68 protein-coding genes, 1 pseudogene and 1 other annotated feature are annotated in these 57,029 nt (G+C 45.3%); of the genes and pseudogenes, 1 reads left to right on the top strand and 68 read right to left on the bottom strand.

From position 1 onward, the window contains the following. Positions 1-86 precede the first annotated feature (86 nt). From rplQ to AB4Z17_RS11100, 59 genes and pseudogenes are all read right to left on the bottom strand, one after another. On the bottom strand, positions 87-452 hold the full coding sequence (gene rplQ, locus AB4Z17_RS11390) for a 50S ribosomal protein L17 (protein ID WP_076271417.1): 366 nt from the start codon (positions 450-452) through the stop codon (positions 87-89). 44 nt (positions 453-496) lie between these two features. Then, complete coding sequence (locus AB4Z17_RS11385) at positions 497-1,441, bottom strand: DNA-directed RNA polymerase subunit alpha (RefSeq protein ID WP_053373922.1); 945 nt, start codon at positions 1,439-1,441, stop codon at positions 497-499. 126 nt (positions 1,442-1,567) lie between these two features. After that, the gene (gene rpsK / locus AB4Z17_RS11380; protein ID WP_054025307.1) at positions 1,568-1,963 is read right to left on the bottom strand and encodes a 30S ribosomal protein S11; all 396 of its coding nucleotides are present in this window, start codon (positions 1,961-1,963) and stop codon (positions 1,568-1,570) included. Positions 1,964-1,982: 19 nt separating this feature from the next. Then, entirely contained in the window at positions 1,983-2,351 is a 369-nt protein-coding gene (gene rpsM, locus AB4Z17_RS11375) for a 30S ribosomal protein S13 (RefSeq protein ID WP_054025308.1), read from the bottom strand. A gap of 19 nt (positions 2,352-2,370) precedes the next feature. Beyond that, positions 2,371-2,484 (bottom strand): 50S ribosomal protein L36, encoded by a 114-nt coding sequence (rpmJ, locus tag AB4Z17_RS11370; protein WP_003333770.1) that lies wholly within the window; start codon positions 2,482-2,484, stop codon positions 2,371-2,373. Positions 2,485-2,528: 44 nt separating this feature from the next. Then, positions 2,529-2,744, bottom strand: coding sequence for a translation initiation factor IF-1 (infA, locus tag AB4Z17_RS11365; protein WP_053373919.1), 216 nt, complete (start codon positions 2,742-2,744; stop codon positions 2,529-2,531). Between the two features lie 3 nt (positions 2,745-2,747). After that, positions 2,748-3,029, bottom strand: coding sequence for a KOW domain-containing RNA-binding protein (locus AB4Z17_RS11360; RefSeq protein ID WP_144376900.1), 282 nt, complete (start codon positions 3,027-3,029; stop codon positions 2,748-2,750). 7 nt (positions 3,030-3,036) lie between these two features. Further along, positions 3,037-3,795 carry a type I methionyl aminopeptidase gene (map, locus tag AB4Z17_RS11355; RefSeq protein WP_441959802.1) on the bottom strand — a complete coding sequence of 253 codons (759 nt, stop codon included), beginning with the start codon at positions 3,793-3,795 and terminating at the stop codon, positions 3,037-3,039. Then, positions 3,795-4,445: an adenylate kinase gene (locus AB4Z17_RS11350; RefSeq protein WP_076271420.1), complete on the bottom strand. Its 651-nt coding sequence runs from the start codon at positions 4,443-4,445 to the stop codon at positions 3,795-3,797. Before AB4Z17_RS11350 ends, map begins: the two co-directional genes overlap by 1 nt. 91 nt (positions 4,446-4,536) lie before the next feature. Further along, a complete protein-coding gene (secY, locus tag AB4Z17_RS11345; protein WP_076271421.1) occupies positions 4,537-5,838 on the bottom strand; it encodes a preprotein translocase subunit SecY in 1,302 nt (433 codons plus the stop codon). Next, positions 5,839-6,279 (bottom strand): 50S ribosomal protein L15, encoded by a 441-nt coding sequence (gene rplO, locus AB4Z17_RS11340; RefSeq protein ID WP_053373914.1) that lies wholly within the window; start codon positions 6,277-6,279, stop codon positions 5,839-5,841. A gap of 39 nt (positions 6,280-6,318) precedes the next feature. After that, positions 6,319-6,504, bottom strand: coding sequence for a 50S ribosomal protein L30 (gene rpmD / locus AB4Z17_RS11335; RefSeq protein WP_076271422.1), 186 nt, complete (start codon positions 6,502-6,504; stop codon positions 6,319-6,321). 13 nt (positions 6,505-6,517) lie between these two features. Beyond that, positions 6,518-7,015 (bottom strand): 30S ribosomal protein S5, encoded by a 498-nt coding sequence (gene rpsE / locus AB4Z17_RS11330; protein WP_054025314.1) that lies wholly within the window; start codon positions 7,013-7,015, stop codon positions 6,518-6,520. A 30-nt stretch (positions 7,016-7,045) separates the two neighbouring features. After that, on the bottom strand, positions 7,046-7,414 hold the full coding sequence (rplR, locus tag AB4Z17_RS11325) for a 50S ribosomal protein L18 (protein ID WP_054025315.1): 369 nt from the start codon (positions 7,412-7,414) through the stop codon (positions 7,046-7,048). A gap of 60 nt (positions 7,415-7,474) precedes the next feature. Beyond that, the gene (gene rplF, locus AB4Z17_RS11320; protein WP_076271423.1) at positions 7,475-8,017 is read right to left on the bottom strand and encodes a 50S ribosomal protein L6; all 543 of its coding nucleotides are present in this window, start codon (positions 8,015-8,017) and stop codon (positions 7,475-7,477) included. A gap of 31 nt (positions 8,018-8,048) precedes the next feature. Then, positions 8,049-8,447 carry a 30S ribosomal protein S8 gene (rpsH, locus tag AB4Z17_RS11315; protein ID WP_053373909.1) on the bottom strand — a complete coding sequence of 133 codons (399 nt, stop codon included), beginning with the start codon at positions 8,445-8,447 and terminating at the stop codon, positions 8,049-8,051. A gap of 30 nt (positions 8,448-8,477) precedes the next feature. Continuing rightward, positions 8,478-8,663, bottom strand: coding sequence for a type Z 30S ribosomal protein S14 (locus AB4Z17_RS11310; protein WP_441959800.1), 186 nt, complete (start codon positions 8,661-8,663; stop codon positions 8,478-8,480). A 26-nt stretch (positions 8,664-8,689) separates the two neighbouring features. Next, the gene (gene rplE, locus AB4Z17_RS11305) at positions 8,690-9,232 is read right to left on the bottom strand and encodes a 50S ribosomal protein L5 (protein ID WP_053373908.1); all 543 of its coding nucleotides are present in this window, start codon (positions 9,230-9,232) and stop codon (positions 8,690-8,692) included. Positions 9,233-9,263: 31 nt separating this feature from the next. Further along, a complete protein-coding gene (rplX, locus tag AB4Z17_RS11300; protein WP_076271424.1) occupies positions 9,264-9,617 on the bottom strand; it encodes a 50S ribosomal protein L24 in 354 nt (117 codons plus the stop codon). A gap of 46 nt (positions 9,618-9,663) precedes the next feature. After that, positions 9,664-10,032, bottom strand: a complete 369-nt coding sequence (gene rplN / locus AB4Z17_RS11295; protein ID WP_076271425.1) for a 50S ribosomal protein L14 — start codon at positions 10,030-10,032, stop codon at positions 9,664-9,666. Between the two features lie 47 nt (positions 10,033-10,079). Next, positions 10,080-10,343 (bottom strand): 30S ribosomal protein S17, encoded by a 264-nt coding sequence (gene rpsQ, locus AB4Z17_RS11290; RefSeq protein WP_076271426.1) that lies wholly within the window; start codon positions 10,341-10,343, stop codon positions 10,080-10,082. A 50-nt stretch (positions 10,344-10,393) separates the two neighbouring features. Further along, positions 10,394-10,594, bottom strand: a complete 201-nt coding sequence (gene rpmC, locus AB4Z17_RS11285) for a 50S ribosomal protein L29 (RefSeq protein ID WP_053373905.1) — start codon at positions 10,592-10,594, stop codon at positions 10,394-10,396. Beyond that, complete coding sequence (gene rplP, locus AB4Z17_RS11280; RefSeq protein WP_028609647.1) at positions 10,584-11,018, bottom strand: 50S ribosomal protein L16; 435 nt, start codon at positions 11,016-11,018, stop codon at positions 10,584-10,586. The genes rpmC and rplP overlap by 11 nt, the downstream gene beginning before the upstream one ends. Before the next feature lie 2 nt (positions 11,019-11,020). Continuing rightward, entirely contained in the window at positions 11,021-11,683 is a 663-nt protein-coding gene (gene rpsC / locus AB4Z17_RS11275; protein ID WP_054025321.1) for a 30S ribosomal protein S3, read from the bottom strand. 13 nt (positions 11,684-11,696) lie between these two features. Then, positions 11,697-12,032 carry a 50S ribosomal protein L22 gene (gene rplV / locus AB4Z17_RS11270; protein ID WP_076271427.1) on the bottom strand — a complete coding sequence of 112 codons (336 nt, stop codon included), beginning with the start codon at positions 12,030-12,032 and terminating at the stop codon, positions 11,697-11,699. A gap of 43 nt (positions 12,033-12,075) precedes the next feature. Further along, complete coding sequence (gene rpsS / locus AB4Z17_RS11265; protein WP_053373902.1) at positions 12,076-12,357, bottom strand: 30S ribosomal protein S19; 282 nt, start codon at positions 12,355-12,357, stop codon at positions 12,076-12,078. Between the two features lie 67 nt (positions 12,358-12,424). Then, positions 12,425-13,255, bottom strand: a complete 831-nt coding sequence (gene rplB / locus AB4Z17_RS11260; RefSeq protein WP_441959798.1) for a 50S ribosomal protein L2 — start codon at positions 13,253-13,255, stop codon at positions 12,425-12,427. Between the two features lie 17 nt (positions 13,256-13,272). Next, on the bottom strand, positions 13,273-13,566 hold the full coding sequence (gene rplW / locus AB4Z17_RS11255) for a 50S ribosomal protein L23 (protein WP_054025324.1): 294 nt from the start codon (positions 13,564-13,566) through the stop codon (positions 13,273-13,275). Next, a complete protein-coding gene (gene rplD / locus AB4Z17_RS11250) occupies positions 13,566-14,189 on the bottom strand; it encodes a 50S ribosomal protein L4 (RefSeq protein ID WP_053373899.1) in 624 nt (207 codons plus the stop codon). The genes rplW and rplD overlap by 1 nt, the downstream gene beginning before the upstream one ends. 28 nt (positions 14,190-14,217) lie before the next feature. After that, a complete protein-coding gene (gene rplC / locus AB4Z17_RS11245; protein ID WP_076271429.1) occupies positions 14,218-14,841 on the bottom strand; it encodes a 50S ribosomal protein L3 in 624 nt (207 codons plus the stop codon). Between the two features lie 41 nt (positions 14,842-14,882). Beyond that, positions 14,883-15,191 carry a 30S ribosomal protein S10 gene (rpsJ, locus tag AB4Z17_RS11240; protein ID WP_017692074.1) on the bottom strand — a complete coding sequence of 103 codons (309 nt, stop codon included), beginning with the start codon at positions 15,189-15,191 and terminating at the stop codon, positions 14,883-14,885. 551 nt (positions 15,192-15,742) lie between these two features. Next, positions 15,743-16,537, bottom strand: coding sequence for an ABC transporter ATP-binding protein (locus AB4Z17_RS11235; RefSeq protein ID WP_076271430.1), 795 nt, complete (start codon positions 16,535-16,537; stop codon positions 15,743-15,745). After that, the gene (locus AB4Z17_RS11230) at positions 16,537-17,451 is read right to left on the bottom strand and encodes an ABC transporter permease (RefSeq protein ID WP_441959796.1); all 915 of its coding nucleotides are present in this window, start codon (positions 17,449-17,451) and stop codon (positions 16,537-16,539) included. Before AB4Z17_RS11230 ends, AB4Z17_RS11235 begins: the two co-directional genes overlap by 1 nt. A gap of 98 nt (positions 17,452-17,549) precedes the next feature. Next, a complete protein-coding gene (locus AB4Z17_RS11225; RefSeq protein WP_441959794.1) occupies positions 17,550-18,593 on the bottom strand; it encodes an ABC transporter substrate-binding protein in 1,044 nt (347 codons plus the stop codon). Positions 18,594-18,898: 305 nt separating this feature from the next. Continuing rightward, positions 18,899-20,089, bottom strand: coding sequence for an elongation factor Tu (tuf, locus tag AB4Z17_RS11220; protein WP_076271433.1), 1,191 nt, complete (start codon positions 20,087-20,089; stop codon positions 18,899-18,901). Positions 20,090-20,204: 115 nt separating this feature from the next. Further along, entirely contained in the window at positions 20,205-22,280 is a 2,076-nt protein-coding gene (fusA, locus tag AB4Z17_RS11215) for an elongation factor G (RefSeq protein ID WP_339205292.1), read from the bottom strand. Between the two features lie 29 nt (positions 22,281-22,309). Then, positions 22,310-22,780, bottom strand: coding sequence for a 30S ribosomal protein S7 (rpsG, locus tag AB4Z17_RS11210; protein WP_028609662.1), 471 nt, complete (start codon positions 22,778-22,780; stop codon positions 22,310-22,312). A gap of 66 nt (positions 22,781-22,846) precedes the next feature. Further along, positions 22,847-23,269, bottom strand: coding sequence for a 30S ribosomal protein S12 (gene rpsL, locus AB4Z17_RS11205; RefSeq protein WP_054025332.1), 423 nt, complete (start codon positions 23,267-23,269; stop codon positions 22,847-22,849). Positions 23,270-23,527: 258 nt separating this feature from the next. Continuing rightward, entirely contained in the window at positions 23,528-23,758 is a 231-nt protein-coding gene (locus AB4Z17_RS11200) for a ribosomal L7Ae/L30e/S12e/Gadd45 family protein (RefSeq protein WP_441912732.1), read from the bottom strand. Between the two features lie 246 nt (positions 23,759-24,004). Beyond that, the gene (rpoC, locus tag AB4Z17_RS11195) at positions 24,005-27,631 is read right to left on the bottom strand and encodes a DNA-directed RNA polymerase subunit beta' (protein WP_441959793.1); all 3,627 of its coding nucleotides are present in this window, start codon (positions 27,629-27,631) and stop codon (positions 24,005-24,007) included. A 95-nt stretch (positions 27,632-27,726) separates the two neighbouring features. Continuing rightward, positions 27,727-30,900, bottom strand: a pseudogene (gene rpoB, locus AB4Z17_RS11190) (DNA-directed RNA polymerase subunit beta); the annotation flags it as partial. 373 nt (positions 30,901-31,273) lie between these two features. Next, positions 31,274-31,873, bottom strand: a complete 600-nt coding sequence (locus AB4Z17_RS11185) for a class I SAM-dependent methyltransferase (RefSeq protein ID WP_441959791.1) — start codon at positions 31,871-31,873, stop codon at positions 31,274-31,276. Between the two features lie 226 nt (positions 31,874-32,099). Then, positions 32,100-32,459 (bottom strand): 50S ribosomal protein L7/L12, encoded by a 360-nt coding sequence (rplL, locus tag AB4Z17_RS11180; protein WP_076271439.1) that lies wholly within the window; start codon positions 32,457-32,459, stop codon positions 32,100-32,102. A gap of 92 nt (positions 32,460-32,551) precedes the next feature. After that, a complete protein-coding gene (gene rplJ / locus AB4Z17_RS11175) occupies positions 32,552-33,055 on the bottom strand; it encodes a 50S ribosomal protein L10 (protein ID WP_054025338.1) in 504 nt (167 codons plus the stop codon). 57 nt (positions 33,056-33,112) lie between these two features. Then, positions 33,113-33,278: a sequence feature (ribosomal protein L10 leader region), on the bottom strand. Between the two features lie 12 nt (positions 33,279-33,290). Next, the gene (rplA, locus tag AB4Z17_RS11170) at positions 33,291-33,983 is read right to left on the bottom strand and encodes a 50S ribosomal protein L1 (protein ID WP_441959789.1); all 693 of its coding nucleotides are present in this window, start codon (positions 33,981-33,983) and stop codon (positions 33,291-33,293) included. Between the two features lie 101 nt (positions 33,984-34,084). Further along, on the bottom strand, positions 34,085-34,510 hold the full coding sequence (rplK, locus tag AB4Z17_RS11165) for a 50S ribosomal protein L11 (protein WP_054025340.1): 426 nt from the start codon (positions 34,508-34,510) through the stop codon (positions 34,085-34,087). Positions 34,511-34,631: 121 nt separating this feature from the next. Next, a complete protein-coding gene (gene nusG, locus AB4Z17_RS11160) occupies positions 34,632-35,165 on the bottom strand; it encodes a transcription termination/antitermination protein NusG (protein ID WP_054025341.1) in 534 nt (177 codons plus the stop codon). A gap of 24 nt (positions 35,166-35,189) precedes the next feature. After that, positions 35,190-35,399, bottom strand: a complete 210-nt coding sequence (secE, locus tag AB4Z17_RS11155) for a preprotein translocase subunit SecE (RefSeq protein WP_053373883.1) — start codon at positions 35,397-35,399, stop codon at positions 35,190-35,192. An 18-nt stretch (positions 35,400-35,417) separates the two neighbouring features. Further along, a complete protein-coding gene (rpmG, locus tag AB4Z17_RS11150) occupies positions 35,418-35,567 on the bottom strand; it encodes a 50S ribosomal protein L33 (RefSeq protein WP_015847242.1) in 150 nt (49 codons plus the stop codon). Positions 35,568-35,881: 314 nt separating this feature from the next. After that, entirely contained in the window at positions 35,882-36,532 is a 651-nt protein-coding gene (sigH, locus tag AB4Z17_RS11145; RefSeq protein WP_053373882.1) for an RNA polymerase sporulation sigma factor SigH, read from the bottom strand. Positions 36,533-36,831: 299 nt separating this feature from the next. Continuing rightward, positions 36,832-37,356 carry an NYN domain-containing protein gene (locus AB4Z17_RS11140; RefSeq protein ID WP_441959787.1) on the bottom strand — a complete coding sequence of 175 codons (525 nt, stop codon included), beginning with the start codon at positions 37,354-37,356 and terminating at the stop codon, positions 36,832-36,834. Positions 37,357-37,359: 3 nt separating this feature from the next. Beyond that, on the bottom strand, positions 37,360-38,121 hold the full coding sequence (rlmB, locus tag AB4Z17_RS11135; RefSeq protein WP_076271442.1) for a 23S rRNA (guanosine(2251)-2'-O)-methyltransferase RlmB: 762 nt from the start codon (positions 38,119-38,121) through the stop codon (positions 37,360-37,362). Positions 38,122-38,159: 38 nt separating this feature from the next. Next, entirely contained in the window at positions 38,160-38,597 is a 438-nt protein-coding gene (locus AB4Z17_RS11130) for a Mini-ribonuclease 3 (protein ID WP_441912731.1), read from the bottom strand. Further along, positions 38,594-40,036: a cysteine--tRNA ligase gene (cysS, locus tag AB4Z17_RS11125; protein ID WP_441885595.1), complete on the bottom strand. Its 1,443-nt coding sequence runs from the start codon at positions 40,034-40,036 to the stop codon at positions 38,594-38,596. The genes AB4Z17_RS11130 and cysS overlap by 4 nt, the downstream gene beginning before the upstream one ends. After that, positions 40,033-40,695: a serine O-acetyltransferase gene (gene cysE / locus AB4Z17_RS11120; protein WP_076271445.1), complete on the bottom strand. Its 663-nt coding sequence runs from the start codon at positions 40,693-40,695 to the stop codon at positions 40,033-40,035. Before cysE ends, cysS begins: the two co-directional genes overlap by 4 nt. A gap of 507 nt (positions 40,696-41,202) precedes the next feature. Further along, on the bottom strand, positions 41,203-42,675 hold the full coding sequence (gltX, locus tag AB4Z17_RS11115) for a glutamate--tRNA ligase (protein WP_076271447.1): 1,473 nt from the start codon (positions 42,673-42,675) through the stop codon (positions 41,203-41,205). 100 nt (positions 42,676-42,775) lie between these two features. Beyond that, entirely contained in the window at positions 42,776-43,258 is a 483-nt protein-coding gene (ispF, locus tag AB4Z17_RS11110; RefSeq protein WP_441912730.1) for a 2-C-methyl-D-erythritol 2,4-cyclodiphosphate synthase, read from the bottom strand. Beyond that, on the bottom strand, positions 43,255-43,974 hold the full coding sequence (gene ispD / locus AB4Z17_RS11105; RefSeq protein WP_441959785.1) for a 2-C-methyl-D-erythritol 4-phosphate cytidylyltransferase: 720 nt from the start codon (positions 43,972-43,974) through the stop codon (positions 43,255-43,257). Before ispD ends, ispF begins: the two co-directional genes overlap by 4 nt. A 150-nt stretch (positions 43,975-44,124) precedes the next feature. Continuing rightward, positions 44,125-45,219, bottom strand: a complete 1,095-nt coding sequence (locus AB4Z17_RS11100) for a PIN/TRAM domain-containing protein (RefSeq protein WP_441912728.1) — start codon at positions 45,217-45,219, stop codon at positions 44,125-44,127. 176 nt (positions 45,220-45,395) lie between these two features. On the opposite strand from AB4Z17_RS11100, the gene AB4Z17_RS11095 reads away from it, so the two are divergent. Then, positions 45,396-45,791 (top strand): hypothetical protein, encoded by a 396-nt coding sequence (locus AB4Z17_RS11095; RefSeq protein ID WP_054025352.1) that lies wholly within the window; start codon positions 45,396-45,398, stop codon positions 45,789-45,791. Positions 45,792-45,906: 115 nt separating this feature from the next. On the opposite strand, the gene AB4Z17_RS11090 is transcribed toward AB4Z17_RS11095, so the two are convergent. From AB4Z17_RS11090 to AB4Z17_RS11050, 9 genes are all read right to left on the bottom strand, one after another. After that, positions 45,907-47,994, bottom strand: coding sequence for a serine hydrolase (locus AB4Z17_RS11090; RefSeq protein WP_441959783.1), 2,088 nt, complete (start codon positions 47,992-47,994; stop codon positions 45,907-45,909). A gap of 186 nt (positions 47,995-48,180) precedes the next feature. Next, positions 48,181-48,927, bottom strand: coding sequence for a CDP-diacylglycerol--serine O-phosphatidyltransferase (pssA, locus tag AB4Z17_RS11085; protein WP_076271452.1), 747 nt, complete (start codon positions 48,925-48,927; stop codon positions 48,181-48,183). 88 nt (positions 48,928-49,015) lie between these two features. Next, complete coding sequence (disA, locus tag AB4Z17_RS11080) at positions 49,016-50,092, bottom strand: DNA integrity scanning diadenylate cyclase DisA (protein WP_076271453.1); 1,077 nt, start codon at positions 50,090-50,092, stop codon at positions 49,016-49,018. A gap of 11 nt (positions 50,093-50,103) precedes the next feature. Further along, a complete protein-coding gene (gene radA, locus AB4Z17_RS11075; protein WP_076271454.1) occupies positions 50,104-51,471 on the bottom strand; it encodes a DNA repair protein RadA in 1,368 nt (455 codons plus the stop codon). A gap of 376 nt (positions 51,472-51,847) precedes the next feature. After that, positions 51,848-52,204 (bottom strand): antibiotic biosynthesis monooxygenase, encoded by a 357-nt coding sequence (locus AB4Z17_RS11070; protein ID WP_076271455.1) that lies wholly within the window; start codon positions 52,202-52,204, stop codon positions 51,848-51,850. Between the two features lie 130 nt (positions 52,205-52,334). After that, positions 52,335-54,794 carry an ATP-dependent protease ATP-binding subunit ClpC gene (gene clpC, locus AB4Z17_RS11065; protein WP_339205304.1) on the bottom strand — a complete coding sequence of 820 codons (2,460 nt, stop codon included), beginning with the start codon at positions 54,792-54,794 and terminating at the stop codon, positions 52,335-52,337. Positions 54,795-54,796: 2 nt separating this feature from the next. Further along, positions 54,797-55,876: a protein arginine kinase gene (locus AB4Z17_RS11060; RefSeq protein ID WP_441912726.1), complete on the bottom strand. Its 1,080-nt coding sequence runs from the start codon at positions 55,874-55,876 to the stop codon at positions 54,797-54,799. A gap of 28 nt (positions 55,877-55,904) precedes the next feature. Then, positions 55,905-56,426 (bottom strand): UvrB/UvrC motif-containing protein, encoded by a 522-nt coding sequence (locus AB4Z17_RS11055; protein WP_076271458.1) that lies wholly within the window; start codon positions 56,424-56,426, stop codon positions 55,905-55,907. Between the two features lie 35 nt (positions 56,427-56,461). Beyond that, entirely contained in the window at positions 56,462-56,923 is a 462-nt protein-coding gene (locus AB4Z17_RS11050; protein ID WP_339205306.1) for a CtsR family transcriptional regulator, read from the bottom strand. Between the last annotated feature and the right edge of the window lie 106 nt (positions 56,924-57,029).

Raw genomic sequence — 57,029 nt, 5'->3', positions numbered from 1 at the left:
GGCACAAGCCGTTTACCGCTCGCGTATAAAGCTTGGACAAGGTTTAACGCTGTGGACAAGCTTATACATTTCATTTATTAGGTAACCTACGCGCGGTCAACCAATTCTAGGTAAACCATAGGCGCAGCATCGCCGCGACGGGGTCCTAGTTTTAGTATACGCGTGTAGCCGCCTGCACGCTCCGCATAGCGAGGTGCTAGATCGGAGAATAGCTTTTGAATAGCGTCTTGTGTACCATCGACAGTTTCGCGACGAACATAAGCAGCTACTTGACGACGAGCATGAAGATCACCTTGCTTAGCTTTAGTGATCAGCTTCTCAGCGATTGAACGAACTTCTTTCGCTTTAGCTTCAGTCGTTTGAATACGCTCATAAAGGAACAAGTCAGTAACGAGGTCACGGAACAAAGCTTTCCGTGCACTAGCGTCACGTCCTAATTTTTGATATGCCATCTTGTTTTCCCCTCCCTTGCTCTTAAGTCTTCACTAGTTGGTTACTACTCTTCCATGCGAAGGCCCAAACCAAGCTCTTCAAGCTTCTCTTGAACTTCCTCGAGGGATTTACGGCCTAGGTTACGGACCTTCATCATATCCTCTTCGGATTTCGTAATTAGCTCTTGAACCGTGTTGATTCCAGCGCGTTTCAAGCAGTTGTAAGAACGGACGGAAAGATCAAGTTCCTCGATCGTCATCTCTAGAACTTTCTCTTTCTTATCTTCTTCCTTCTCAACCATTATTTCAGCGTCTTTGGCTTCATCGGTCAATCCAACGAACAAGTCCAAATGCTCGGTCAAAATTTTAGCGCCGAGGCTCACAGCCTCTTCCGGTCTAATACTACCGTCAGTCCATACTTCAAGCGTTAACTTGTCGTAGTTAGTTACTTGACCAACACGCGTATTTTCAACGCTATAATTTACACGAGTAATTGGCGTGTAAATCGAATCTACAGGAATTACACCAATCGGTTGTTCGTCTTTCTTGTTGCGATCCGCTTGCACGTAACCGCGTCCCCGATTAGCAAATACCCGCATATGGAGCCGCGCGCCGGAGGCCAAGGTTGCGATGTGAAGATCAGGGCTTAAAATCTCGACATCGCTGTCTGCTCGAATGTCGCCCGCTGTAATATTCCCTTCGCCATCCGCGTCGATTTCCAACACCTTTTCTTCATCGGAGTGGATTTTCAACGAGAGGCCCTTCAGGTTCAGAATGATTTCGGTAACATCCTCAATCACTCCGGGAACCGTAGAGAACTCGTGAAGCACTCCATCGATTTGAACCGAAGTTACTGCTGCACCCGGCAACGACGACAACAAAATTCGGCGAAGCGAATTCCCAAGCGTCGTGCCATATCCGCGTTCAAGCGGCTCGACGACGAAACGTCCGTAAGTTCCTTCATCATTCAGTTCTACGGTTTCGATTTTCGGCTTTTCGATCTCAATCACTAATAGTACCCTCCTTCAAACGTCGCTCCGTTAGCTTACGTTATTTTAAGTCAAACCTTGTAGTATGCCAAACCTTCACAACCATTATTCACAAGTTGTTGATATTTGATACCACATCAGATCCAACTATACGCGACGACGTTTCGGAGGACGGCATCCGTTATGAGGAACTGGTGTTACGTCTTTAATGAGGTTAACTTCCAATCCAGCAGCTTGAAGCGAACGAATCGCAGCTTCGCGGCCAGCGCCTGGTCCTTTTACCATCACTTCGACAGTTCTCATGCCATGCTCCATCGCAGCTTTAGCAGCTGTTTCAGCAGCCATTTGAGCTGCGAAAGGCGTGCTCTTACGTGAGCCTCTGAAGCCCATGTTGCCAGAGCTTGCCCATGAAATTGCATTGCCGTGAGGATCCGTGATCGTAACGATCGTATTGTTGAATGTCGAGCGAATGTGCGCAACGCCAGTCTCAATATTCTTCCGGTCGCGGCGTTTTGTACGAACGACTTTTTTTGGTTTAGCCATTGTCCATTATCCTCCCTTCTTATTTCTTCTTGTTAGCTACAGTCCGACGAGGACCTTTACGCGTACGTGCATTTGTCTTAGTACGTTGACCGCGAACAGGCAAGCCGCGACGGTGACGAAGTCCACGGTAGCATCCGATTTCAGTCAGACGTTTAATGTTAAGTGAAATTTCACGACGCAAGTCGCCTTCTACTTTAACAGATTTATCAATTGCTTCGCGAAGGCGAGCAAGTTCGTCTTCTGTCAAGTCACGAACACGAGTGTCGTAGCTAACTTCAGCTGTATTCAAAAGTTTTTGCGACGTTGTTTTGCCGATACCGAAAATGTATGTCAGGGCGATTTCGACGCGTTTGTCACGCGGCAAGTCTACACCAGCTATACGTGCCATAGGCTATATTCCCCTCCTTCTATCCTTGTTTTTGTTTGTGTTTCGGATTTTCACAAATCACCATAACGTTGCCTTTGCGACGAATGACTTTGCATTTTTCGCAGATCGGCTTTACCGAAGGTCTAACCTTCATTGTGATTACCTCCCGAATCTTTCGTAATAAGCTCCAAATTGAGCCTATTTACGATAGGTGATGCGCCCTTTTGATAAATCATAAGGCGATAACTGTATAACCACCTTGTCTCCTGTCAGGATGCGAATAAAGTGCATTCTGAGCTTACCGGAAACATGTGCGAGAATTTGATGACCGTTCTCCAGCTCCACCTTGAACGTGGCATTCGGCAACGGTTCAATAACCGTACCTTCGACCTCAATGATGTCTTCCTTAGCCAACCGTCATTCTCCTTTCGCATTTAAATACTTCTGAATTGCATAACGTAACTTTGCGTTGGTCACCCTGCCGGTCTCTTGCATACTGCTAGAAACCTCAGAACTAATTGCAGGCTGTAACTCGAGATGCAGAACGTTCTTTTTCTTCGGTCCATCGAATCGGCGCTTATGGCCATCGGCAATCATGACGAATCGCTCATCAACGATTGCTAGGATAACAGCATAGCTTTCCTCATCTTTACCGCGAAGTACTTTGACGAACTGACCAATCTGGGGACGAGCTTCCATCGTCATACTATGGCTGCTGCGGCAAAATGGTCAATATTTCAAAGCCGTCCTCTGTAACAGCTACTGTATGCTCGAAATGAGCACACCATGAGCCGTCTTCCGTTACAACCGTCCAATTGTCTTCGAGCGTCCGGACATATCGTTCACCGATATTAACCATTGGTTCGATTGCAAGCACCATTCCGGTCTTCAGACGAGGTCCGCGATCTGGTATGCCGTAGTTCGGTATTTGTGGTTCCTCATGGAGGTCCGCGCCGATTCCGTGCCCTACGTATTCCCGTACTACGGAGAATCCTGCATCTTCAATTACCTTTTGAATAGCATGCGAAATTGTATATAGCCTAATATCCGGTTTGACGAGCGCAAGCCCCGCATAAAGCGATGCTTCCGTCACATCGAGCAACTTCTGAACTTCAGGGGTTACAGCTCCTACCGCATAGGTCCAAGCTGAATCACCGTGATAGCCTTCAAATTGCGCACCGATATCGATACTAATTATATCGCCTTCGTTCAACTTGCGTGACCCAGGGAAGCCGTGCACCAGCTCATCATTCACAGAAGCACAAATGCTGGAAGGGAAACCATTGTAACCTTTGAAGGAAGGAATCGCATTTTGACTCTTAATGTACGTTTCAGCGATTTGGTCAAGCTCACAAGTAGTGATGCCTGGTTTCACAGCCTGCGCCATCAATCGATGCGTTTCCGCAACAATGCGTCCTGCTTCCCTCATATAACGCAGCTCCGATTCGGATTTGCATATAATCATTACAATGAACCTCGCAAGCAGGAAACGATGTCTGATGTTACAACATCAATGTCCTTCTCGCCGTCGACTTCGCGAAGGAGACCTTTAGCACTGTAGTAATCGAGTAGAGGTGCGGTTTTGGATGTATACTCATCCAAACGAGTTCCGACCTTTTCCTCTGTATCATCAGAACGCTGATACAATTCTCCGCCGTCTTTGTCGCAGATACCTTCGACCTTAGGTGGATTAAAGATTACATGATAAGTCGTACCAGTCGTTTTCGATATGCGTCTGCCCGTCAAACGAGCAAGCAGCAAGCTGCGATCAACTTTTAAATTTACAACATGGTCAATACTGCGTCCGAGCTCCGCAAGCATAACATCAAGTGCTTCTGCTTGCTGCAGTGTGCGAGGAAACCCGTCGAGCAAGAATCCATTTTTGCAATCGGCTTGTTCAAGTCTTTCCTTTACAATGCCGTTCGTGATCTCATCGGGAACGAGCAAGCCTTGATCGACATACTCTTTCGCTTTGATTCCAAGTGCGGTTCCTTGTTTCATAGCGAGGCGGAATGCATCACCAGTGGAAATGTGGGGAATACCGAACTCTTCTACGATCCGTTCAGCTTGTGTACCTTTACCGGCACCCGGAGGGCCCATGAATAAAATGTTCATTGCTGAGTTCCTCGCTTTAAGCACAATAGGCTCGGGCGGGCTGCCGCAGAGCGCCTGTTGACGAACGCGGAAGCCCGGTCAGAACCTATTGTTATTTATTGATAAACCCTTTGTAATGGCGTTTGATCAACTGGCTCTCGATTTGCTTCATCGTATCAAGTGCAACACCGATAACGATTAGTAATGAAGTACCACCTAGCTGCACTGACTTAGGTAATCCAGCAAGTGTCCCGAAGAATACCGGAATGATTGAGATAACGGCCAAGAAAATTGCACCTGTCAACGTAATACGCGACATAACGCGTGTTAGGTAAGACGAAGTTGGCTTTCCTGGACGAATACCTGGAATATATCCGCCATTTTTCTTCATTTGATCGGCCATTTGAACCGGATTAATCTGAACGAAAGTGTAGAAGAAGGTAAACCCGATGATTAACAATACGTACAATACCATACCAAGCGGCTGGTCATAGCTCATATTCTTAATAATCCAGTCTGCCCAACCCTGAGTGGACCAAAACTGAGCAATCGTAACCGGGAACATGATGAGTGAAACCGCGAAAATGACCGGAATAACGCCTGCGCCGTTCACTTTCATCGGAATGTGCGTCGATTGTCCGCCGTACATTTTCCGTCCAACAACACGTTTTGCGTATTGAACAGGAATTTTACGAATACCTTGCTGTACGAATATAACACCGACGATGATTGCGATAATCGCAATCAGAATCAGTACCATTTTGATAATGTTCAGGAACAGTTGGTCTTGAGCACCTACGAACTGATCTTCGACGATCGTACGAATGTGTCCAGGAATACCAGCTGCGATTGCTGCAAAGATAAGAATGGAAATACCATTTCCGATTCCTTTTTCCGTAATTTGCTCACCCAGCCACATCAAGAAAGCAGTACCTGCTGTCAAGATAATAGCGATAAGCAAGTAATCAACGAATGTTGCGCCAACGATCATTTCATAACCGTATTGACGGTTAAAGCCGATCGCTGTTGCGAAACCTTGGATCATACCAAGAACAATCGTACCATAACGAGTGATTTGTGCGAGCTTACGTTTACCGTTTTCGCCTTCCTTTGCCCACTCAGCAAATTTCGGGATAACATCCATAGACAACAACTGTACGATAATCGACGCTGTAATATATGGGGTAATTCCGATTGCAAAGATAGAGAATTGGAACAAAGCACCGCCGGAAAACGTGTTAAGCAAGCCGAACAGTTCCGAACCGGCTGTATTAACTTGCTTAAACACATCTTTGTTTACATCAGGTACCGGAATAAAAGCACCGATGCGGTATATTAATAGGATGAAAAGGGTGAAGAGGATCCTTGTACGAAGATCCGCCACTTTCCAAATATTGGACACGGTCTTGAACAATTAGATCACCTCGGTTTTACCGCCGGCAGCCTGGATTTTCTCTACCGCAGATTGAGAGAACTTGTTTGCTTTAACAGTAAGTGTAACGCTAACTTCACCATTACCCAAAATTTTGATTCCTGCGAGCGGGTTCTTAACGATCCCAGTCTCGATGAGAACTTCTGGAGTGACTTCAGTACCTGCTGCAAAAGCATTTAGCTCTTCAATGTTGACAATTGCGTACTCTTTGCGGAACGGGTTGTTAAATCCGCGTTTCGGCACTCGACGATACAAAGGATTTTGTCCGCCCTCGAAACCAGGACGAACGCCGCCGCCGGAACGAGCGTTTTGACCTTTGTGACCTTTACCGGCGGTTTTACCGTTACCGGAACCGATACCGCGACCTTTGCGCTTTGGCGCTTGGGTTGAGCCCGGTGCTGGTGCTAGCTCATGCAATTTCATCGTTCGTGCACCTCCTTATTTATTTCTTGGAACAGCTATCTATTCTTGTACTTCTTCTACTTTTACCAAGTGACTAACAGTGTTAACCATGCCGCGGACAGCTGGGCTATCGTTCAAAACAACTGCTTGACGAATCTTCTTAAGACCGAAAGACTCAACCGTTGCACGTTGTTTCTCGTTGCGACCGATTAAACTGCGAACGAGGGTGATTTGCAATTTTGCCATCTTATTTCCCTCCTTAGCGTAACAGCTCTTCGACTGTTTTTCCACGAAGCTTAGCAACTTCTTCCACGCGTTTAAGACGGGAAAGACCTTCAAGCGTTGCATTAACCATATTCATGGAGTTCGAAGAACCTAGCGATTTCGTCAAGATGTCGCCGACACCAGCAAGTTCAAGAACTGCACGAACTGGGCCGCCAGCGATAACGCCAGTACCTTCTGAAGCTGGCTTCAAAAGAACTTCACCTGCACCGAAATGTCCGAGTACAAGATGGGGAATAGTCGTGCCAACGATTGGTACGTGGATCAGGTTTTTCTTAGCATCTTCAATACCTTTGCGGATTGCATCAGGTACTTCGCCTGCTTTACCGATCCCTGCGCCAACGTAGCCTTTACCGTCGCCGACTACTACTAGTGCACTAAAGCTGAAACGGCGTCCGCCTTTTACAACTTTAGATACGCGATTGATATTAACAACTTTTTCAGTCAGTTCTAACGTATTTGGATCTACACGCAAGTCGTTTAACCTCCTTATAAATAAAGTCGATTAGAATTCTAGGCCAGCTTCACGAGCTGCTGTAGCAAGTGCCTGAATTCTGCCGTGATACAAGTAACCGCCGCGATCAAATACTACTTGGGTTACACCCTTAGCTTGAGCGCGTTTCGCAATCAATTCTCCGACTTTGCTAGCTGCATCGATGTTACCACCGTTGCCAATTGCTTCAGTCAATTCTTTATCCTGTGTGGATGCAGAAACGATTGTTACTCCTGAAACATCGTCGATTAATTGAGCATACATATGCTTGGAGGAACGGAATACAGATAGACGCGGACGTGCAGCTGTACCGTTAATTTTTTTACGAACACGAAGGTGTCTTTTCAGACGAGCCTTGTTTTTGTCGCCTTTCGTAATCATACAAAGTTCACTCCTTTCTTTCAGCCTTAAGACGCTATCTTAAGCAAACGAACCGTTTGCTTATTTTTTCTTACCAGCTTTACCTTCTTTGCGGATGATGCGTTCGCCTTCATACTTGATACCTTTACCTTTATACGGTTCTGGTTCACGTACTGAACGAATTTTCGCTGCAGTTGCGCCAACTAGTTCTTTATCGATACCACGAACAGTAATCTTAGTGTTCGCAGGAACGTCAAACTCGATGCCGCTATCTGGAGTGATCTCAACTGGGTGAGAGTAACCAACGTTAAGTGTGATTTTGTCTCCAGTTTTGCTTGCACGGTAACCTACGCCAACTAGCTCCAAGTTTTTGGAGAAGCCTTCAGTAACGCCGCTCACCATGTTAGCGATGATGCTGCGAGTTGTTCCGTGCAACGAGCGATGCAATTTATTATCGGAAGGACGTTCTACTAGGATTTCAGTTTCAGTTACATTCACAACCATATCTTTGTGAATTTCACGGGAAAGTGAGCCTTTCGGTCCTTTTACAGTAATAACTGTGTTGTCCAAGCTGATTGTTACGCCGTTAGGCACTTGGATTGGTTTGCGACCAATACGGGACATTGTTACACCTCCTATCTTTGTGACTTGTTACTTACCAAACGTAGCAAACTACTTCGCCGCCAGATTTAACTTGGCGAGCTTCTTTATCAGTCATAATCCCTTTGGAAGTGGAAATAATTGCAATTCCAAGTCCACCGAGTACACGAGGGATTTCAGTTGATTGTGTATAAACGCGAAGGCCTGGTTTTGAAATACGTTTCAAGCCAGTAATAACGCGTTCTTGGTTAGGGCCGTATTTCAAGAAAATACGGATAATCCCTTGTTTGTTGTCTTCGATATATTCAGCGTCGCGGATAAAACCCTCGCGCTTCAAAATCTCAGCGATTTGCTTCTTCATTTTCGAAGCGGGCATTTCCACGGTCTCGTGACGAACGACATTCGCGTTACGAATACGCGTCAACATATCTGCAACCGGATCAGACATAACCATTGTGTTAACCTCCTTCCCAAACTAGGCTGATTACCAGCTTGCTTTTTTAACGCCAGGAATCTGGCCCTTATGTGCTAACTCACGGAAACAAATCCGGCAAACTTTAAACTTTTGCAAAACAGAATGCGGACGGCCGCAACGCTCACAGCGCGTATACGCGCGCACTTTAAATTTCGGTGTGCGTTGTTGCTTCACTTYCATCGAAGTTTTTGCCACTGGGTATTACACCTCCTAAAAGTGGATTACTTCGTAAACGGCATGCCCATTTGGGTCAGCAGTTCACGAGATTCTTCGTCCGTTTTTGCCGTCGTGACGATGACGATGTCCATACCGCGCACTTTATCGACTTTGTCGTACTCGATCTCTGGGAATATCAATTGCTCTTTCAAACCAAGCGTATAGTTACCGCGGCCATCAAAAGCTTTGTTTGATACACCGCGGAAGTCACGTACACGCGGAAGAGAAATGTTGAACAGTTTATCAAGGAAATGGTACATGCGCTCACCGCGCAAAGTAACTTTAACCCCGATTGGCATGTTCTCACGAAGCTTAAAGCCTGCAATAGACTTCTTCGCACGAGTAACGACTGGTTTTTGACCGGAAATGATACGTAGTTCTTCAACAGCTACATCAAGGATTTTCGAATTGGAAACCGCTTCGCCTACCCCCATGTTGATAACTACCTTCTCAATTTTCGGCACTTGCATAACAGACGTATAGTTGAACTTCTGCATAAGAGCAGGAGTTATTTCGTTTAAGAAACGACCTTTCAATCTTGCTGCCATTGATCATGGACCTCCTTTCCTACCGTAACGATTAGTCGATTACTTCTCCGGAACGTTTCGCGATCCGAACTTTCTTGCCGTTGTCTAGCACTTTGTATCCGATACGTGTTACTTTACCGCTCTTCGGATCGATATGCATAACGTTTGATACGTGAATTGGTGCTTCTTGTTCGATAATACCGCCCTGTGGGTTAGCTTGTGATGGACGAGTATGTTTCTTAACAGTATTTACACCTTCTACAAGAACGCGATTTTCACGCGGGTATGCAGCGATAACGCGGCCCTTCTTACCTTTATCTTTACCGGTAATTACGATAACCGTATCGTCTTTTTTCACGTGCAATTTGTTGTTATGGGATTCGAGTACTTTTTTCAGCCTTGGCATGAGTTACACCTCCTGCACGCTTGTGCTTTCAAGCTTATATAGGTTGTTAGATTACTTCTGGAGCAAGCGATACGATTTTCATGAAATCTCTATCGCGAAGTTCACGGGCAACTGGTCCAAAGATACGTGTGCCACGTGGGCTTTTGTCTTCTTTAACGATAACAGCTGCGTTTTCGTCAAATGCGATGTACGAACCGTCTTTACGACGAACCGAACGTTTTGTACGAACGATAACCGCTTTAACAACGTCACCCTTTTTGACAACGCCGCCTGGTGTTGCTTGTTTTACTGAGCAAACGATCAAATCGCCGATGTGTCCAACGCGACGTCCCGTTCCACCAAGTACACGGATACACATCAATTGTTTTGCGCCAGAGTTGTCAGCAACCGCTAAGCGCGAAAATGGTTGAATCATTTCAACGTCCTCCTTTCGGAAAAATGCTCAGATACTGCATACGCTCATTAGATAATAACAGCAACTTCAACAACTTCCACAAGTCTGAAGCGCTTATCTTTCGATAGCGGACGAGTCTCCATGATTTTCACGATGTCGCCAATCTTCGCTTGGTTATTTTCATCGTGCGCTTTAAATTTTTTCGTAACTTTAATGCGTTTATGGTACAATTCGTGTTTTTTATATGTTTCAATAGCAACTACGATTGTTTTATCCATCTTGTCGCTTACCACTTTGCCAATTAACACTTTGCGGGCATTGCGTTCGCTCATGTTCTTCCTCCTTCCTTCAGCCATGATTATGCATTCATGTAAGGGATTTACTAGCTGCTAATTCCGAGTTCTCTTTCACGCAAAATCGTTTTAGCACGAGCGATTCCTTTACGCACATCACGGATCCGAGTCGGGTTATCCAATTGGCCAGTAGCCAGTTGGAAACGAAGATTGAAAAGCTCTTCTTTAAAACCAGCGACCTGTTGTTCAAGCTCAGCAGAGGTTAGGTTTCTAAATTCACTAGCTTTCATTTGCTTCACCACCCACTTCTTCACGCTTCACGAATTTAGTCTTGATTGGCAATTTATGAGCCGCAAGACGCATCGCTTCACGAGCGGTTTCTTCGGATACACCAGCAAGTTCAAACAGGATTTTACCTGGTTTAACTACGGCTACCCATTTCTCAACGTTACCTTTACCACTACCCATACGCACTTCAAGAGGCTTTTGAGTAATTGGTTTTGCAGGGAAAATCTTGATCCAAACTTTACCGCCACGTTTAATGTAGCGAGTCATAGCGATACGAGCCGCTTCAATCTGACGGTTTGTGATCCATGATGGTTCTAGAGCTTGTAGACCGAATTCACCGAATGCTACTGTAGTGCCGCCTTTAGCGCGACCCTTCATATGACCGCGTTGTTGTTTGCGGTGTTTGACACGTTTAGGTACCAACATGATTAGTTGCCTCCTTCCTGGGGAGCTTTCTTCTTAATCGGAAGGACTTCGCCGCGATAGATCCATACTTTTACGCCGATACGGCCGTATGTTGTAGCCGCTTCAGCCGTGCCATAATCGATATCTGCACGTAGTGTATGAAGTGGTACTGTTCCTTCGCTGTAGCCTTCCGAACGTGCGATTTCCGCGCCACCGAGACGACCGCTAACTGCGGTTTTGATCCCTTTAGCACCTGAACGCATGGAGCGTTGAATTGCTTGCTTCAATGCGCGACGGAAAGATACACGACGCTCAAGTTGTTGTGCAATGCTTTCAGCTACAAGAATAGCGTCAAGATCTGCATGTTTGATTTCAGAAATGTTGATGTGAACTTTTTTGCCTTTAGAAATTTTACCAAGCTCAGTACGTAGGTTTTCTACCTCTGAACCGCCTTTACCAATAACCATACCTGGTTTTGCGGTTTGAATCGTAACGTTCACGCGGTTAGCTGCACGTTCGATCTCGATGTGAGAAACTGCTGCGTCTTTCAGCTTGTTTTTCAAATATTCACGGATTTTAACGTCTTCCATAAGAAGATCGCCGAAATCTTTGCCAGCGAACCATTTGGACTCCCAATCACGGATAACACCGACCCGGAAGCCTATTGGATTTACCTTTTGACCCACACGTATTCCCTCCTTATTTTTCAGATACCACCAAGGTAATGTGGCTGGTTCTTTTATTGATCCGGCTTGCGCGACCCATCGCACGTGGACGGAAACGTTTCATCGTTGGCCCTTGGTTAACAAAGGCTTGCGAGATAACCAATTTGTTCACGTCAAGCTGGTAGTTATGCTCAGCGTTAGCAATCGCAGAGTTCAACAGCTTCTCYAAAATTGGGGATGCAGACTTAGGCGTGTGACGCAAAATCGCGATTGCTTCGCCAACTTGTTTACCGCGAATCAAATCCGCAACAAGCTGTGCTTTACGAGGTGCAATACGAATATATTTAGCGTGCGCTTTAGCTTCTGGCATGTAGGAACCTCCTCTCGTTCAGTTAGAGATGTTTAAGGGCAAATTAACGTCTGCCCGTTTTTTTGTCTTCACCGGCATGGCCTTTATACGTACGAGTTGGTGCAAATTCACCAAGCTTGTGTCCAACCATATCTTCCGTTACATATACAGGCACGTGCTTGCGTCCGTCATATACCGCAAACGTGTGACCTATGAATTGTGGGAAAATGGTCGAGCGGCGGGACCAGGTTTTGATAACGACCTTTTTCTCAGCTTCGTTCAATACCTCGACTTTTTTAAGCAGGTATCCGTCAATAAACGGACCTTTCTTTAAACTGCGACCCATTTGTGTTCCTCCCTTCAAATAAGCGGTAGCGATACTTTCGTATCACGCGGTTTTTATCAAGCAGCTATTATTTCGTGCGACGACGAATAATGTATTGGCTTGATGCTTTTTTCTTCTTACGTGTTTTGTAACCAAGAGTTGGTTTACCCCATGGTGACAACGGAGATTTACGTCCGATTGGAGCACGGCCTTCACCACCACCGTGTGGGTGATCGTTAGGGTTCATGACAACACCACGTACAGTTGGACGATTGCCTAACCAACGGTTACGGCCGGCTTTACCGATTTTCACGAGTTCGTGATCTTCGTTACCAACAGAACCAATTGTTGCACGGCAAGTGTTCAAGATACGACGAACTTCACCTGAAGACAAACGAACGGATACATAGTTTTCTTCTTTACCAAGAAGTTGAGCACTAGTACCAGCTGCACGAACAAGTTGTCCGCCTTTGCCTKGTTTCAATTCGATGTTGTGGATAACTGTACCGACAGGGATATTAACAAGCGGCATTGCATTGCCGGGTTTAATATCAGAGCCTACTCCAGATACCACTTGATCTCCAACTTTCAAGCCTTTAGGAGCGATGATATATGCTTTTGCACCATCAACATAATGGATCAAAGCGATGTTGGAAGAACGGTTTGGATCATACTCGATCGTAGCTACGTTACCAACGATACCGTCTTTAGTACGTTTGAAGTCGATGATACGGTATTTACGTTTGTGTCCGCCGCCATGGTGACGAACCGTAATTTTACCTTGGTTGTTGCGTCCAGCTTTTTTGAAAAGCGGAGCAAGCAACGATTTCTCCGGTGTACTTGTCGTGATCTCTTCGAAAGTCGAGACCGACATGTTACGACGTGCAGGAGAGGTCGGTTTGTACTTTTTAATAGGCACTTTGATTTCCTCCTTTTCTAAACAGACGTTTCAAAGAATTCAAGTTCTTTGCTATCAGCGCTCAATTGAACGATGGCTTTTTTCCAATCCGGTCTGTATCCGCTATGTTTACCATAACGTTTCGGTTTACCCGCAACACGCATTGTGTTAACGCCGGTTACTTTTACTTTAAAGATTGATTCAATCGCAAGTTTGATTTCAGTTTTGTTTGAACGAAGATCAACTTCGAAAACATACTTTTTATCAACCATGTAATCGCTCGTACGTTCCGTGATAACCGGGCGCTTGATAATATCGCGTGGATTTTTCATTACGCAAGCACCTCCTGTACTTTCTCTACTGCTTCTTTAGTGATGATAAGGTTGTCATGCACCAAAACATCCAGAACATTGATGCCGTCAGCTGCAACGAACTTCACACCTGGGATGTTACGAGCAGACAATGCTACGTTATCTTCATAATTAGCCGTTACTACAAGAGCTTTGCGGCCAACTTTAAGGTTGCTTAGAATTGCTGCGAATTCTTTCGTCTTAGGAGCTGCAAATGTCAGTTGATCCAAAACGATAATCTCGTTTGCAATCACTTTCGAAGACAATGCTGATTTAATCGCTAGACGACGAACTTTCTTAGGAAGTTTGAAGCCATAAGAGCGTGGAGTAGGTCCGAAAACCACACCGCCGCCAACCCATTGCGGGGAGCGAATACTACCTTGACGAGCACGGCCAGTACCTTTTTGTTTCCAAGGTTTACGACCGCCACCGCGTACTTCGGAGCGTCCTTTAGTTTTGTGATTGCCGAAGCGTTCAGATGCTTGTTGATTAACAACAGCACTGTGCAAAACGTGAACATTTGGTTGAATTCCGAAAACCGTTTCAGCCAGTTCAAGTTCGCCCACTTGCGCGCCACTCACGTTATATACTGTTACTTTTGGCATTTCCTGTTCCTCCTTTCTTTAAGATCAATTATTTCTTAACAGTTTGCTTAACTTTTACGAATCCGTTTTTCGGGCCCGGAATCGAACCTTTTATTAGAAGAACGTTACGTTCTACATCTACACGGATAACTTCAAGCTTTTGAATCGTAATTGTTTCGTGACCCATATGTCCTGGAAGGCGTTTGCCTTTCGGTACACGGTTCGCTTGGATAGAACCCATCGAACCTGGTCCACGGTGGTAACGGGAACCGTGAGACATAGGACCCGTGCTTTGTCCCCAACGTTTGATAACGCCGGCAAAGCCTTTACCTTTTGAAATACCTGTTACGTCAACGAATTCGCCTTCTGTGAATAGGTCAGCTTTAACTTCTTGGCCAACTTCATAATCACCTAGATTAATTCCGCGAATTTCACGAACGTAGCGCTTAGGTGTTGTGTTAGCTTTTTTAGCGTGACCAGCTTCTGGCTTGTTCGATCTGCTCTCCTTCTTATCGGAGAAACCGAATTGAACTGCTTCGTAGCCATCGTTTTCTTGGTCTTTCTTTTGAAGTACTACGCAAGGTCCAGCTTCGATAACCGTTACAGGAACGACATTACCTTCAGCAGTAAACACTTGAGTCATACCAAGTTTTTTTCCTAAGATACCTTTCATGTTGACACCTCATTTCCTTTCTATAATCGCATATGCTGATATTACAGTTTGATTTCGATATCTACACCGGATGGTAAATCCAGGCGCATCAACGCATCAACCGTTTGCGGCGTTGGGTTTACAATGTCGATCAAACGCTTATGAGTGCGTTGTTCGAATTGCTCCCTAGAATCCTTGTACTTGTGTACCGCACGGAGAATGGTGATGATTTGCTTTTCCGTTGGCAACGGAATCGGCCCGGATACGCCTGCACCGGAACGTTTTGCAGTTTCAACGATTTTCTCTGCGGATTGATCAAGAATCCTGTGATCGTATGCTTTCAAGCGGATACGAATCTTTTGCTTTGCCATATAAGTCCCTCCTTCTTTCGCCCAATTTATTATCGGACATACTCCGTGAGAAAACCCTGCACATGCCCCATGGCAAAGGGGCCGGGTGTGTCGGCAACCTCTCACATCATCGCAACGTCAGACCAACAGTCAATATTATACCGAATCTAATAGGCAAATGCAACATAAAGTTTCTTCTTTCTTTTTACCGTCATACAACTGCGGAAAGATCGTCAATAATGCATTGTAATCTATCCTTACATTCGCCCATTATGTCCCTTATTACAAGTATTTAGAACACTATCATTATAATAACGGACTTAATGGGCGCTATATGATTATATACATCATCCGGATGAAAATACACCACCAAATAACGCCAACCTTCACATTTACATAAAAAACACGCAGCGACCACATGTCGCTGCGTGTTTTCCTTCTATAATAACAGAGTTGAAGTGAAGTATCCGCAGGCTCTGATTCTACTTGTTTAGAAGGTGCAGGCAGCTATGACTTTTCTAACAGAGCTGCACACTCTCCATCCAACACTTCATATTCAGAGTTATAACGCCCTAACCAAGTACGATACGATCATCCGCAAGTTTCTTTCCGCTTATCAACTCAAACTCGCCTAGCAGTTGCTGTACGGTAAGATCCTTTTTGCGTTCTTCTGGTACATCAAGTATAATCCGGCCTTTGTCCATCATAATAAGTCGATTCCCAAGACGTATGGCCTGCTCCATATTATGAGTAACCATAAGAGTGGTCAAATTCATCTCGCGAACTAGGTTTTCCGTTAAAGTCGTAATGAGCTCTGCTCTAGAAGGATCAAGCGCTGCCGTATGTTCATCAAGCAATAAGATTTGCGGCCTTGTAAAGGTAGCCATCAATAGGCTTAACGCTTGGCGTTCTCCACCTGACAATAAACCAACCTTTGCGCCAAGTCGATTTTCGAGACCTATACCGAGGCGCTGCAGCTCTTTCTTAAAAATGGCACGTTTTGCGCGTGTTACGCCAAAGGAAAAACCACGTGACTTTCCACGAGCATACGCTATCGCCAAATTCTCTTCTATAGACATACGCGGCGCTGTTCCTGCCATCGGATCCTGAAATACTCGGCCAATCCAGCGGCTGCGCTCATATTCCGATAGATGACTTATATTGTTGCCGTCAATTCGCACTTCGCCCGCGTCCGGCTTCATCACGCCGGATATAATGTTCATTAATGTAGATTTGCCTGCTCCGTTACTACCGATAACCGTAATAAAATCGCCTGGCTTCATAATCAGATTGGCACCTACGAGCGCTGTCTTCTCATCAACGGTACCAGGATTAAACAGCTTGGACACTTTAGCGATCTCCAACATTAGCGTCCACCTCCAGGTTGAATAATATCCAAGGATGCCAGCATTTCTGCCGTTCGTCTTTTGGCTATATTCTTTTGCTTCCATGTTCTTCTTATCGTAGGTATAATCAATGCAAAAATGATAATTACTGCTGTAATAAGCTTCATATCAGAAGCATCCAACCATTCAACACGTAGTGCAAATGCATATATAATTCGATAAATAATCGAACCAAGTATAACAGCCAAAGTTGCTCTAAAGATTGTGCGGGATCCGAATATCGCTTCACCAATAATTACGGATGCAAGACCAATAACGATCATACCAATACCCATGCTATTATCCGCATATTTATTGTAATGTGCGACTAATGCACCTGAGGTCGCAACTAGTGAATTCGACAAAGCCACGCCAAAAATCGTCGTAACATCTGTATTTGCGCCAAAGCTGCGAATCATCCGAGAGTTATCCCCAGTTGCGCGAAGACTTAATCCCAGATCCGTACGGAAAAATAGATCGAGAACCAACTTAACCACAACGACAAAAATGATCATAACAACTAATGTGGATACATTACTAAATAGGTTTTCCTGTCCCCTTAAGGAAACGTTTGGTTTTCCCAAAATTCTTAAATTGATTGAATACAGTGCTATCATCATAATAATGCCTGACAATAGTCCGTTTATTTTACCCTTTGTATGCAGTAAGCCAGTACATGTACCCGCTATAGCCCCACCTGCAAATGCGCATAATACAGCAATCCATGGAGCTGTTCCATTAACCGTCATAACCGTACCGATAGCTGCGCCTGTAGTAAAGCTGCCATCAACCGTCAAATCCGGAAAATCAAGAATTCGAAACGTAATATATACTCCAAGTGCCATAAGCGCATACAATAATCCACTCTCTAAAGCTCCCTGCATTGATACGAGCATATGACATACCTCCTTTTTCATAACAAGGGGGTGAACGAGTAGCCCGGTCACCCCTTTTGAACTTATGAGCCTATTATTTTTAGCAAGTGAATTTTAATTTACTCGATAATGTTGTTTGCTTGATCTTTAACGAATGCTTTCATCTCGTCAGTAACTGTAATGCCTTGCTCAGCTGCTGCTTTCAAGTTGAAAATGAAGTCAAGCTTTTGTGGCACTGTAACATCCATGTCTGCTGGTTTTTTACCATTTTTCAAAATCTCTACTGCCATTTGACCAACTTCATAACCATGGTCATAATATTTGAAGCCTACTGCCGCAAAAGCACCTTTTTCTACCGTATCGCGGTCAGCAGAGAAGAATGGAATATCATTTTTATTAGCCACATCAATAATAGCATCAACGCCGCTTACAACCATATTATCCAAAGTGATGTAGATAGCTTCTACACGACCAACTAGAGATTCTGCCGCTTGTTTAACATCTGAAGAGTTCGCTACTGAAGCTTTAACGAGCTTAATGCCATGTTCAGCAAGTGCCTTTTCAGCAATGTCGCCCATTACAACCGCATTTGGTTCTCCTTCATTAATAACAAGGCCCACATTTTTTACATTAGGAAATTGAGCTGCGATAAAATCCATCGTTTGTTTAATGGCATCTGGATTCGTATCAGAAGCACCAGTAACATTTCCTCCTGGAGCTTTCAATTGTGTAACGATTCCTGCATCAATCGGATCTGTGACTGCAGCGAATAATACAGGGATGTCTTTGACTTCATCAGCCAAGCTTTGTGCAGTCGGAGTTGCAATTCCTAATGCAAGGTCACTTTTACTTGATTTAATCTTTTGTGCAATTGTAGCAATATTCGCTTGCTCACCTTGCGCATTATTGAAGTCGATTTTAAGGTTTTTGCCTTCTTCAAATCCACCATCTTTTAGTGCTGCAATAAAGCCTTCGCGCGTTGCATCCAATGATGGGTGCTCAACAATTTGTGAGATCGCGATCGTATACTGTTTCTCACTGTTGCCTGAACCCGATTTATTTCCTTCGTTCTCTGTACCTGCTTTACCTGAGTTTGCACCACATGCTGCTGTTACTACCATAACTGAAGCTAATACCAAGCTAAGTAAAAATTTTCTGTTCATTCTTCAAACCCCTCTCATCATATAAATTCTCTTGTAATGAAGCCGTTTGCAAAAAAAATGTACAGCAAAGCATTATCGCTTTCTATCATTAAAGCCTATGTCTGTGCGTAATGACTACAATTAATGAGTGAAGGACAAGCTCTACCTACTATTCCTTAATATTAAATGGGCTTAAGGCATACAGTCAATGAATAGTTATTTGTAAAATTAAGTAAGAAGCCCTATTGACCGTTTTACATAGAAAAATAAAAAGCCCTCACCGAAGTGAGGGCTTTTGTTATTCATAGCGGCTAAGCCGCAATGAATTATTTTTGGATAGAAGCTACAGCGCCAGCGCCTACAGTACGGCCGCCTTCACGAATAGAGAAACGAGTTCCCTCTTCAACAGCGATTGGAGCGATAAGCTCAACCGTTACAGTGATGTTGTCGCCAGGCATAACCATTTCAGTACCTTCTGGCAAGTTGATGATACCCGTTACGTCAGTTGTACGGAAGTAGAACTGTGGACGGTAACCAGTGAAGAAAGGCTTGTGACGGCCACCCTCTTCTTTAGTTAGAACGTAGATTTGAGCAGTGAAGTTAGTGTGTGGTTTAACCGAACCCGGTTTAGCCAAAACTTGACCACGCTCGATGTTGCTGCGGTCTACACCACGAAGCAAAGCACCTACGTTGTCACCAGCTTGAGCGGAGTCAAGCAATTTACGGAACATTTCAACGCCTGTTACTACGGACTTACGGGATTCTTCAGCAAGACCGATAATTTCGATCTCGTCGCCAACTTTGATAACGCCACGCTCAACACGACCTGTAGCAACAGTACCACGGCCAGTGATTGTGAATACGTCCTCGACAGGCATAAGGAAAGGTTTAGCAGTATCGCGCTCAGGAGTAGGGATATAAGTATCCACTTGCTCGAAAAGCTCGATGATTTTTTCAGCCCAAGGACCATCTGGGTTTGCAAGTGCTTCACGAGCTGCACCACGGATGATTGGAGTGTCGTCGCCTGGGAACTCATACTCAGAAAGAAGGTCACGAACTTCCATTTCAACTAGCTCAAGAAGCTCTTCGTCTTCAACCATGTCGCATTTGTTCAAGAATACAACGATGTAAGGTACGCCTACTTGTTTCGAAAGCAAGATGTGCTCACGAGTTTGTGGCATAGGACCGTCAGTAGCGGAAACTACAAGAATAGCTCCGTCCATTTGAGCAGCACCAGTGATCATGTTTTTTACATAGTCGGCGTGACCTGGGCAGTCAACGTGTGCGTAGTGACGAGCAGGCGTCTCATACTCAACGTGAGCTGTCGAGATCGTGATACCACGCTCGCGCTCTTCTGGAGCTTTATCGATTTGGTCGAATGCGATTGCTGCACCGCCGTATTTTTTTGAAAGTACAGTTGTGATAGCTGCAGTCAAAGTCGTTTTACCGTGATCGACGTGACCGATAGTACCGATATTAACGTGCGGTTTGTTACGTTCAAATTTTGCCTTAGCCATTGAACTTGAGCCTCCTCAATTTAACATCATATTTTTTATGTGTGGCCGACATTTGGCTCGCAAGCAAACCAAAATGACGGCAAAAGCAATTTGTTGAGCGCTAGTCCAAAAACGATTACTCGCCTTTGTTTTTAGCAATAATCTCATCAGAGATTGATTTTGGAACTTCTTCATAATGAGAAAGCTCCATGGAGAATACGCCGCGTCCTTGTGTACCGGAACGTAGTGTAGTGGAATAACCAAACATCTCGGAGAGAGGTACCTTGGAGCGGATAATTTGTGCACCTGCACGAGTATCCATACCTTCGATACGACCACGACGGGAGTTAAGCATACCCATAACATCGCCCATGTACTCTTCTGGAACAGTAACTTCAACTTTCATGATTGGCTCAAGAAGAACTGGCTTACATTTTTCTTTGGCAGCTTTAAGCGCCATCGAACCTGCAATTTTAAACGCCATCTCCGAGGAGTCAACATCATGGTAAGATCCGTCAACAACAACAGCTTTAACATCAACGAGCGGGAAGCCGGCTACAACACCGTTCTTCATTGACTCTTCGATACCAGCTTGGATTGGAGCGATAAATTCACGAGGAATTGATCCACCAACTGTTTTGTTTTCGAATATGAAGCCTGTACCAGGCTCAAGTGGTGAAAACTCAACCCAACAATGACCGAATTGACCTTTACCACCGGACTGACGAACGAACTTACCTTCAACCTTCGCAGCTTGACGGAACGTTTCACGGTAAGCAACTTGTGGTTTACCAACGTTTGTCTCAACTTTGAATTCGCGGAACATACGGTCAACAAGGATCTCAAGGTGAAGCTCACCCATACCAGAGATAATTGTTTGGTTTGTTTCTTCATCCGTATGTGCACGGAAAGTAGGATCTTCTTCAGCAAGCTTGGAAATAGCGATACCTAGTTTGTCTTGGTCAGCTTTCGTTTTTGGTTCGATAGCAACCGAGATAACCGGCTCAGGGAAGTTCATCGATTCAAGAACGATGATGTGCTTCTCATCACAAAGTGTATCACCAGTAGTCGTATCTTTCAAACCTACAGCTGCAGCGATATCGCCGGAATAAACTTCCGTGATCTCTTGACGGCTGTTTGCGTGCATTTGAAGAATACGTCCAATACGTTCACGTTTGCCTTTTGTTGAGTTAAGGACATACGAACCGGATTTTAGTACTCCTGAATATACACGGAAGAAAGTAAGTCTACCAACATAAGGGTCAGTCATGATTTTGAATGCCAAAGCCGCGAAAGGCTCTGTGTCTGAAGATGGACGTTCTCCTTCTTCACCGTCTTCAAGAGTACCTTTGATAGCCGGTACATCAAGAGGTGAAGGTAGGTAATCCACAACAGCATCCAACATCGGCTGAACACCTTTGTTACGGTATGAGGAGCCAGCTACAACCGGGAAGATTTTAACTTCGCAAACACCTTTACGGAGTGCTGCTTTAATTTCTGGAATAGTGATTTCTTCACCTTCCAAATATTTCATCGTTAATTCTTCATCCAATTCTGCTACTTTCTCAATCAATTCCGTACGTAGTGCATCTACTTGCTCTACATACTCAGCTGGAACTTCAACTTTTTCAGGGTCTTTACCAGTATCGTCTTTGTAGATATAAGCTACACGTTCAACGATATCGATAATACCTTTAAAGTCGCTTTCCGCGCCGATTGGAATTTGAATTGCTACGGCATTGGCACCAAGACGCTCACGCATGTCTTTGATTACGTTTAGGTAATCTGCACCAATGATATCCATTTTGTTTACGTAAGCAATCCGAGGTACGTTGTAACGGTCAGCCTGACGCCATACGGTTTCAGACTGTGGCTCAACGCCTTCTTTTGCACTGAAAACCCCAACGGCCCCGTCCAATACGCGTAGGGAACGTTCAACTTCAACAGTGAAGTCAACGTGTCCCGGGGTGTCGATAATATTAATGCGGTGTCCATGCCATTGAGCAGTCGTCGCGGCAGACGTAATTGTAATACCGCGCTCTTGTTCTTGTTCCATCCAGTCCATCGTAGCTGCACCTTCGTGCACCTCTCCGATTTTGTGAGTACGGCCCGTGAAGAACAAGATCCGTTCAGTAGTTGTGGTTTTACCGGCATCAATATGCGCCATAATCCCGATGTTACGCGTATTTTTCAAGGAGAACTCTCTTGACATAAAATTGTCTCCTCTCGAATGTAAAAATTCTACCAGCGGTAGTGAGCAAACGCTTTGTTCGCTTCAGCCATTTTGTGAGTATCTTCGCGCTTTTTAACAGCTGCGCCAGTGTTATTGGAAGCATCTGTGATTTCAGCAGCTAAACGCTCTTCCATCGTTTTCTCACCGCGGTTACGTGAGTAGTTCACGAGCCAGCGGAGACCAAGTGCCGTACGGCGCTCTGGTTTAACTTCGATCGGCACTTGATAGTTTGCACCGCCGACACGGCGTGCTTTAACCTCAAGTACAGGCATAATATTTTTCAAAGCAGCTTCGAACACTTCCATCGGATCTTTACCCGTGCGTTCTTGAATCAGTTTGAAAGCATCATACAATAGTGTTTGTGCAACGCCTCTTTTACCGTCAAGCATAATGCGGTTGATTAGGCGCGTTACCAGTTTGCTATTATATAGCGGATCTGGAAGCACATCGCGTTTCGTTACAGGACCTTTGCGTGGCATGAGAAAGTCCCCCTTTCTTCTAATAGTTGCTATTTCTAGCATTTCAATAACCTGTTAAGGTTATGATTATGATTTTTTAACTTTCGGACGTTTCGTACCGTATTTCGAACGAGCTTGCATACGGTTGTTTACACCTGCAGTATCAAGTGCACCGCGAACGATGTGATAACGTACTCCTGCTAAGTCTTTTACTTTACCACCACGGATCAAAACAACGCTGTGCTCTTGCAAGTTGTGTCCGATACCTGGAATGTAAGCCGTAACTTCTAAGCGGTTCGTTAAACGAACACGAGCATATTTACGAAGTGCGGAGTTCGGTTTCCTTGGAGTCATTGTACCTACACGAGTGCACACACCGCGTTTTTGAGGAGCGCTGATGTTTGTAGCTTCACGTTTCAATGCATTGAAACCTTTTTGCAATGCCGGCGATTTCGATTTAACGACTTTCGCTTGGCGTCCTTTACGGACTAGCTGGTTAATAGTTGGCATGTTGCCACCCCCTTCCCTATATTCATGTCTTTTGAAAATATAAGCATTTATAAAGAAGTTGTTTATAAATCAACTTATATTCTTTTTCGCGTAAGCGGGCTCTTCCCACCAAAAGCCGGCAATAGCCGTTTACGCATGTATGGTAGACATTTTACCTAAAATTAAGCCCACAGATCCAGGCGGATCATAAAAGAACAAACAAAAGTTCTCGCCAGCTAATCATCGCTAAATAATCAACTAACAAAAACGGCTATTGCGTTATTCTTCTTCGGTTACGAGTGCTGCCATCGCGGCCCCGACATCGATGCCGCAGGTTTCCCCAAGCTCTACCATCGTGTCGATCCATTTCATTGGAACTCCCGCCCGCTCACATAGATGAACAATCTTCTCTTTCATCTGCGGATCTGCATCTCGTGCGACATAGACTTTAATGGCTCTTTGCTGCTCGAGCATCTTCGTCGTTTGCTTCGCGCCGACTTTGAATTGCATGATAATCACCTTCAATTCTTCCATTCAGCGAACACACAATTAGGCACACTTCGATATAGTATCACCTACTATGTGCTTGTGTCAAGAACCTTCTAGGATAATCACTTGTAAACTTTTTGTAAATGAATTTCATACTGTAAACATATAAAAGAGCGGTTATCTTCCGCTTCCAAGGAAACGGAAGATGTGACGCTCCTTCGATATTAGTTAGTATCCGGTTTTAAGAACATGATCTGTTCAAGCCGACTAGTCGACTGTTACAGCTTCTGTTTCTAGTTCGCCTTCAACTGCAGTAGTTGTTTCATCTTCAAGTCCAGCAAAACGAATGTTACGATAACGGGCCATTCCAGTACCTGCTGGAATCAACTTACCGATAATAACATTTTCCTTGAGTCCAAGCAACTGGTCAACTTTGCCTTTAATAGCGGCATCAGTCAATACACGAGTTGTTTCTTGGAAGGAAGCTGCTGACAAGAACGAATCAGTCTCAAGCGATGCCTTCGTAATACCGAGCAAAACTGGTTTTGCAACAGCTGGTTCGAGATCTGCGAAAATTGCAGTGCGGTTTTGAGCTTCATATTCATGAATATCAACGAACGCACCAGGAAGCAACGTTGTGCCGCCTGCATCTACAATACGAATTTTACGGAGCATTTGTTTAATCATGACCTCAACGTGCTTGTCATTGATTTCTACCCCTTGATTTCGGTAAACGCGCTGTACTTCTTGCAAAATGTAGTTTTGAACGCCACGGATACCTTTGATACGCAGCATATCTTTAGGGTCAATTGAACCGTCAGTCAGCTCATCGCCGGCTTCGATTTGTTGACCTTGCGTTACGCGGATACGCGAACCATAGGTAACAGCATACACTTTCGATTCCGCTTCACCTTGAACCTCGATTTCACGACGGTCCTTCGCTTCACGGATTTCTTTAACCACACCGTCAAGCTCAGAAATAATCGCTTGACCTTTCGGATTACGCGCCTCAAACAACTCTTGGATACGCGGCAAACCTTGTGTGATATCGTCTCCCGCAACGCCGCCCGTATGGAACGTACGCATTGTGAGCTGTGTTCCTGGCTCACCGATGGATTGAGCTGCGATAATACCTACCGCTTCCCCAATCTCAACGTGTTTACCAGTTGCAAGGTTACGTCCSTAACAGATCTTACATACGCCATGACGAGCACGGCAGCTTAGTACGGAACGAATTTGCAGCTTTTCAACGCCAGCGTCGATAATTGCATCCGCTTTGTTCGAGTCAATCAACTCACTGCGGTTAACAATAATCTCGCCTGTTTTTGGATTACGAACCGTTTCAAACGCATAGCGGCCTTCAATACGGTCATAAAGATCTTCAATAACCTCTTTACCGTCTTGAATTTTGCTTACAGAGAAGCCTTTATCGGTACCGCAATCTTCTTCACGTACGATTACGTCTTGTGCAACGTCAACAAGTCGACGAGTCAAGTAACCGGAATCGGCAGTACGAAGGGCAGTATCGGCAAGACCTTTCCGCGCTCCGTGAGTAGAAATAAAGTACTCGAGTACTGTAAGACCCTCGCGGAAGTTCGATTTAATTGGCAACTCGATGATACGACCGGATGGATTGGCCATCAAACCACGCATACCGCCAAGCTGTGTAATTTGAGATTTGTTACCCCGTGCTTTGGAGTCCACCATGAGCATGATGTTGTTGTAACGATCCATCGATTTCATAAGAACTTCGGTGATCTCGTCTTTACATTTACCCCAAATTGTAATGATCCGGTCATAGCGCTCCTCGTTTGTAATCAAACCACGACGGTATTGATTCATAACGGTAGCAACCTTCTCATCGGAGCGCTTCATGATTTCGTCTTTCTCTTTCGGAATGATAACGTCAGCTACGCCGATCGTAATACCAGCCTTAGTCGAGTAAGTGAAACCAAGCTGCTTAATGCGGTCAAGAAGCATCGCAGTAAGCGTAGTGTGGTATTGGCGGAAACATTCTGCAATAACTAATGCAAGATAGTCTTTACCTACCGCACCAGGCGTTTCGATTGCATCCAGGAATTTAGGAAGATCTGCGCCTTTTTCGTAAACGAAATATTTATCTGGTGTACCGTGCAATAGGTTCGTTTTCGTTGCTTCGTTGATATAAGGGAAATCTTCAGGGAAAATTTCGTTGAAGATGACTTTACCAACTGTCGTAACGAGTAACGAGTTTTGCTGCTGCTCGGTGAAGTTAACTTTTTTAAGCACACGAACCGGAATGAAAATTCTGGCGTGCAAGGAAACAATACCACGTTGGTAAGCAGAGATCGCTTCGTTAATGGTACCAAATACGGAACCACTGCCTTTAGCCTCTTTGTTATCCATCGTCAAGTAGAAGCTTCCTAGTACCATATCCTGTGAAGGAGTAACGACCGGTTTGCCGTCTTTCGGGTTAAGGATATTGCCTGATGCAAGCATTAGCAAACGCGCTTCCGCTTGTGCTTCAGCAGACAACGGAACGTGAACGGCCATTTGGTCACCGTCGAAGTCAGCGTTGTAAGCTGTACATACGAGCGGGTGAAGCTTAATTGCGCGACCTTCAACCAAGATAGGCTCAAATGCTTGAATACCTAGTCTGTGAAGTGTCGGGGCACGGTTAAGCAATACTGGGTGCTCCTTGATTACTTCCTCAAGAACATCCCATACCTCAGGGCTTACGCGTTCAACCTTGCGCTTCGCACTCTTAATGTTGTGTGCTAGGCCTTTATTAACAAGCTCTTTCATAACGAAAGGCTTGAACAATTCTAGTGCCATTTCCTTAGGAAGACCGCACTGGAACATTTTGAGGTTTGGACCTACTACGATAACCGAACGACCAGAGTAGTCAACCCGTTTACCGAGCAAGTTCTGACGGAAACGTCCTTGCTTACCTTTCAGCATATGGCTGAGGGATTTAAGCGGACGGTTACCCGGTCCTGTAACAGGGCGACCGCGACGACCGTTATCGATCAATGCGTCAACCGCTTCTTGCAGCATCCGTTTTTCATTTTGCACGATAATATCAGGAGCGCCCAGATCAAGCAAACGCTTCAGACGGTTGTTACGGTTAATAACACGACGATACAAATCATTGAGGTCAGAAGTCGCAAAACGACCGCCATCAAGCTGTACCATCGGACGAAGCTCAGGAGGGATGACAGGAAGCACGTCTAGAATCATCCATTCCGGTTCGTTGCCGGAATTGCGGAATGCTTCTACCACTTCAAGACGTTTGATCGCACGATTGCGTCGTTGTCCTTGAGCAGTACGCAGTTCTTCTTTCAATTGCTCCAATTCTTTGTCAACGTCGATATCTTGCAAAAGTTTTTTAACAGCTTCGGCACCCATACCAGCATGGAATCCATACCCGTATTTCTCACGATAGCTGCGATATTCTTTCTCCGATAGAAGTTGTTTCTTCTCAAGTGGGGTATCACCTGGATCCGTTACGACATAGGATGCAAAATAAATGATCTCCTCAAGCGAACGAGGCGACATATCAAGTGCAAGGCCCATACGGCTTGGAATCCCTTTGAAGTACCAAATATGAGAAACTGGAGCTGCTAGCTCGATGTGACCCATACGTTCGCGGCGAACTTTAGCGCGAGTTACTTCAACGCCACAGCGATCACAAACGACACCTTTATAGCGTACACGTTTGTATTTACCGCAATGACATTCCCAGTCTTTTGTAGGTCCAAAAATTTTCTCGCAGAAGAGTCCTTCCTTCTCCGGTTTTAAGGTCCTATAGTTGATCGTCTCCGGTTTTTTAACTTCTCCGCGGGACCACGAGCGAATTTTATCCGGCGAAGCCAGACCTATCTTCATATACTCGAAGTTGTTCACGTCCAACAAGGAGCAACCCTCCTCCGTCATGTATGACAATGTCTATCTAATCAGCTAGATTCCGTCATAGGCGCGTGACCATTTGACGGAATCTAGCAACTAGTTTATTCAGCAGCGCCGACTTCGGCACCTTCTATATTGAGGTTAAGCTTATCGCCTGTTGCCTCGTCTTCATCATCCATTTCCTTCATTTCGATCTCTTCTTCATTCTCGGATAGAATTTTAACGTCCATACCCAAACTTTGAAGCTCTTTGATCAAAACTTTGAACGATTCCGGAACACCTGGCTCTGGTACGTTTTCGCCTTTAACGATGGATTCGTACGTTTTAACACGACCAACCACGTCATCGGATTTAACAGTCAATATTTCTTGAAGCGTGTACGCAGCGCCATATGCCTCAAGCGCCCATACCTCCATCTCCCCGAAACGTTGTCCACCGAACTGTGCTTTACCACCGAGCGGCTGTTGTGTAACGAGTGAGTAAGGACCAGTGGAACGGGCATGGATTTTATCGTCGACCATGTGCGCCAGTTTGATCATGTACATGACCCCAACCGTAACTTCACGTTCGAAATTCTCGCCTGTCCGTCCGTCATACAGTACGGTTTTACCGTTACGCTGCATGCCTGCTTCTTCCATCGTATCGAAAACGTCATTCTCGCGCGCGCCGTCAAATACTGGCGTAGCAGCGTGGATGCCGAGATGCTTACAAGCCATACCCAAGTGAACTTCAAGCGCCTGACCGATGTTCATCCGCGACGGTACGCCGAGCGGGTTAAGAACAACTTCTACAGGTGTGCCATCCGGTAGGAAAGGCATATCTTCTTCAGGCATGATACGAGCGATTACCCCTTTGTTACCATGACGTCCAGCCATTTTGTCGCCTTCGGAAATTTTCCGTTTTTGAGCAATATAAGCACGAACAAGCTGGTTAACGCCTGGTGGCAATTCGTCGCCATTCTCCCGCGTAAATACTTTAACGTCAACAACGATACCGTCTGTACCATGCGGCACGCGTAGCGATGTATCACGTACTTCACGAGCCTTCTCACCAAAGATAGCGTGCAGCAATCTTTCTTCCGCAGTCAGTTCAGTTACACCCTTAGGCGTTACTTTACCAACTAGGATATCGCCAGCGCCGATTTCAGCTCCGACACGAATGATTCCGCGCTCATCCAGGTTGCGAAGAGCTTCTTCACCGACATTCGGAATGTCGCGTGTAATTTCTTCAGGTCCAAGCTTCGTATCACGAGCCTCAGACTCGTATTCCTCGATGTGAATGGATGTATAAACATCCTCTTTCACTAGCTTTTCACTTAACAGGATCGCATCCTCATAGTTGTAGCCTTCCCACGTCATGAATGCAACAACGACGTTGCGTCCAAGAGCCAATTCGCCTTTTTCAGTGGAAGGACCATCCGCAAGGATATCACCTTTTTTAATAACGTCGCCTTTACGTACAAGCGGGCGTTGATTGATGCACGTTCCTTGGTTGGAGCGCATAAACTTGTGTAGTTTATGTTTTACCAAGTCACCAGTAACCGGCTTGCCATCGATTTGCTCGACGCGACGAAGCCAGATTTCATTAGCGGAAGAACGTTCGATTATACCGTCATGCTTCGCTACGATACAAACGCCTGAGTCTTTCGCTGCCTTGTGCTCCATACCTGTACCAACAAGTGGTGATCTAGGGATAAGAAGCGGTACCGCTTGACGTTGCATGTTGGATCCCATGAGGGCACGGTTGGAGTCATCGTTTTCCAAGAAAGGAATTAACGCTGTCGCAACAGATACTACCTGTTTAGGCGATACATCCATGTAATCAACGCGATCACTAGGCATAGTCAAAATGTTGTCGGCTTGTTTATTGTAACGAACGATCGTATTCTCTTCTGCAAACTTGTCGTCTGGAGTCAGCTTCGCATTCGCTTGCGCGATTACGTAGTTATCTTCCTCGTCAGCAGTCAGGTAAGCGATTTGTTCTGTAACAATTCCAGTCTTCGGATCTACCCAACGATATGGTGCTTCAATGAATCCATATTCGTTAATACGAGCGAAGGAAGACAAGGAGTTGATCAAACCGATATTCGGTCCCTCTGGCGTCTCGATCGGACACATCCGCCCATAGTGGGAGTGATGGACGTCACGAACTTCAAAGCCCGCGCGTTCCCGAGTCAAACCACCGGGTCCAAGTGCTGACAAACGACGCTTATGCGTCAATTCAGCAAGCGGATTCGTTTGGTCCATAAACTGGGACAGCTGCGAGGAGCCGAAGAACTCTTTTATAGATGCAATAACCGGACGAATGTTAATTAGCGCTTGCGGCGTAATTGCATTCGCGTCTTGAATGGACATTCTCTCACGCACAACGCGCTCCATACGAGACAGACCGATACGGAATTGGTTTTGAAGCAGCTCGCCAACAGAACGCAGACGACGGTTACCCAGATGATCGATATCATCCGTGCTGCCTACGCCATGAAGCAAGTTGATAAAGTAGTTAATGGAAGAAATGATGTCCGCAGGCGTGATATGCTTGACGGATTTGTCAATAATGCCATTCGCAATAACTTTAATTACTTTGCTTTCGTCATATGGTGAGAATACGCTGATCGTTTGTAGTGGAATACTATCAGCATCAAGAACGCCATTAGCTACATGATACGTTTTGAAACCAACATCCTTCTCAAGCTTCTCGAGAATTTCATCAAGCAAGCGGCGGTCAATCATTTGTCCGGACTCAGCAATAATTTCGCCAGTCGCAGGATCAATTAGATTTTCCGCAAGACGTTGATTAAACAAACGGTTCTTGATGTGAAGTTTTTTGTTTATTTTGTAACGGCCTACATTGGCCAAGTCATAACGTTTTGGATCAAAGAAACGAGCAACTAGCAAGCTCTTCGCATTATCCAAAGTCGGAGGCTCGCCTGGACGAAGACGCTCATAAATTTCAATAAGCGCTTTTTCAGTAGAATCCGTGTTATCTTTGTCTAGCGTGTTGCGAATGTACTCATCATGGCCTAGCAGTTCAAGAATCTCAGCGTCAGTACCGAATCCAAGCGAACGCAAAAGTACCGTTACCGGTATTTTCCGGGTCCGGTCAATACGAACGTAGATGATATCTTTAGCATCCGTTTCAAGCTCTAGCCAAGCGCCACGGTTAGGAATAACAGTAGCTGTGTAGTTTTTCTTCCCGTTCTTATCGACCTTCGTGCTGAAGTACACACTCGGGGATCGAACCAATTGGCTGACTATGACACGTTCGGCTCCGTTAATACCTCATGTCTGTATCACAGCATCGATAATCACTGCGTCACTATAGACGAACCAGCCGCCTATATAGTCAAATAAAGAAAAGCCCTTATCGAATGGTTCGAAAAAAGAGCATGTTCCGGCAGTTAACTAATCACAGCGCGGCCGTGACAGTCTCATATCAAATAATTTTGCCCAAAACGTAAACATTATACGTCAAATGTGTAAAACTTATGCATTCCGCGCTTTAAATTTACACTTGACATTTTAGTTAACTAAAGAGATCGAGCCCAATTTAATGCTGACATTTTATAATCTTACCATATCGCAAATGTCAAGTCAATAAATATTATTCAGTTTTCAAACATATTTTCAAAACATATTTTTCTCTAATTTTCTAAGCTTTTACAGCTCGGAAAATACGGTAGCCTTTATCCTTCGTTACTTCCTCTACATCTGCAAATAATGACTCTAATTTAGCTTTCGCCGAAGGTGCCCCTTGCTTCTTCTGTATGACAACCCACATGCTGCCGCCTTGTTCGAGCAATTCATAACCTTCTTCAAAAATCCGATGAACGACTGACTTCCCAGCCCTGATCGGCGGATTTGTAACGATGACATCGAACTTCATTTCCTTAACTGCTTCAAATAGATCACTTTGCAAAACGGTAACATTAGATATTTGGTTAAGCTTTGCGTTCTCACGCGAAAGCTCTACCGCTCTTTCATTTATATCAATCATCGTTACTTGCCCATGCTCAGCGAGTTTTGCTGATGTTAATCCAATAGGACCATAACCACAGCCAACATCAAGAATGTTTGCATTTGCATTCAGCTCCAAAGCATCGATCAACACCTGACTCCCGTAATCAACTCCTGATTTTGAGAATACGCCGGCATCCGTCATAAACTTCAAAGAAAAGCCTCGGAGTATTGCTTCATGAACTTGACGATTATGCTTAACATCTGGGCTCTGTGAGTAATAGTGATTCGACATTATTCATCACTCCCCGCTATTCCATATTGCATCGAGTATATTGATATCGCCTTGCTTCAGCGAAAAAATACTCGATTCTCGTTGAAGGATAAGAATGTACAAGCCAAAACTTGCACATTCTTATCCTTCAACATACAACGAACCCCTTGAAACCTGACGTTTCAAGGGGCTCGCCGGCCGATTCATCATTCAATCGCATGATCAGCTTATTTTATTGAAAGAAATACTACTTAACTTCTACGGAAGCGCCAGCTTCAGTAAGCTTAGCTGCAACAGCTTCTGCTTCTTCTTTAGCAACTTTCTCTTTAACTGCTTTAGGAGCGCTATCAACCAAGTCTTTCGCTTCTTTCAGGCCAAGACCTGTGATTTCGCGAACAACTTTGATTACGTTGATTTTTGAAGCGCCAGCGCCGTTAAGGATAACGTCAAATTCAGTTTGCTCAGCTTCTACAGCTGCGCCAGCACCTGCTGCTGCTACTGGAGCTGCTGCAGTTACGCCGAATTCTTCTTCAATTGCTTTAACAAGATCGTTCAGTTCAAGAACGTTCATAACTTTAATCGCTTCTAAGATTTGTTCTTTAGACATGATTATACCTCCGGGAATATGGTTTATTTTTTTTGGTTTATCCTACAGCCGACTTGCGTCGGTTCATAACTATAAGGGACTCTTGAAAAAAATTAAGCTTGTGCTTCTTGTTTCTCGCCGACTGCTTTAACTGCAAGCGCGAAGTTGCGCACTGGAGCTTGCAATACGCTGAGGAGCATAGAGAGCAAACCGTCGCGGGACGGAAGTTCCGCAAGAGCTTTAATTTCTTCTTGAGATACGACTTTACCTTCAACAACGCCGCCTTTAAGTTTCAAAGCATCGTTTTTCTTAGCGAAATCGTTCAAAATTTTAGCTGGAGCAACAGCGTCTTCTTTACCGAATGCAATTGCTGTAGGACCTGTAAGAATGTTGTTCAATTCTACATAATCCGTACCTTCAGTTGCGCGACGAACGAGCGAGTTTTTAAGAACTTGGAATTCAATTCCTGCTTCACGAAGTTGTTTCCGAAGTTCAGTTACTTGAGCAACGTTCAATCCACGATAGTCAGCTACTACTGTGCTAGAGCTATTAGCAATTTTTGCCGCGATTACGGCAACTGCCTCTTGTTTCTCTTGGATGATATTTGCGTTAGCCAAACTGTACACCTCCCGTAATAGTATACATTCCGTTAATTACGACGGGCTTTCCACGCCTCGATGCATGAGAAAGGCCTTCGCAGACACTGCGAAGGCCATGATGTCGTTATCGCGCATCAACCCTAAAGGATCGAATGTTGCTTACAAACGTTTTATCATAACACCTCGGTAGGAAATTAAGCCTTAAGGCACCTACTGTCTACGGTATGCGTATTCGAATTTAGTTCCGTTCTTCTTAGCGGTAAGCCGCTGTAGAAACACGAGCGCCAGGGCCCATTGTTGAAGAAACGGCAATGTTTTTCAGGTAAACACCTTTTGACGCAGCCGGTTTAGCACGATTAARTGCATCGATCAATGATTTGAGGTTCTCGTTGAGTTTCTCAGCATCGAAAGATACTTTACCGATTGGCGCATGGATTTGACCTGCTTTATCAAGACGGTATTCAATCTTACCGGCTTTGATTTCTTGAACGGCTTTAGCAACGTCAAACGTTACTGTACCAGCTTTAGGGTTCGGCATCAAGCCTTTACCACCAAGGATACGTCCAAGTTTACCAACTTCAGCCATCATGTCCGGCGTTGCTACGCAAACGTCGAATTCAAACCAGCCTTGTTGGATTTTGTTGATCATGTCTGCATCGCCGACAAAATCAGCACCCGCAGCTTCCGCTTCTTTCACTTTTTCGCCTTTTGCGAAAACGAGAACGCGTTTTGTTTTACCAGTGCCGTGTGGTAGTACAACTACGCCACGAACAGCTTGGTCTTGTTTACGTGGGTCTACACCCAAACGAACTGCTACTTCAACGGACTCGTCGAATTTAGCTGTTGCAGCCTTCTTAACAAGCTCAATCGCTTCTAGAGGCTCGTAAGTTGCTTCGCTATCAAATAGCTTAGCAGCTTCTACATATTTTTTACCTTGTTTAGCCATTGTAATTTCCTCCTCATGTGGTTGTAGCGGAAAATCCTCCTAGGGATGATCCTCCCACTCGCGAAAGCCGAAGCTAACGCAAAGCAAGCTACCTCGCGGTATTAGTCAACAATAGTTACGCCCATGCTGCGAGCAGTACCTTCAACCATACGCATTGCTGATTCTACAGACGCTGCGTTAAGATCCGGCATTTTTTGCTCAGCGATTTCGCGAACTTTGTCACGTTTTACAGTAGCGACCTTTTTCTTGTTCGGTTCGCCTGAACCTTTTTCGATACCAGCTGCGACGCGAAGCAATACTGCTGCCGGCGGCGTTTTTGTTTCGAAAGTGAAAGAACGGTCTTCAAATACTGTAATAACAACCGGAATAATCAAGCCTGCTTGATCTGCGGTACGAGCATTAAACTCTTTACAAAACGCCATGATGTTAACGCCTGCTTGACCAAGTGCTGGACCGATCGGCGGCGCTGGGTTTGCTTTACCTGCAGGAACTTGCAATTTGACCATCTTGATGACCTTTTTTGCCATGCCTGACACACCTCCTAACCCTTTATTCCATGCGTAAATAGCATCCGCCTCCGCAAGGGGGCATTGCTATTTCGCGTCCAAACCTCCACTAGTTTAACCCAGTGGGTTCGGAAACCAGATATTATATCTTTTCCACTTGAGTGTAATCCAGCTCTAGCGGGGTCTCCCTGCCAAACATGTTTACATGAACCTTCAACTTCGCTTTGTCCAGCAAAATTTCTTCTACTGTACCAACAAAATCTGCGAAAGGACCCACTTTGACGCGAACCGTTTCTTTCAAATCGAACTCGATTTTCGGTTTTGGTTCTTCCATGCCCATGTGTTTGAGTATTTGCTCAACCTCATCTGGCAATAGAGGAATCGGTTTTGAACCGGAACCTGTTGATCCTACGAATCCAGTTACACCTGGTGTATTTCGAACAACGTACCATGAATCGTCGGTTTGAACCATTTCCACAAGAACATATCCGGGGTAGACCTTACGTTGGACAGTCTTCTTCTTACCATCCTTCTCTACCACTTCTTCTTCCATAGGAACAAGCACACGGAAAATCTTATCTTCCATGCCCATTGATTCAACACGGCGTTCCAAATTGGCTTTCACCTTGTTCTCATAACCTGAGTAGGTATGCACGACGTACCATCTTTTTTCCATCACAAATCCACCTTTGGACCCTTCTTAAACAATGAGTTCAACCAGAGACGAGATCCCGATGTCAAGAAGCCAGAAGTAAATAGTCACAAGCGTAATCGTGAGCAAAACCACGATCGAATAGCTTGTCAACTCTTTACGGCTTGGCCAGCGAACCTTCTTAAGTTCCGCCCAGCTGTCGGCAAAAAAACTAAACGTTGTACCAAAGCTTTGCTTTAGTTTAGCCAAAAATGCCACGTTCACACCTCCAATTGACTATCTCGTCTCGCGATGAGGAGTCTGCTCGTTACAGAACTTGCAAAACTTCTTCAACTCGATGCGGTCGGGGTGATTGCGTTTGTTCTTGCTGCTCGCATAGTTTCTCTGTTTGCAGTTTGTGCATGCCAACGTGATAATTACCCGCATTGAATTACACCTCCCGAACTGCTACAAAATACGAATCATGAAGCTCTATATGAAAGTTCATTGATTCCAACGCCAAAACGAAATAAAACCTCGATTTTAGGCCTACCTAAACACTTTATCATACAGCAATTTTGATGTCAATGTAAAAGATAAGTGTTAAGCCTGTGAATGATTGGAAACAAAAGCGCCATCGGTCTCGTATCTACCATTATAGTCTACTTTTGTCCATTTAAAACTAAAAGGACCGTATATTCCACCTAGACACCGCCAGATGGAAGACAGTCCTCGTAAAAATGATTTACGTATAAATGCGGCTAGCCGCTAATGTCTCTGACTTCCAAGTATCGTTCGAGCTTGCGTTTCACCCTTTGAAGAGCGTTGTCAATAGATTTCACATGTCTATCCAAATCAACAGCAATTTCCTGATAGGACCTTCCATCCAAATAAAGCATAAGCACCTTGCGTTCAAGGTCGCTTAATATTTCGGACATCTTATCTTCAAGGCCAATGAATTCTTCTTGATTAATAATTAATTCTTCTGGATCAGATACTCGCGTACCACAAATGACATCCAGCAGTGTGCGATCCGAATCTTCATCATAAATGGGCTTATCTAGCGAAACGTAGGAATTTAGCGGAATGTGTTTCTGACGCGTGGCTGTTTTGATTGCGGTAATAATTTGCCTGGTTATACACAATTCAGCAAAGGCTTTGAAGCTTGCTAGCTTGTCCCCTTTAAAATCTCGAATTGCCTTATAAAGACCAATCATACCCTCCTGCACGATATCTTCACGATCCGCACCGATAAGAAAATACGAGCGCGCTTTGGCTCTCACAAAATTCTTATACTTGTTTATCAAATATTCCAACGCTATGCTATCACCATTGCGGACCGCTTCGACGATATCCTCGTCCGTACTGCTGTCATACTCGAGCGTACTCCATTCTTTGAGGTCGATACTCACGAACTATCCCTCCGGCCTGCAAGGCGTACACCGCTAGATTCTTATTCACGCAAACCTATCTGATTGAACTCAAAGTCTGAGCTCAAGCAGCGTTTCACGTCGAAAGATAAGAATGTATACTGAACAAAATCAACACGTTCTTATCGCTAATAATAGAGTCAGTATACATTATGTAACCTTACACCGTCAACCAATCTGAGCCCCGACAACCACAGATATACTGGGAATTTTGTAACTTAGTGGAACGACCCGAGTAAATCATTCTATATCTATTTGAAGATTATCGCTTTTCCAATCTTTTATTTCTCTCCGCGCCGAAGCTTCTCCAGCTGGCTTCGAACCTCTAAACTAATTCTGCCGTCTACTGAATTCCGTTTTCCCGGCTGTTCCTCACGGAGTGTCTGCTCGATATTTTTGCGATTCTGGCCTATATCAATAAGCAATTCCCGTGCCGATACACGAAGCGCACCTTTGCCGAATGYCACATGCTGCTCGACCAAATCCGAAGTGGCTACATATATATTTCTACGTCTGAGGAACAGCTCCGAGCATAAACGCTCGATGCATTCATCAGCTGTTTCCTTCTCTTTTGTGTACACGATAGTCAGCCTGTGGTGCCTGTAAGTAGCGCCTAATCCAGGCACCTGATGCGCATCAAACACGACATACACTTTCATTCCTGTAAAACCTTGATAATCCGCCATTAAATCGAGCAATTTATCCCGCGCTTCTTCCAGATCATGTTCCTTCAGCTTCTCGAGTACCGGCCAAGCGCCAATTATGTTATAACCGTCGACTAATAAAATATCGTCGCGCCGGTTCATAACCTAAATGCTCCGGCGCTGCCGAACGACCTCATACATAAGAACACCAGCTGCAACGGAAGCATTTAGCGAGTTCAACTGACCAAGCATAGGAAGTTTAACGAGAAAATCACATTTCTCCTTAATAAGTCTTCCCATGCCTTTACTCTCGTTGCCTATAACGACAACCAGCGGCATGTCGAATTTCATTTTATAAACATCCTGCTTTGCACTTACATCAGTTCCCGCTACCCATACGCCCGCTTCCTTCAGCCTATCGATCGTTTGCGCCAAGTTAGTAACGCGTGCAACCGGCACATGCTCAGCAGCACCCGCAGATGTTTTAAGCACCGTAGCCGTCAACCCTGCTGCACGACGTTTTGGAATGATAACGCCATGCACGCCTGTACATTCCGCTGTCCGCAATATAGAGCCCAAATTATGAGGATCTTCGATTTCATCCAATAGCAAAATAAATGGAACCTCATCCCGTTGTTTTGCTCGTTCCAGAATGTCCTCAACATCCACATAAGCGAATGCCGCTGCTTGTGCGACAACTCCCTGATGTGTAACTCCAGGGGCTAAGCTGTCGAGTTTCCGCTTGTCGACAAACTGTACGATGATACCGGATTTCTTCGCTTCCGCTACAATGGGCTGCGTCAACGTTTTTTGAGCACCGTCAGCAATCCATATTTTATTAATTTCTCGTCCGGAACGCAGTGCTTCGAGCACAGGATGTTTACCGGCTATCATTTCATCTTGATCTTGAATCGTTTCTTCTGTCATCGGTAACCCTCCTTTATTTTTTCATTTACAAAATAGCTTCATGAGCCTTGTTGATTCTCATGCTTCTTAATTGCAATGGCAAATAGTTCATGTATTCTTTCGATTCGGCCTTCATAATAAAGATAGCCAACCAAGCTCTCCAACGCTGTTGCTAGACGATAATCAGCTAAATCAGCGTTTTTGGGAGGCGCTCCCGATTTTGAATTGCGGCCTCGGCGGACGATGTCCGCCTCCTCCTCGGTTAAATGCGGCTGCCAGAGATCCAACGTTTTCTTTTGTCCTTTGGCAGAAACAAATTTTGTTGCCTCACGGTGAAGGTGATGCGATTTCTGATTCGGCAGTGAAATAAAATATTGTCTTACAAGAAGCTCAAACACAGCATCGCCCATATAAGCGAGAACGACCGGGTTCATTAGCTGCGGCGATTTGGACGGCGGGTAAAAGAGCAAGCGGTTCGTATCGATATGCTCGCTCATTTACGCCGCCAGCGGATACCTTGCGGTGTATCCTCAAGGACGATGTTTTTCTCTATGAGCAAATCACGAATTTCATCCGCTCTAGCCCAGTTTTTGGACTGGCGAGCTTCGGTCCGCTCCACTATAAGCTGTTCGATATCCGCATCCAGCAGTTCAGCGTCCGCTTGTTGCTGCGGCAGCAAGCCAAGTACAGCATCCATACGCTCAAACAATGTAAGCAAAGCATAAATCGCTTCAGCAGAGGCGTCTGCACGATTCAAATATTGATTAGCCTCAGCTACCAAATCAAACACCGTTGTAATCGCGTCAGGGGTGTTGAAATCATCGCTCATTTTGGCATGGAATTGTTCATGAATCACTTTTAGTCTTGCATCCAGCGCTTCGTCGCCAGAAGGGACAAGTCCGTTGCCACTTCCTGCCGCCTCATTTAGCTTGCCTTCAAACGATGAAAGCCTATGCTTTAAATTCGCTGCACTGTTTGCAATCCGCTCGACGCTGTTCTCAGCTTGCGCAACCGTGTCATCACTGAAATTGAGTGGACTGCGGTAGTGTGTAGAGAGCATAAAATAACGAATCGCATGAGGTTTAACCCGCTTCACCAGCTCATGCACCGAAATTCCATTGCCTAGCGATTTGGACATTTTCTCATTATTTATATGAATATAGCCGTTATGCATCCAATAGTTCGCCAGCGGTTTGCCTGTCAGCGCCTCCGATTGCGCAACCTCGCATTCATGATGCGGAAACTGCAAATCATGACCGCCGCCATGGATATCAAGAGTATCCCCAAGGTACGCGCGAGCCATAGCCGAGCATTCGATATGCCAGCCTGGGCGTCCATCGCCGAAAGGACTTTCCCATTTGATTTCGCCCGGCTTAGCGCCTTTCCATAATACAAAATCCTGTTGATTCTCTTTGCGGTCGCCAATCTCTACTCGAATACCGAATTGAAGCTCTTCAATATTTTGATGGGAGAGCTTGCCGTAATCCGCGAATGCAGACGTACGATAATAAACATCTCCATCACTCATATAAGCATAGCCTTTATCTATCAAGCCTTGAATAAACGCAACGATTTGCGGAATATGCTCCGTTACCCTTGGATTAAGTGTCGCCTTATGAACACCCAGCGATTCGATATCTGCATAAAATGCTGCAATAAACGTCTCCGCTACTTCAGGGACTGTCGTACCAAGCTGCTCTGCTTTTCGAATCAGCTTATCATCGACATCTGTAAAGTTAACCACATATTGAACTTCATTACCTACATCCTCCAAATAACGGCGAACAACGTCAAAGAAAATAACCGGACGAGCGTTTCCAATATGAATGTAGTCATAAACGGTTGGTCCGCAAACGTACATTTTCACCTTACCTGGCTCTTGCGATACAAAAGGCTCTTTTAGCCGCGATACTGTATTATAAATGGATACTGTCATTTTCGTATTTCTCCTCCAGCTACAGGATTCCGAAGCTTATCGAGCTCGGATTTTAATTCGTCTATTTCCTTCTGCATTGTACGGAACATTTCGATGACCGGATCGGGCAGCTTCGTATGATCAAGTCGATCGCCTACACGCTCGCCGTTTCTTTTGACCACGCGTCCCGGGTTTCCAACTACCGTACAATTGGCAGGAACCTCTCTGAGTACAACCGCGTTTGATCCTATGTTAGAAAATTCGCCCACTTGAAATGAGCCGAGCACCTTCGCTCCTGAGCCAATAACTACATTATTGCCAATTGTCGGGTGACGCTTCCCTTTTTCTTTACCCGTTCCGCCAAGAGTTACTCCCTGATAAATAACGACATCATCACCAATCTCACAGGTTTCACCAATGACGACACCCATGCCATGATCGATAAACAATCGCTCGCCGATACGAGCACCTGGATGAATTTCGATGCCTGTCATAAAGCGGCTAACCTGGGAGATCAAGCGCGCTGTAGTATACCAACCTCTACGGTATAAGGGATGGGCAATGCGATGCGCCCAAATAGCGTGCACACCTGAATAGGTGAAAATAACCTCGAAGCGACTGCGAGCAGCCGGATCATTCTCAAAAACAGCTAGTATGTCCGATCGAAAATGACGAAACATAAACAATGCCCCTTTTTCCTACGCTCATAAATTTCTAATAAAAGAAAAGCCTCTGCAGCATAATATGCTGCAGAGGCGTGTGATCTCGCGGTTCCACTCTGCTTGAATAAATCGACAGCTATCCTCGCTGAAGTTTATTCACCTTAAGGTCTTTAACGCAGACGATACGTTGCTGCCTACCCTGTCCAGACAAATATATGCCAATATTGCCGATTAAGCGTCGCCGCCATCCTCATCATTGCGCATTACCTGCTGACACAGCTCGGAACAAAGCTCCCAGGTGCATATTTCCGTTTGGCGGACCAGACAACTTGCAGCCCCATTACGTTTCCTCATAGTCACATGGTGATGCGACTCCGACTCGAATGACGGTTGTCCTCTCTGCGAATCCACAAGCAAACGTACTTCTCCTGTTCATGGCCGTTTGATTCATTCATTTATTAGTCATAGTATACCGAATACCCAAAAATGTGACAAGGGCATTATGCATACTCTCATTTACAAGAATTAAGCTAAAGATCCTGCCAAACGCGCACGCAGACGATCAGCAACCTTATCTTTGCCTAGCAAAGCTAGCGATTGATTCAAATCAGGACCATGCGTTTGTCCAGTAAGGGCTGCACGAATCGGCATGAACAGCTGCTTGCCTTTAAATCCAGTTTCCTTCTGTACAGCTTTGATCATCTCTTTGATGCCATCCACTTCAAAGGCTGTTTCTCCCGCTTCGATTTTTGACAGGAAGGCCTGCAAAACAGTTGGCACTTGCTCCTCGGCAAGAACCTCTACCGCTTCGCTTTCATCCTCTACCGTATCACGGAAAAACAGCTCTGTCATTGGAACGATTTCTGAGGCGGAACGCAGTTTGTCCTGATGAAGCGCCACTAGTGCAGTCACCCAGGCTCTGCCTTCTGCATCAAGTTCAGCAGCGACTCGACCCGCATTTTGCAAATGTGGCAGGCAAAGATCAACAACACGGTTCAAGTCCGCTTTTTTCAAATATTCATTGTTCATCCAGCTAAGCTTCTGCGTATCGAATACGGCAGGGCTTTTGCTAAGACGTTCAGGATTAAACACATTAACCAATTCTTCGCGAGTAAACATTTCCTGCTCACCCTCAGGCGACCATCCAAGCAATGTAATAAAGTTAAACATCGCTTCCGGCAAATAACCGAGATCGTCATACTGCGAAATAAACTGAATGATGGATTCATCTCGTTTACTTAGTTTTTTGCGCTGCTCATTCACGATTAGCGTCATATGGCCGAATTTTGGCGCTTCCCAGCCAAAAGCTTCATAAATCATCAACTGGCGCGGCGTATTCGAGATATGGTCTTCTCCACGCAATACGTGACTGATTTTCATCAAATAGTCGTCCAGTACTACAGCGAAGTTATAAGTCGGGATGCCGTCCTTCTTCACAATGACGAAATCGCCCATCTCTGTTGTATCAAAGCTGATTGAGCCTTTTACGATATCGTCAAAAGCATAAGTCCGATTTTCCGGTACACGGAAACGAATACTCGGCACACGTCCTTCCGCTTCGAATGCTTGGCGCTGTTCTTCCGTCAGATTGCGATGGCGTCCGGAATAACGAGGCGTTTCACCGCGCTCCGTTTGCTCTTCCCGCTCCTTCTCAAGCTCTTCTTCCGAGCAGTAGCAGCGATAAGCAAGACCACGATCAAGCAGTTCCTGCCAGTACTTGTTGTATATATCAAGACGCTCAGTCTGACGGTAAGGTCCGTACCCGCCGCCAATATCGATGCTCTCATCCCAATCCATGCCCAGCCATTTCAAGTACTTAAGCTGGCTCTCTTCTCCGCCCTCAACATTGCGCTTTACATCCGTATCTTCGATCCGAATAATAAATTTACCGCCCTGGTTTCTCGCGAACAAATAATTGAATAAGGCCGTTCTTGCATTTCCAATATGTAAATGACCCGTTGGAGATGGGGCATAACGTACACGAACTTCTGCAGTCATATAAATAACCTCCTTAAAGTTTTGCGAAGCATAAACTAACTTCGTAAGCATATACAGGTAAAGTTTTGCGAAGCATATGCTGATTAATGAATACTCCCGATCATAGCACATCCTTGATTAGACAGACAACGGATTGCGCTGCAATTCCTTCACCGCGTCCTGTGAATCCAAGCTGCTCGGTTGTCGTTGCTTTCACATTCACCTGTGTTACATCAGCCTCAAGCGCTTTCGCTATAATTTCAGCCATTTGCGGAATATATGGCAGCATTTTGGGCTTTTGAGCAATAATCGTGGAATCAATGTTCCCAAGCTTATATCCGCGCTCACGCACAAGCTTCCATACTTCCTCCAGCAGCTTTAAGCTGTCTGCATCTTTAAACGCGGCATCTGTATCCGGAAAATGTTTGCCGATATCGCCAAGTCCAAGCGCGCCCAGTATTGCATCCGTTATTGCATGCAACAGAACATCCGCATCAGAATGACCTAGAAGTCCCTTCTCATAAGGAATCGTTACTCCCCCAATAATGCACGGACGGCCTTCTACCAATTGATGCACATCAAATCCATTTCCAACTCGAATCATCCTTGCTCACCTTTCCCCTCTGCCCTATCGGCATGACGCTTCGCAAGCAAAAATTCCGCCYACGGCAAATCTTCAGGCGTCGTAATTTTAATATTCGTATATTCGCCTTCTGCAACAGTAACGCTTGCGCCCATGCGCTCTACAACCATTGCGTCATCTGTTCCAATGAACTCTTCTGCAAGTGCACGCTCATGCGCCTCCTGCAGCAGAACACGTCGAAAAGCTTGCGGCGTTTGTATCGCCCACAAGCTTCGGCGGTCCGGAGTAGAAACGATAACTCCCGCTTCATTGACTTGTTTAATCGTATCCTTTACTGGAACAGCCAGCACAGATGCACCGCTCTGCTCAGCCTGCGAACAGCAAGCGCGGACGGCATTCGCCGATACCAGCGGACGTACACCGTCATGCACCATCACCCAGTTGCTCTTCAGCTCCTGCAGACCTAAGTATACCGAGTGCTGTCGTTCTTTCCCCCCGGCAACAATAGCGGTTACCTTCGTTATGCCATATAGGGAAGCCCAATTGCGGCAACGCTCCACGTCCTCGCTGCCTACGACCAGAACCACTTCATTTACCAAATCCATCGATTGAAACAGCTCTAGCGTATGCACAAGAATAGGCTTGTCCGCCAGCTTCAAATACTGCTTGCTTTCTTTCGTTCCCATCCGCGTGCCTCGTCCGGCTGCTACGATGATAACTCCCCAATCTGCTCCCATGCCTCGACCCGCCTCACACTGAGTTAAAACATAAGTATTTATAAACCTAGCTTCTTATAAATAAACTTACGTTTCTCTGCGAAACGAGCTTGTGCCGTCTTTTGTCGACGTTAGCCGTTTGCGCTATAACAATAGTACTATCATACCTTGTTACTGCGCTTTTTCCAACAGCTTCGGCTTTGCAAATATCATTCGGCCCGCAGAGGTTTGAAGCACGCTCGTTACAAGCACTTCCATYGTTGTCCCGATATATTCACGTCCGCCCTCAACGACGATCATGGTGCCATCATCCAAATATGCGACACCTTGTCCATGCTCTTTGCCGTCTTTTATCACTTGTACGATGATTTCTTCTCCAGGTAGAACAACCGGCTTCACAGCATTAGCCAAATCATTAATATTGAGCACCGACACGCCTTGAAGCTCACATACTTTGTTTAAGTTGAAGTCGTTGGTAACAACTTTACCATGAAGCGCCTTAGCCAGCTTGACCAGCTTGCTGTCTACTTCTCCGATTTCTTCAAAATCTCCTTCATAAATAAGAACCTTTACGTCCAGCTCTTTCTGAATCTTGTTCAAAATATCAAGTCCACGGCGTCCCCTATTGCGCTTCAATAAATCAGATGAATCAGCAATATGCTGCAGCTCCTCAAGCACAAACTCAGGAATGACTAACGTGCCTTCAATAAATCCAGTTTTACAGATGTCTGCAATACGGCCGTCAATAATAACGCTGGTATCGAGTATCTTATGCTCCTCGTAACCACCCGCCTCATTTACAGGCGCGACTCTCCGTTTCTCCAGCAGAGCTGCAAAACCTTCTGCCAGCTCCTCCTGCTTATGCAGGCCAATTCGCATGCCCAAATAACCGAAGCATAACATCATAGCAGCAGGAAGGAGACTTCCTATACCATCTAGACCCGATACTGCGGGATAGATTAGAACAGTAAGCAATAAACCTGCTAGAAGACCGCCAGCTCCAGCAATCAGCTGCTGCATAGGAAGCGCTGCGGTTTGCTCCGCACCCTTCTGCATATAGCGAATGACTTGCCCTGCAACCATCGTTGCTACAACTACACCAAAAACCGCGCCAATTGCTACATTCATGTAATAAGTGCCGGATCGCTGTAGCATTCCGAAGGATGAGCCAGACCATACGGCCGCTCCATTTATCCATCCGTATACTTCACCGCCTGCCATACCACCGAACAACATACCCAATATTTGAATTATTCGTCTAACCATTATGGTTCACCTCCACTATAATTATGTTCCAATAATTGGATCGCTAACCGTGGGGGCACTGATTAATTGAAAACATTTATAATTTTTAATAATTCACATTTTGTAAAAGGGGGATAGGAGGCTTATAATGGATATTAGGAAGAAAACATAAGAGGTTGGTGAAAGAGGTGGAACCGATGAGCGCTCCTACACTGGATCAATTTCAGCAGCAAGTATCCGAATTGTTGCTTCGGCACCGCAGCTTGCTAGATGTTATGTCCAAATTTGGACAGTCAGGCGCTTCGGTAAATCGCGCAGTCACGAAAGCAGTCACAGACTGTGGATGTATTGAACTAAATGCCCGCAAACAACAATACTCGGACGAACTAAATCTTGAAAATGCGAAAACGACGCTGCAAAGTCATCTCACTGGAGCCGTATGCGAGCATTGCCGCGATGCGCTCAAGGCCGATCTTGGCCGCAACTTGTTTTATATGACTGCTTTATGTAATTTGCTGGACATTCAACTGGATGAAGTTATTGCGGATGAATACGACAAATGCTCAACTTTAGGCCTGTTTAACTTAACGTAGATATGCAACATATGAATCGCGCAGGAAAGAGACTATAGCAGACTCTTCCTCCCGAGCGCCGAGTAACACAAGAGGCCTCCCACTTTGGGAGGCCTCTTTTTTAGCGCTAATAGTGCTACTTCTGTTGCATGAATCCAGAAACAATAACATCTAACGGACGTGTAAGTAGAGAATATAAAATAGCAGCTTCCTCTTGGCGGTTCAGAACTTTCTTAGAAGCGTAATTGAAAACACCTTTCTCTGGCTCTTGAACCTCTGGTCCATAGATGCCGAKCTTAACGATCATCTTTACAGCTGGCAGCGCCCATTTATCAGTCTCACCGGAGAGCTTAACCGACTCAAACAACTCTGCTGGATACTGCTGAGAGAAGACGCGCCACATCATAACAGCCGCTTCTTGTCGAGTAATGTTGCGATCCGGCTCAAACAGATTCGTTGTTGTACCTTTGACCAGCCCCAGCTCATACGCTTGCTGAACAAAAGCAGCGGCCGAATGGCCTTCCAAATCCGTAAATACGAGTTCTTCCGTACTGCTTCCTTTTAATCCGCTAATCTCCATCAGATGCTTAACAAATTGTCCCCGAGTGACTGATTGCTCAGCATTAAATTTCTCATCCTCAATATCGGAGTAGTGCCCTAATGTTTTCAGCGTATAGATTGCCTTCTCATAAGGGTGGTCTTTCGCAATATCAGCAAACAAGGTTGGCACTTTATGTTTCATCCCATAGCCGAGCGGATTCAGATACGGCTCCTTAAAGTAAAGCACTTCATCGCCTGACCCTAACGCAAATGCAGTGAATTTACCCGTAAGGCTATCTACAAACAGATTTTTATCTACTTGCTTAAGTGCACGCGGTCCAAGGAAAGCATCTGAAATCATCAAGCTCCCTTTGCCGTCTGCTTCTATTGATGTATTTAGTTGTCCAAGACGTAGGTCAGTATAAATGCCCGTGAATTTATTTAATGAATCACTCGTACTCGGCGTGAATGCGTCGAACTTGGCAGGTTCAGCATACGCCGGGAAAAACGATTTAATAAACGACTGATAGAAGAAATCACGGAGAGGGCCTATTTTGTTGTAAGTAATGAATACTCCCGTCTTTTGTTCCGGAATAAGGAACATAAGCGAGCTTGTGCCCACAATGTCTCCAAACTTGGCAATCACGGAAGAACTGCTTCCCGCACCAGGAAGCTGAATAGGTGCCTCAAATCCATAAGTAGTGTTCGGCAGCAATGAATGAATCGAAGAGCGATACGTTTCCATCTGATCAACGGTTGCTTGCTTAAGAATGCTGACGGATTCTGATGAACCGCCATTCAGGAAAGCAATCATAAACTTGCTTATGTCCTCAGCAGTAGAGAACATTCCCCCTTGCGGCATTACAGTAGGAGTAACTGCGTATAATTCATGTTTGCCGTTCGCAGCGTCGTATTCCGAAACTAGATTTTCTTTAAGTTTTTTATCAAGTAAAAAACGGCTTGAATCCATTTTCAGCGGCTTGAATATATTCTGTTCCATGTAATCGTTAAAAGGTAAACCGCTGACTTTTTGTACGATCAATCCAAGCAGCATCGACGCAAAGTTATCGTACATGTAGGCGCTGCCTGGCTCCCGAACAACAGAGGGCATATGCCCCCGAACATAGTCTTCAATTTCAACTAATTTCTCGAAGTCGCTATGTATATCCTCTGGCTGCGGATCACGTATTTCAAAACCCGTCGTATGCGTAAGTAAATGCTCAATCGTAACCGGCTTGCCGAACGGGTTGTCGAACTTCAAATCCTTCACATACTTGGTGAAATCGTCTTGAAGAGAGATCTTCCCCTGTTCTACAAGCTGCATAACCGCGGCTGCCGTAAAGGTCTTGGACACTGACGCGATGCGAAACACACTCGAAGCAGGGTCAATCGGCTTTTTTGTTTCCAGGTCTGCAAAGCCATATCCTCGCTGCGCTACCGTTTTCCCATCCTTCACAATAACCACAGAAGCTCCTACATATTGCGATTTGATTTGTTCCGTTGCAAAAAAATCGTTTAAAAATGTTGTCGCATTCTCAGCATTTAACGCTTTTGGAGCAGGCGCAGCACTCGGTTCCACGGGAGCCGCATAGACGGCTGGAGCCAGCAGGCTGACTGATAAAGCAGCAGTAACAATCGTTTTGGTCCATAAAGAAGGCTTTTTAATACTAAATAGTCGTTTCAAACCAGCATCTTCTCCATTCGAATTCGTTTTTGACCGCCTATTAAATACGAATTTGGAAGATGATTAGTTTCAAAATTATCCCATAATAGATTGCTAAAAGGGGGCTGTCAGCAAGAAAAAAAATAGCGCCCAAGCACAAAGATCTGTGCTTGAAACGCTATTTTACATTCAATATTTCTGCTTTGATCAAGCCGGTTTTTCCGTTTGAACAGGGTCTTCTGCGTTTTCATCACGTTTCTTCCGCTTGCGGTTTCGCTTGGGCAAACGGCGATCAACGTTTTTTTTTAGGCCGTACAGCGCATATAGAAGCAGCGGTACAAACAAAATTTTGGATAAGTCATTTTTGAACAATAGACCTAATACGACAGATACAACAATAACAATAGGGACAACCCATACTGCGCTCTTAGGAATACCGACCTTTTTGAAATTCGGATATTTAATCGTACTAACCATAAGAATGGAAAGCACCACTGTGCTTGCAAGCAACACGGATACATAAATGTCATTTTGAAATAAAGCTAATGTCGCTAACACTCCGCCAGCCGCCGGTATCGGAAGTCCGATAAAATAACCTGGCGCACTTGATATTACATTGAAACGAGCAAGCCGCAGTGCCCCGCAAATCGGGAACAATGCCGTTACGATCCAAGCCAAGGCTGGATTTAGATCTTGAAAAGCAACTACATACATAATAAATGCTGGAGCTACGCCAAACGAAATCACATCGGATAATGAGTCCAGCTCCTTACCGAATTCACTTTGAACGTTCAGCGCCCGAGCAACGCGTCCGTCAACACCATCAAGCAGCATGGCGATTAACACCATCATAGCCGCAGTATCTGGTTTTTCATTGAATACAAGAATGATGGCGATTACTCCTAGGAATAAGTTCCCCACCGTGAGAAGGCTCGGTATCGATTTTGTGATCATCTTTTCCACCTCTTCTCTACTATGCCCCAAAACCCTTAACGAATGTATCTCCACGTTACAGGACCACATTCAATCCATTGTATGGGATTTAAATTTGCCTGTCAATGAACATCTGCTCTTGTATCCGCTTTAGACCTTCCTTAATCGCACGTGCCCGCACCTCGCCAATGCCTTCAACCTCATCCAATTCTTCAATTGTCGCCATCAGAATATGAGGCAATCGACCGAAGTTTTCAATCAGATTGTTCATAATAATGAGCGGCAATCTTGGAATTTTATTCAGCAGGCGGTAACCGCGCGGTGACACAGATTCATCATTCATGTTGCTCGTATGTGGATAACCGATCAAACGGATGATTGGAGGCGCATCAAGCAGCTCATCCGAGCTCAGCTTCTTCAGACCTGCCCGAATTTCCCGTATTTTCTCATCCGAATTTTCTTTGGCATAATCCTTAAGTAAGTACCAAGCATCCTCTTCTACTCCGCCAACGAGCTCATCCATTTGCATGCTGATGAGCCGCCCTTCCGTTCCAAGCTCATTTACATAACGCTTGATCTCCATCTTGATGCGCAGCACCATTTCAACACGTTGAATAACATGCGCTACTTCCTGCAGAGTAACGAGCTCTTCGAATTCAAGCGCTGAAAGATTCGTAAAGGATTGGCTAAGCACCGCTTTATATTTCTCGAGCGTTTGAATCGCTTGGTTGGCCTTCGTCAAAATAACGCCCATGTCCTTCAGCGAATAACGCAGATTGCCTTGATACAAAGTAATAATATTACGACGCTGCGAGATGGATACAACAAGCTTGCCTGTCTGCTTTGCAACCCGCTCAGCTGTACGATGCCGAATTCCCGTTTCGATCGACGGAATGGAGCTATTTGGGATAAGCTGCGTATTCGCATACAAAATTCGGCGCATATCCTCGCTCAAAATAATAGCTCCGTCCATTTTTGCAAGCTCATACAAATAGTTAGGCGAGAAGTCGCAATTAATGGAGAAACCTCCGTCTACGACTTCCATTACTTCCGGGCTGTAGCCAACAACCAGCAACGCCCCCGTTTTCGCCCGAAGCACATTTTCAAGCCCATCCCGAAAAGGGGTGCCTGGTGCGACTAATTGCAATAATTGATTCATAATTTCAAGCTGTGTAGGTTCCTTCATCATCTGCCCCCCTATCCAAGCGCTGCCTTAAGTGCTTCCGACACTGTAGATACGCCAATAATTTCTATGCCTGCGGGCGGTTTCCACCCTTTTAAACTTTTCTCTGGCATTATGACACGTTTAAAACCTAGTTTCTCTGCTTCCTTCACCCTTTGCTCAGCACGCGATACCGCACGCACTTCTCCCGTCAATCCTACCTCGCCAAAAATAACGTCATACGGCTTCGTTGGCGCATCGCGAAAACTGGAGGCTATGCTGACCGCCGCTGCTAGATCGACTGCCGGCTCGTCAAGCTTAACTCCGCCAGCTACGTTCAAGTAAGCATCCTGTGTTTGTAGAAACATGCCGTTCCGCTTCTCCAACACCGCAATAATGAGTGCCATACGGTTATGGTCGATACCCGTTGACATTCTGCGCGGGGATGGAAAATTAGTTGTGGCCACAAGTGCCTGAAGCTCAACAAGCACAGGCCTTGTGCCTTCCATGCTTGCAACTACGGTTGACCCTGATACACCAAGCGGACGCTCCGATAAAAACAGCTCAGAAGGATTCGAAACCTCTCGCAGTCCATCTTCGCCCATCTCGAAAATGCCAATCTCGTTCGTCGAGCCAAAGCGGTTTTTGACTGCCCTTAAAATTCTGTACGTATGATGGCGCTCCCCTTCAAAATAAAGAACACAATCCACCATATGCTCTAGAAGCCTTGGCCCCGCAATCGCGCCTTCCTTCGTAACATGGCCGACGAGCACCGTCGCAATTCCTTTAATTTTGGCCACTCGCATAAAGTGCGCCGTGCATTCTCTTACCTGCGATACACTCCCGGGAGCCGATTGAACATTTGGATCGTAGACGGTTTGAATGGAGTCAATAACGAGAAAATCCGGCTGGACTGATTCTATGGCATCGTTAATTTGCTCCATATTGGTTTCGCATAATACATAAAGCGATTCCGTCAGCGCACCAAGTCGATCTGCCCTTAGCCTTGTTTGCCGCACGGACTCCTCCCCAGAAATATAGAGCACCTTCAATCCCTTCACCGCAAGCGCATGAGACGTTTGCAGCAACAGCGTTGATTTTCCGATTCCGGGATCTCCGCCAACAAGAATTAGCGAGCCTGGAACAACACCTCCGCCGAGCACTCGATTAAGCTCAAGCATCCTTGTTTCTATACGAGGCTCTTGCCCACTTTCTATATGTATGATGGACTGCGGCTTTTCTTTCGCATGAAACGACGACAATCCGACGCCCTTCGTTTTCACAACGGTTTCTTTCTCTTCCACCATCGAATTCCAAGCGTGGCAGCCGGGACATTTCCCCAGCCATTTTGGCGATTCTGTTCCACATTCCGTACAAACAAATTTTGATTTAATTTTGGCCATTCTGTACTCCTTAAACGTTATGAACCAGCGTAAATGAATGATGCCAGCCCTAGCGATTGTGCTTAAAATCACACTACATAAAGTTTACCATTTTATCCTCCATGTATAAACCCACATTGTTAATGAAAAAAAGGAGATAACCTGCTTATTATTCGTTTCCCACAGCTAAGCTTATCCATTTCACGTCTTTTCATTGTTATCCACAGAATTATGAACAAGTTATCAACATTATCCACAACTCATCAACATATCCCCAAAGCCTTTTTCTATAAATACAACATAAAAAACGCCCTCGTTATCCACAGTGGATAAGAGAGCGAAAGATTAGTCACAACGCAGCATATTTATTAGAGCTCCAAATGATAAATAAATAGAATTAATGCTGCTTAAGCTCAATTCCAGCTTGCCGAGCAACCAAAACGCGATGCGTTGTCAATTGTGAGCCGAGCATCACACTTTCCGTTTGCTGACCTGCCTCGCCCTGTTGTCCCCCGCCTCTATGAGCGTGCGCTTGCCGAAAAGAATCACTGTTCACCCAGCCCTCAAAGGAAGCTTTGGTTTCCCAAGTCGTGCTTACTTTAAGCTCATCATATTCTTCTAAGCCTTCCGTTAACAACACTTCCATGCGCACAAAACCAGGCGATAAATCTATGCCTTTGGAGTTTTGAAATCTACTCGCCACCGTCTCCCCGTGGCCTTTTTTTACTTTTATCGTATTGGTGACAACTATCATCGTTGTTCCTCCATTCTATGTAACGCTATAGTCTTATTATACGATAATGATTATCATTGTCAATTTATTGCATTAATAAAAACTGTCCCGCAAGCAGCTATTCTGATTGCGGGACAGTTTACTATCATGCTTATTTTGTAGTGGATTCTTCTGGCTCTTGTTCGGAAATCGATTTGGTAACGGTTAGACCGCCATCCTTCTCATCGATTGTGAACGTATCGCCTTTTTGGATTTTACCCATCAACAAATCTTCGGACAAACGGTCTTCGATATGTTTTTGGATTGCCCGGCGAAGCGGACGAGCTCCATATTGCGGATCGTAGCCTTCCTTCGCAAGGAAGCTTTTTGCTGCATCCGTCAAGATGAAGTCAACCTCCTGCTCACGCAGACGCTTGCGAAGCTCATCCGACATGAGTGTTACGATTTGAGCAATATGCTCCTCGCCAAGCGAATGGAACACGATGCTTTCATCGATACGGTTCAAGAACTCCGGACGGAAGCTTTTCTTAAGCTCGCCAAGCACTTTATCCTTCATTTGCTGGAAGTCGCGTCCCGCATCCTGTACGGCTGTGAAGCCGAGCGAGGAATTACGCTTGATTTGATCCGCTCCAACGTTAGAAGTCATAATAATCAGTGTGTTGCGGAAATCGACAACGCGGCCTTTGGAATCAGTCAATCGACCATCCTCCAGCACCTGAAGCAATATGTTAAATACTTCAGGGTGAGCTTTCTCAATTTCATCTAATAACACAACGGAATATGGCTTGCGGCGAACTTTCTCGGTTAACTGTCCGCCTTCTTCATAACCTACATAACCAGGAGGCGCTCCGACTAGACGGGATGTCGAATGTTTCTCCATATATTCCGACATGTCGATACGGATAACCGCATTTTCATCTCCGAACATCGCTTCTGCAAGTGCTCTGGCGAGCTCCGTTTTACCAACGCCCGTTGGACCTAAGAAAATGAATGAGCCAATTGGACGCTTCGGATCTTTCAAGCCGGCACGCGCACGACGAATCGCTCTGGATACCGACTTCACGGCATCATCTTGACCAATGATGCGATCATGAAGAATATCTTCCATTTTCAGAAGTCGTTCCGTCTCTTCTTCAGCCAGCTTGCTAACAGGAATACCTGTCCAGCTAGCTACAACCTGAGCAATATCCTCTGGTGTCACTTCAGAATCAGTACGGCCTTGTTTTTCTTTCCACTGGTTTTTGGTAATATCAAGCTCTTCGCGAATTTTTTGCTCCGTATCGCGAAGTGCTGCTGCTTTCTCGAATTCTTGGCTTTGAACCGCTGCATCCTTCTCCTTGCGGATATCTTCCAAACGGTTTTCAAGCTGCTTCAAGTTTGGCGGTACAGTGTAAGAATGCAAGCGTACCTTTGAACCGGCTTCATCAATAAGGTCAATCGCTTTATCTGGCAAGAACCGATCCGGAATGTAACGATCCGATAATTTAACTGCTTGCACGATAGCTTCATCCGTAATTTTCACACGGTGATGAGCTTCATAACGATCGCGTAAGCCGTACAAAATTTGAATCGCTTCTTCTGGAGATGGCTGATCAACCGTTATAGGTTGGAAACGACGCTCAAGCGCTGCATCTTTTTCAATATATTTACGGTATTCATCTAGGGTAGTTGCACCGATACATTGCAGTTCACCGCGTGCTAATGCAGGTTTCAAAATATTAGATGCATCGATTGCACCCTCTGCTCCGCCTGCGCCAATCAACGTATGAAGCTCATCGATGAATAGAATAATATTGCCCGCTTGGCGGATCTCATCCATGATTTTCTTCAGTCTATCTTCAAACTCACCACGATACTTTGTACCTGCTACTACGGAGCCCATATCCAGCGTCATGACACGCTTATCACGCAAAGTTTCGGGAATTTCATTCTCGATAATCTTCTGCGCGAGTCCTTCGGCAATTGCTGTTTTACCGACGCCTGGTTCCCCGATTAGTACTGGATTGTTCTTCGTACGGCGGCTAAGCACTTGAATTACACGCTCAATTTCTTTGCTCCGGCCGATCACAGGATCCAGATTTCCTTCCTTCGCATAAGCAGTTAAATCTCTTGCAAGTCCATCGAGCGTAGGCGTGCTAACATTCGCTGGCGAACCGTGATTGCTTGAGACTGCTTCACTGCTGCCAAGAAGCTGAAGGACTTGTTGACGAGCCTTATTTAGGCTAATGCCAAGATTGTTGAGCACACGTGCCGCAACGCCTTCTCCTTCACGGATGAGACCAAGCAAAATATGCTCTGTGCCAACGTACGTATGTCCAAGCTTTCTTGCTTCATCCATCGAAAGCTCAATTACTTTTTTCGCGCGTGGCGTATAGGCAATGTTGTTGGGCTGCTCTTGACCGCGACCGATCAACGCCTCAACTTCATCTTGGATCTTCTCAAGCCCAAGTCCTAGTCCAATCAATGCTTTAGCCGCTATTCCTTCCCCTTCGCGTATAAGGCCTAGCAAAATATGCTCCGTACCAATATTGTTATGTCCGAGACGAACCGCTTCTTCTTGCGCCAATGCAAGCACCTTCTGTGCTCGCTCCGTGAATCTTCCAAACATCATATTTACGCACCCCCATGGCCTTTTTCACCACGCAATTGCTTGCGTATGAGTTCTGCTCTCCTGAAATCTCTCTGCTCTGGACTCATCTTCTCGTCGAAGGTTTGTTGTAAAAATCCAGGCTGAGTCATGACCAAAAGTTCATTCAACACTTGTGGCGTTACATCTGATAAAATGCCAAGGTCTGCACCAAGCCGCACATCTGACAACCGCTGCGCAGCTTCCTTGGAATCCATAATTGAAGCATATGCTAAAATACCGTATGAGCGCTTCACGCGATCCTCTGTCCTCAGCCGCGACTCATGCATAAGACGTCCCCGTGCCGCTTTCTCATGCTCGATGATTTGCCTTGCAACACCATAAAGATTTTCAATAATTTCATTCTCGGATTGCCCCAGCGTAATTTGGTTAGACACCTGAAATAAATTCCCAAGCGCTTCACTGCCTTCGCCGTACAAGCCTCTTACCGCCAAGCCTACCTGTGTAACAGCTGACAATATCCGATTGATTTGAGACGTTAAAACGAGTGCCGGCAAATGCATCATGACGGATGCCCTTATGCCTGTGCCCACATTCGTTGGACATGTCGTCAAATAACCGCGTTTCTCATCAAATGCATAATCAGCCGACTCTTCAAAAATATCGTCAATTCCGCTGGCCAATGCCCATGCCTCCTGGATTTGGAAACCTGGATACAGACATTGAATGCGCAAATGATCTTCTTCGTTAATCATTATGCTAACTGATTCATTATCGCTTAAAATAACGGCCCCGCATCGCGATTCGTTCGCTAAATTGGGACTGATTAAATGCTTTTCAACAAGCACCCTTTTATCAAGCTCGCTTAAATCTGACAAAATAATGGTCTCAAATGATCCAATTGACTGCAGCTTGCCGCTCTGGCTAACTTCAGTCAGCTGATCCATGACATCCTTAGATTGCTGATTTGTTGCAAGTAATGGAAAAGGCTGATGACGTAAATTTCGGGCTACTCGCACTCTGCTGCTAATGACAATTTCAGATTCAGGACCTGCGTCCTTCATCCATTCGCTGAGTGCATGCTGTGAGAATCGATGCTTAGTCAAGAGGTTCCTTCACTCCTTCTATGCCAGCCTACAGGTCTGCCATTTTGCGCTCTAATTCACGTATTCGATCACGCAGCTCAGCCGCGCTTTCAAATTCCTCTTGATCAATCTTCTCCTGCAGATCCCGCCTCAGCTGTTCAATCTCGCGCTTGCATTGGATTTGCCCGCCTGAGCGCTTAGGTATTTTACCGCTGTGTACGGTGCTGCTGTGAATACGTTTGAGAAGTGGATCAAGCTTACCTTCGAACGACTGATAACAAGAGCTGCAGCCGAATCGACCGATTTTGCTAAACTGTGTATAGGTCAGTCCACATTCCTCGCAGCGCAGCGCTGGTTGCTTGATGCCGGTAATCGTCGACCCGCCAAGCTGTTCGAAATCAAGAAGCCCCGATAGTAAGCTATGAATAGAAAAGCTATTCGGCGCGCCTGGAATGCCTTCGCCCTTCTCACGAGCACAGCTTTCACAAATATGAAATTCGGTCTTCTCGCCATTAATGATTTTTGTGAAATGAAGCGTAGCCGGTTTTTTACCGCAATCTTGGCAAAACAAGCCTGATCCCTCCTCCCGGTATAAACGGTTTGTCATTATTTGACCAACAATGAGATAAGCATGGACCTTAACAACCTTGCCCGAATTTCATCCCTTAGCGGCAGCTTCAATGCAATGGTATCGCGATGCACAGCCGCACGGAGCAGATTTCCCTCGCGCTTAGTGATAAGTCTTGCTTCCTCAAGCTGATAAATAAGCCCTTCCGCTGCACCTTGATCGACACATTCTCCAACCGTTTCTTCGATATGGAATTGAATCGCCTTTAATGCAGGAAGCTCAATCCGTTGTATTCGGATATAGCCTCCGCCGCCGCGCTTACTTTCAACCATGTATCCTTTCTCCATGGTAAATCGAGTACTAATTACATAGTTGATTTGCGACGGTACACAAGAAAATTTGTCAGCCAGGTCATTGCGTTGAATTTCTACTGCGCCCTCTGGACTTTCTTGAAGCATAAGCTTCAAGTACTGTTCGATGAGATCGGAAATGTTACGCAAACCACCAACCTCCCTGAGAAATAACCAATAAAACTAAAGTTGAAACATAGGTATTAATGAGGTCTTGCAATCAAATCAGAATATACACCGAATATTCGGACAACTG

Origin of the sequence: Paenibacillus sp. TAF43_2, assembly GCF_052113545.1 — a bacterium.
Classification (GTDB): Bacteria; Bacillota; Bacilli; order Paenibacillales; family Paenibacillaceae; genus Pristimantibacillus.
Note: the sequence above shows the minus strand (reverse complement) of the source record. Positions and strands in the feature narration are given on the sequence as shown.

Coding starts and splice junctions, on each gene's coding strand:
- rpsL (WP_054025332.1), bottom strand. CDS start 23,269: ATGCCAACTATTAACCAGCTAGTCCGTAAAGGACGCCAAGCGAAAGTC.
- AB4Z17_RS11070 (WP_076271455.1), bottom strand. CDS start 52,204: ATGATAGTTGTCACCAATACGATAAAAGTAAAAAAAGGCCACGGGGAG.
- rpmD (WP_076271422.1), bottom strand. CDS start 6,504: ATGGCAAAATTGCAAATCACCCTCGTTCGCAGTTTAATCGGTCGCAAC.
- rplN (WP_076271425.1), bottom strand. CDS start 10,032: ATGATTCAACCATTTTCGCGCTTAGCGGTTGCTGACAACTCTGGCGCA.
- rpsG (WP_028609662.1), bottom strand. CDS start 22,780: ATGCCACGCAAAGGTCCTGTAACGAAACGCGATGTGCTTCCAGATCCG.
- rplK (WP_054025340.1), bottom strand. CDS start 34,510: ATGGCAAAAAAGGTCATCAAGATGGTCAAATTGCAAGTTCCTGCAGGT.
- rpsH (WP_053373909.1), bottom strand. CDS start 8,447: ATGGTTATGTCTGATCCGGTTGCAGATATGTTGACGCGTATTCGTAAC.
- ispF (WP_441912730.1), bottom strand. CDS start 43,258: ATGATTCGAGTTGGAAATGGATTTGATGTGCATCAATTGGTAGAAGGC.
- rpsM (WP_054025308.1), bottom strand. CDS start 2,351: ATGGCACGTATAGCTGGTGTAGACTTGCCGCGTGACAAACGCGTCGAA.
- AB4Z17_RS11095 (WP_054025352.1), top strand. CDS start 45,396: ATGAGCGCTCCTACACTGGATCAATTTCAGCAGCAAGTATCCGAATTG.
- rpmJ (WP_003333770.1), bottom strand. CDS start 2,484: ATGAAGGTTAGACCTTCGGTAAAGCCGATCTGCGAAAAATGCAAAGTC.
- AB4Z17_RS11225 (WP_441959794.1), bottom strand. CDS start 18,593: ATGAACAGAAAATTTTTACTTAGCTTGGTATTAGCTTCAGTTATGGTA.
- AB4Z17_RS11235 (WP_076271430.1), bottom strand. CDS start 16,537: ATGTTGGAGATCGCTAAAGTGTCCAAGCTGTTTAATCCTGGTACCGTT.
- radA (WP_076271454.1), bottom strand. CDS start 51,471: ATGGCCAAAATTAAATCAAAATTTGTTTGTACGGAATGTGGAACAGAA.
- rplW (WP_054025324.1), bottom strand. CDS start 13,566: ATGAAAAATCCACGCGATATTATCAAGCGCCCGGTTATCACGGAACGT.
- map (WP_441959802.1), bottom strand. CDS start 3,795: ATGATTATATGCAAATCCGAATCGGAGCTGCGTTATATGAGGGAAGCA.
- nusG (WP_054025341.1), bottom strand. CDS start 35,165: ATGGAAAAAAGATGGTACGTCGTGCATACCTACTCAGGTTATGAGAAC.
- rplX (WP_076271424.1), bottom strand. CDS start 9,617: ATGCCAAGGCTGAAAAAAGTACTCGAATCCCATAACAACAAATTGCAC.
- cysE (WP_076271445.1), bottom strand. CDS start 40,695: ATGTTTCGTCATTTTCGATCGGACATACTAGCTGTTTTTGAGAATGAT.
- AB4Z17_RS11350 (WP_076271420.1), bottom strand. CDS start 4,445: ATGAACATTTTATTCATGGGCCCTCCGGGTGCCGGTAAAGGTACACAA.
- rpmC (WP_053373905.1), bottom strand. CDS start 10,594: ATGAAAGCTAGTGAATTTAGAAACCTAACCTCTGCTGAGCTTGAACAA.
- clpC (WP_339205304.1), bottom strand. CDS start 54,794: ATGATGTTTGGAAGATTCACGGAGCGAGCACAGAAGGTGCTTGCATTG.
- AB4Z17_RS11360 (WP_144376900.1), bottom strand. CDS start 3,029: ATGGAAGCTCGTCCCCAGATTGGTCAGTTCGTCAAAGTACTTCGCGGT.
- rpsJ (WP_017692074.1), bottom strand. CDS start 15,191: ATGGCAAAGCAAAAGATTCGTATCCGCTTGAAAGCATACGATCACAGG.
- AB4Z17_RS11185 (WP_441959791.1), bottom strand. CDS start 31,873: ATGTCGAATCACTATTACTCACAGAGCCCAGATGTTAAGCATAATCGT.
- rpsQ (WP_076271426.1), bottom strand. CDS start 10,343: ATGAGCGAACGCAATGCCCGCAAAGTGTTAATTGGCAAAGTGGTAAGC.
- rpsS (WP_053373902.1), bottom strand. CDS start 12,357: ATGGGTCGCAGTTTAAAGAAAGGTCCGTTTATTGACGGATACCTGCTT.
- rplF (WP_076271423.1), bottom strand. CDS start 8,017: ATGTCCCGTATTGGTCGCAAACCAATCCAAGTGCCTAACGGCGTAACA.
- rplD (WP_053373899.1), bottom strand. CDS start 14,189: ATGCCAAAAGTAACAGTATATAACGTGAGTGGCGCGCAAGTGGGCGAA.
- gltX (WP_076271447.1), bottom strand. CDS start 42,675: ATGACTGCAGAAGTTCGTGTACGTTATGCCCCATCTCCAACGGGTCAT.
- AB4Z17_RS11200 (WP_441912732.1), bottom strand. CDS start 23,758: ATGCAATTCAAAGTCGGCGCGAAGCAAACGACGAAGATGCTCGAGCAG.
- fusA (WP_339205292.1), bottom strand. CDS start 22,280: ATGTCAAGAGAGTTCTCCTTGAAAAATACGCGTAACATCGGGATTATG.
- rplE (WP_053373908.1), bottom strand. CDS start 9,232: ATGGCAGCAAGATTGAAAGGTCGTTTCTTAAACGAAATAACTCCTGCT.
- pssA (WP_076271452.1), bottom strand. CDS start 48,927: ATGATCACAAAATCGATACCGAGCCTTCTCACGGTGGGGAACTTATTC.
- disA (WP_076271453.1), bottom strand. CDS start 50,092: ATGAAGGAACCTACACAGCTTGAAATTATGAATCAATTATTGCAATTA.
- AB4Z17_RS11230 (WP_441959796.1), bottom strand. CDS start 17,451: ATGCTCGTATCAATGCAGGGAGCTTTAGAGAGTGGATTATTGTATGCG.
- rplL (WP_076271439.1), bottom strand. CDS start 32,459: ATGTCTAAAGAACAAATCTTAGAAGCGATTAAAGTTATGAACGTTCTT.
- rlmB (WP_076271442.1), bottom strand. CDS start 38,121: ATGACAGAAGAAACGATTCAAGATCAAGATGAAATGATAGCCGGTAAA.
- rplP (WP_028609647.1), bottom strand. CDS start 11,018: ATGTTGGTACCTAAACGTGTCAAACACCGCAAACAACAACGCGGTCAT.
- rplO (WP_053373914.1), bottom strand. CDS start 6,279: ATGAAATTGCATGAGCTAGCACCAGCACCGGGCTCAACCCAAGCGCCA.
- rplC (WP_076271429.1), bottom strand. CDS start 14,841: ATGAAAGGTATCTTAGGAAAAAAACTTGGTATGACTCAAGTGTTTACT.
- rpmG (WP_015847242.1), bottom strand. CDS start 35,567: ATGCGGGTAATTATCACGTTGGCATGCACAAACTGCAAACAGAGAAAC.
- rplR (WP_054025315.1), bottom strand. CDS start 7,414: ATGATTACGAAAGGCGACAAAAACAAGGCTCGTCTGAAAAGACACCTT.
- rplQ (WP_076271417.1), bottom strand. CDS start 452: ATGGCATATCAAAAATTAGGACGTGACGCTAGTGCACGGAAAGCTTTG.
- rpsK (WP_054025307.1), bottom strand. CDS start 1,963: ATGGCTAAACCAAAAAAAGTCGTTCGTACAAAACGCCGCGACCGGAAG.
- cysS (WP_441885595.1), bottom strand. CDS start 40,036: ATGACAGTATCCATTTATAATACAGTATCGCGGCTAAAAGAGCCTTTT.
- AB4Z17_RS11130 (WP_441912731.1), bottom strand. CDS start 38,597: ATGAGCGAGCATATCGATACGAACCGCTTGCTCTTTTACCCGCCGTCC.
- tuf (WP_076271433.1), bottom strand. CDS start 20,089: ATGGCTAAGGCAAAATTTGAACGTAACAAACCGCACGTTAATATCGGT.